48 protein-coding genes and 3 pseudogenes (1 of these 51 running past the window's edge) are annotated in these 57,671 nt (G+C 56.1%); 28 read left to right on the top strand and 23 right to left on the bottom strand.

Features of this window, described 5'->3' with window-relative positions; translation table 11 throughout:
* The 8 genes from AC1DJO_RS24740 to AC1DJO_RS24705 all read left to right on the top strand — a co-directional run.
* On the top strand, positions 1-601 hold the 3' portion of the coding sequence (locus AC1DJO_RS24740) for an SDR family NAD(P)-dependent oxidoreductase (RefSeq protein ID WP_477973353.1). It extends 149 nt beyond the left edge of the window; the window shows 601 of its 750 coding nt (coding positions 150-750); its start codon lies off the left edge, out of view; the stop codon is at positions 599-601.
* 26 nt (positions 602-627) lie between these two features.
* The gene (locus AC1DJO_RS24735; RefSeq protein ID WP_477973351.1) at positions 628-1,941 is read left to right on the top strand and encodes a spinster family MFS transporter; all 1,314 of its coding nucleotides are present in this window, start codon (positions 628-630) and stop codon (positions 1,939-1,941) included.
* Positions 1,938-4,712 (top strand): ATP-binding protein, encoded by a 2,775-nt coding sequence (locus tag AC1DJO_RS24730; RefSeq protein WP_477973349.1) that lies wholly within the window; start codon positions 1,938-1,940, stop codon positions 4,710-4,712. The genes AC1DJO_RS24735 and AC1DJO_RS24730 overlap by 4 nt, the downstream gene beginning before the upstream one ends.
* Positions 4,713-4,766: 54 nt before the next feature.
* Positions 4,767-5,216: a MarR family winged helix-turn-helix transcriptional regulator gene (locus AC1DJO_RS24725; protein WP_477973347.1), complete on the top strand. Its 450-nt coding sequence runs from the start codon at positions 4,767-4,769 to the stop codon at positions 5,214-5,216.
* A gap of 66 nt (positions 5,217-5,282) precedes the next feature.
* On the top strand, positions 5,283-5,720 hold the full coding sequence (locus tag AC1DJO_RS24720) for a winged helix DNA-binding protein (RefSeq protein WP_477973345.1): 438 nt from the start codon (positions 5,283-5,285) through the stop codon (positions 5,718-5,720).
* A 35-nt stretch (positions 5,721-5,755) separates the two neighbouring features.
* A complete protein-coding gene (locus AC1DJO_RS24715; RefSeq protein ID WP_477973343.1) occupies positions 5,756-6,871 on the top strand; it encodes an efflux RND transporter periplasmic adaptor subunit in 1,116 nt (371 codons plus the stop codon).
* Positions 6,868-9,990: an efflux RND transporter permease subunit gene (locus AC1DJO_RS24710; RefSeq protein ID WP_477973341.1), complete on the top strand. Its 3,123-nt coding sequence runs from the start codon at positions 6,868-6,870 to the stop codon at positions 9,988-9,990. The genes AC1DJO_RS24715 and AC1DJO_RS24710 overlap by 4 nt, the downstream gene beginning before the upstream one ends.
* Positions 9,991-10,126: 136 nt before the next feature.
* Positions 10,127-10,606: a hypothetical protein gene (locus tag AC1DJO_RS24705; protein ID WP_477973339.1), complete on the top strand. Its 480-nt coding sequence runs from the start codon at positions 10,127-10,129 to the stop codon at positions 10,604-10,606.
* Positions 10,607-10,964: 358 nt separating this feature from the next.
* Here AC1DJO_RS24705 and AC1DJO_RS24700 read toward each other — a convergent pair whose 3' ends face one another.
* Positions 10,965-12,107 carry a mandelate racemase/muconate lactonizing enzyme family protein gene (locus tag AC1DJO_RS24700; protein ID WP_477973337.1) on the bottom strand — a complete coding sequence of 381 codons (1,143 nt, stop codon included), beginning with the start codon at positions 12,105-12,107 and terminating at the stop codon, positions 10,965-10,967.
* 60 nt (positions 12,108-12,167) lie between these two features.
* Between AC1DJO_RS24700 and AC1DJO_RS24695 the strand changes: the two genes are divergently transcribed.
* The 5 genes from AC1DJO_RS24695 to AC1DJO_RS24675 all read left to right on the top strand — a co-directional run bounded on the left by AC1DJO_RS24695 (position 12,168) and on the right by AC1DJO_RS24675 (position 17,129).
* Complete coding sequence (locus tag AC1DJO_RS24695; RefSeq protein WP_477973335.1) at positions 12,168-12,863, top strand: GntR family transcriptional regulator; 696 nt, start codon at positions 12,168-12,170, stop codon at positions 12,861-12,863.
* Between the two features lie 108 nt (positions 12,864-12,971).
* Entirely contained in the window at positions 12,972-14,210 is a 1,239-nt protein-coding gene (locus tag AC1DJO_RS24690; protein ID WP_477973333.1) for an ABC transporter substrate-binding protein, read from the top strand.
* 59 nt (positions 14,211-14,269) lie between these two features.
* Complete coding sequence (locus tag AC1DJO_RS24685) at positions 14,270-15,187, top strand: carbohydrate ABC transporter permease (RefSeq protein ID WP_477973470.1); 918 nt, start codon at positions 14,270-14,272, stop codon at positions 15,185-15,187.
* A 2-nt stretch (positions 15,188-15,189) separates the two neighbouring features.
* Positions 15,190-16,035 (top strand): carbohydrate ABC transporter permease, encoded by an 846-nt coding sequence (locus tag AC1DJO_RS24680; RefSeq protein ID WP_477973468.1) that lies wholly within the window; start codon positions 15,190-15,192, stop codon positions 16,033-16,035.
* Between the two features lie 11 nt (positions 16,036-16,046).
* Positions 16,047-17,129: an ABC transporter ATP-binding protein gene (locus AC1DJO_RS24675; RefSeq protein ID WP_477973331.1), complete on the top strand. Its 1,083-nt coding sequence runs from the start codon at positions 16,047-16,049 to the stop codon at positions 17,127-17,129.
* Positions 17,130-17,954: 825 nt separating this feature from the next.
* Here the strand turns inward: AC1DJO_RS24675 and AC1DJO_RS24670 are convergent.
* Entirely contained in the window at positions 17,955-18,797 is an 843-nt protein-coding gene (locus AC1DJO_RS24670; RefSeq protein ID WP_477973329.1) for a methyltransferase domain-containing protein, read from the bottom strand.
* 148 nt (positions 18,798-18,945) lie between these two features.
* Positions 18,946-19,473, bottom strand: a complete 528-nt coding sequence (locus tag AC1DJO_RS24665) for a DUF302 domain-containing protein (protein WP_477973327.1) — start codon at positions 19,471-19,473, stop codon at positions 18,946-18,948.
* Between the two features lie 653 nt (positions 19,474-20,126).
* Between AC1DJO_RS24665 and AC1DJO_RS24660 the strand changes: the two genes are divergently transcribed.
* Positions 20,127-20,696 carry a serine/threonine protein kinase gene (locus AC1DJO_RS24660; protein ID WP_477973466.1) on the top strand — a complete coding sequence of 190 codons (570 nt, stop codon included), beginning with the start codon at positions 20,127-20,129 and terminating at the stop codon, positions 20,694-20,696.
* 853 nt (positions 20,697-21,549) lie between these two features.
* Here AC1DJO_RS24660 and AC1DJO_RS24655 read toward each other — a convergent pair.
* The 3 genes from AC1DJO_RS24655 to AC1DJO_RS24645 are packed head-to-tail and all read right to left on the bottom strand — an operon-like array spanning position 21,550 to position 24,611.
* The gene (locus AC1DJO_RS24655) at positions 21,550-22,560 is read right to left on the bottom strand and encodes a hypothetical protein (protein ID WP_477973325.1); all 1,011 of its coding nucleotides are present in this window, start codon (positions 22,558-22,560) and stop codon (positions 21,550-21,552) included.
* Between the two features lie 10 nt (positions 22,561-22,570).
* On the bottom strand, positions 22,571-23,575 hold the full coding sequence (locus AC1DJO_RS24650) for a hypothetical protein (RefSeq protein ID WP_477973323.1): 1,005 nt from the start codon (positions 23,573-23,575) through the stop codon (positions 22,571-22,573).
* Positions 23,576-23,600: 25 nt separating this feature from the next.
* Entirely contained in the window at positions 23,601-24,611 is a 1,011-nt protein-coding gene (locus tag AC1DJO_RS24645; protein ID WP_477973321.1) for a hypothetical protein, read from the bottom strand.
* 753 nt (positions 24,612-25,364) lie between these two features.
* Here AC1DJO_RS24645 and AC1DJO_RS24640 point away from each other — a divergent pair.
* The 6 genes and pseudogenes from AC1DJO_RS24640 to tnpC (AC1DJO_RS24615) all read left to right on the top strand — a co-directional run.
* Positions 25,365-30,011 carry an RHS repeat-associated core domain-containing protein gene (locus AC1DJO_RS24640; RefSeq protein ID WP_477973319.1) on the top strand — a complete coding sequence of 1,549 codons (4,647 nt, stop codon included), beginning with the start codon at positions 25,365-25,367 and terminating at the stop codon, positions 30,009-30,011.
* A 16-nt stretch (positions 30,012-30,027) separates the two neighbouring features.
* Complete coding sequence (locus AC1DJO_RS24635) at positions 30,028-30,543, top strand: hypothetical protein (protein WP_477973317.1); 516 nt, start codon at positions 30,028-30,030, stop codon at positions 30,541-30,543.
* A 1,288-nt stretch (positions 30,544-31,831) separates the two neighbouring features.
* Complete coding sequence (locus tag AC1DJO_RS24630) at positions 31,832-32,017, top strand: hypothetical protein (protein ID WP_477973315.1); 186 nt, start codon at positions 31,832-31,834, stop codon at positions 32,015-32,017.
* A 352-nt stretch (positions 32,018-32,369) separates the two neighbouring features.
* Positions 32,370-32,756, top strand: coding sequence for a transposase (locus AC1DJO_RS24625; protein ID WP_477973313.1), 387 nt, complete (start codon positions 32,370-32,372; stop codon positions 32,754-32,756).
* A complete protein-coding gene (gene tnpB, locus AC1DJO_RS24620; RefSeq protein ID WP_477973311.1) occupies positions 32,753-33,106 on the top strand; it encodes an IS66 family insertion sequence element accessory protein TnpB in 354 nt (117 codons plus the stop codon). The genes AC1DJO_RS24625 and tnpB overlap by 4 nt, the downstream gene beginning before the upstream one ends.
* Positions 33,107-33,174: 68 nt before the next feature.
* Positions 33,175-34,173: pseudogene (tnpC, locus tag AC1DJO_RS24615) on the top strand (IS66 family transposase); the annotation flags it as partial.
* A gap of 263 nt (positions 34,174-34,436) precedes the next feature.
* Here tnpC (AC1DJO_RS24615) and AC1DJO_RS24610 read toward each other — a convergent pair.
* Complete coding sequence (locus AC1DJO_RS24610; protein WP_477973309.1) at positions 34,437-35,471, bottom strand: IS110 family RNA-guided transposase; 1,035 nt, start codon at positions 35,469-35,471, stop codon at positions 34,437-34,439.
* A 73-nt stretch (positions 35,472-35,544) separates the two neighbouring features.
* Between AC1DJO_RS24610 and tnpC (AC1DJO_RS24605) the strand changes: the two are divergent.
* Positions 35,545-36,093, top strand: a pseudogene (gene tnpC / locus AC1DJO_RS24605) (IS66 family transposase); the annotation flags it as partial.
* 57 nt (positions 36,094-36,150) lie between these two features.
* On the opposite strand, the gene chrA reads toward tnpC (AC1DJO_RS24605), so the two are convergent.
* Both chrA and AC1DJO_RS24595 read right to left on the bottom strand, forming a co-directional pair.
* Entirely contained in the window at positions 36,151-37,374 is a 1,224-nt protein-coding gene (gene chrA / locus AC1DJO_RS24600; RefSeq protein WP_477973307.1) for a chromate efflux transporter, read from the bottom strand.
* 473 nt (positions 37,375-37,847) lie between these two features.
* Positions 37,848-39,620 (bottom strand): DUF4365 domain-containing protein, encoded by a 1,773-nt coding sequence (locus AC1DJO_RS24595; protein ID WP_477973305.1) that lies wholly within the window; start codon positions 39,618-39,620, stop codon positions 37,848-37,850.
* Positions 39,621-39,954: 334 nt separating this feature from the next.
* On the opposite strand from AC1DJO_RS24595, the gene AC1DJO_RS24590 reads away from it, so the two are divergent.
* Positions 39,955-40,311: a cytidine/deoxycytidylate deaminase family protein gene (locus tag AC1DJO_RS24590; RefSeq protein WP_477973303.1), complete on the top strand. Its 357-nt coding sequence runs from the start codon at positions 39,955-39,957 to the stop codon at positions 40,309-40,311.
* A gap of 1,283 nt (positions 40,312-41,594) precedes the next feature.
* Here AC1DJO_RS24590 and AC1DJO_RS24585 read toward each other — a convergent pair.
* The 9 genes and pseudogenes from AC1DJO_RS24585 to AC1DJO_RS24545 form a co-directional block, all read right to left on the bottom strand.
* Positions 41,595-42,080, bottom strand: a complete 486-nt coding sequence (locus tag AC1DJO_RS24585) for a hypothetical protein (RefSeq protein ID WP_477973301.1) — start codon at positions 42,078-42,080, stop codon at positions 41,595-41,597.
* A 502-nt stretch (positions 42,081-42,582) separates the two neighbouring features.
* Positions 42,583-43,014 (bottom strand): OsmC family protein, encoded by a 432-nt coding sequence (locus tag AC1DJO_RS24580; RefSeq protein ID WP_477973299.1) that lies wholly within the window; start codon positions 43,012-43,014, stop codon positions 42,583-42,585.
* A 53-nt stretch (positions 43,015-43,067) separates the two neighbouring features.
* Positions 43,068-43,280 carry a CbtB domain-containing protein gene (locus AC1DJO_RS24575; protein ID WP_477973297.1) on the bottom strand — a complete coding sequence of 71 codons (213 nt, stop codon included), beginning with the start codon at positions 43,278-43,280 and terminating at the stop codon, positions 43,068-43,070.
* A 39-nt stretch (positions 43,281-43,319) separates the two neighbouring features.
* Positions 43,320-43,736, bottom strand: a complete 417-nt coding sequence (locus AC1DJO_RS24570; protein WP_477973295.1) for a nitrile hydratase accessory protein — start codon at positions 43,734-43,736, stop codon at positions 43,320-43,322.
* Positions 43,733-44,095 carry an SH3-like domain-containing protein gene (locus AC1DJO_RS24565; RefSeq protein ID WP_477973464.1) on the bottom strand — a complete coding sequence of 121 codons (363 nt, stop codon included), beginning with the start codon at positions 44,093-44,095 and terminating at the stop codon, positions 43,733-43,735. Before AC1DJO_RS24565 ends, AC1DJO_RS24570 begins: the two co-directional genes overlap by 4 nt.
* Positions 44,096-44,097: 2 nt before the next feature.
* Positions 44,098-44,366, bottom strand: a pseudogene (locus AC1DJO_RS24560) (hypothetical protein).
* 36 nt (positions 44,367-44,402) lie between these two features.
* Positions 44,403-45,038: a nitrile hydratase subunit alpha gene (gene nthA, locus AC1DJO_RS24555; RefSeq protein WP_477973293.1), complete on the bottom strand. Its 636-nt coding sequence runs from the start codon at positions 45,036-45,038 to the stop codon at positions 44,403-44,405.
* A 20-nt stretch (positions 45,039-45,058) separates the two neighbouring features.
* On the bottom strand, positions 45,059-46,498 hold the full coding sequence (locus tag AC1DJO_RS24550) for an amidase family protein (protein ID WP_477973291.1): 1,440 nt from the start codon (positions 46,496-46,498) through the stop codon (positions 45,059-45,061).
* Between the two features lie 213 nt (positions 46,499-46,711).
* Positions 46,712-47,602: a LysR family transcriptional regulator gene (locus AC1DJO_RS24545; RefSeq protein ID WP_477973289.1), complete on the bottom strand. Its 891-nt coding sequence runs from the start codon at positions 47,600-47,602 to the stop codon at positions 46,712-46,714.
* A 284-nt stretch (positions 47,603-47,886) separates the two neighbouring features.
* On the opposite strand from AC1DJO_RS24545, the gene AC1DJO_RS24540 reads away from it, so the two are divergent.
* Positions 47,887-48,768, top strand: coding sequence for an NmrA family NAD(P)-binding protein (locus AC1DJO_RS24540; RefSeq protein WP_477973287.1), 882 nt, complete (start codon positions 47,887-47,889; stop codon positions 48,766-48,768).
* Between the two features lie 96 nt (positions 48,769-48,864).
* Positions 48,865-49,401, top strand: coding sequence for a carbonic anhydrase (locus AC1DJO_RS24535; protein WP_477973285.1), 537 nt, complete (start codon positions 48,865-48,867; stop codon positions 49,399-49,401).
* Positions 49,402-49,450: 49 nt separating this feature from the next.
* Here AC1DJO_RS24535 and AC1DJO_RS24530 read toward each other — a convergent pair whose 3' ends face one another.
* Both AC1DJO_RS24530 and AC1DJO_RS24525 read right to left on the bottom strand, forming a co-directional pair.
* Positions 49,451-50,044, bottom strand: coding sequence for a hypothetical protein (locus tag AC1DJO_RS24530; RefSeq protein ID WP_477973283.1), 594 nt, complete (start codon positions 50,042-50,044; stop codon positions 49,451-49,453).
* Positions 50,045-50,160: 116 nt separating this feature from the next.
* The gene (locus AC1DJO_RS24525; RefSeq protein WP_477973281.1) at positions 50,161-51,168 is read right to left on the bottom strand and encodes a GlxA family transcriptional regulator; all 1,008 of its coding nucleotides are present in this window, start codon (positions 51,166-51,168) and stop codon (positions 50,161-50,163) included.
* 183 nt (positions 51,169-51,351) lie between these two features.
* On the opposite strand from AC1DJO_RS24525, the gene AC1DJO_RS24520 reads away from it, so the two are divergent.
* Both AC1DJO_RS24520 and AC1DJO_RS24515 read left to right on the top strand, forming a co-directional pair.
* Entirely contained in the window at positions 51,352-51,867 is a 516-nt protein-coding gene (locus tag AC1DJO_RS24520) for an L-2-amino-thiazoline-4-carboxylic acid hydrolase (RefSeq protein WP_477973462.1), read from the top strand.
* A complete protein-coding gene (locus AC1DJO_RS24515; RefSeq protein ID WP_477973279.1) occupies positions 51,864-52,823 on the top strand; it encodes a GlxA family transcriptional regulator in 960 nt (319 codons plus the stop codon). Before AC1DJO_RS24520 ends, AC1DJO_RS24515 begins: the two co-directional genes overlap by 4 nt.
* Before the next feature lie 41 nt (positions 52,824-52,864).
* On the opposite strand, the gene AC1DJO_RS24510 is transcribed toward AC1DJO_RS24515, so the two are convergent.
* From AC1DJO_RS24510 to AC1DJO_RS24500, 3 genes are all read right to left on the bottom strand, one after another.
* Complete coding sequence (locus AC1DJO_RS24510; RefSeq protein ID WP_477973277.1) at positions 52,865-53,512, bottom strand: HD domain-containing protein; 648 nt, start codon at positions 53,510-53,512, stop codon at positions 52,865-52,867.
* A gap of 10 nt (positions 53,513-53,522) precedes the next feature.
* A complete protein-coding gene (locus AC1DJO_RS24505; protein WP_477973275.1) occupies positions 53,523-54,977 on the bottom strand; it encodes a catalase in 1,455 nt (484 codons plus the stop codon).
* Positions 54,978-55,143: 166 nt separating this feature from the next.
* A complete protein-coding gene (locus AC1DJO_RS24500; RefSeq protein ID WP_477973273.1) occupies positions 55,144-55,833 on the bottom strand; it encodes a helix-turn-helix transcriptional regulator in 690 nt (229 codons plus the stop codon).
* A gap of 421 nt (positions 55,834-56,254) precedes the next feature.
* On the opposite strand from AC1DJO_RS24500, the gene AC1DJO_RS24495 reads away from it, so the two are divergent.
* Together AC1DJO_RS24495 and AC1DJO_RS24490 are read left to right on the top strand one after the other, a co-directional pair.
* Complete coding sequence (locus tag AC1DJO_RS24495; RefSeq protein ID WP_477973271.1) at positions 56,255-56,623, top strand: response regulator; 369 nt, start codon at positions 56,255-56,257, stop codon at positions 56,621-56,623.
* On the top strand, positions 56,620-57,671 hold a 1,052-nt coding region (locus tag AC1DJO_RS24490), incomplete at its 3' end, for an Hpt domain-containing protein (protein ID WP_477973269.1). The genes AC1DJO_RS24495 and AC1DJO_RS24490, both read left to right, overlap by 4 nt.

Raw genomic sequence — 57,671 nt, 5'->3', positions numbered from 1 at the left:
CGAACTCGAAGCGGCCGGCGAAAATTGTGCTTCGTTCAGAAGCGATCAGGCGGCAAGGAATGCCGGGCCAAGGCTCGTTAGGTCAGTCGTGGCGCACTTCGGCCGCCTCGATATCTTGGTTGCGAACGCAGCAGTTCGTGCATCCTGGCAAGTGGATGATCCAGACGTTGACGAGGCTGTCCTTGAGCATCAGTTCGCGGTGAATGTGACGGGGACAATTTCCCTCATCCGGTCCGCATGCAGGGCGATGAAAGAAGGTGGGAGAATTATCGCCGTCGGCGCAGGCGTCGCCGACCGCGTGGGATCACCTGGTTTGGCTGACTTCGCAGCGACCAAAGCGGCTCTGGCCGCTTTTTGCCGTGGTGCTGCCCATGACTTGGGACCTCGCGGCATTACCGTCAATGTCGTTCAGGCTGCCGCAATCGCGACAGCGTCTACGCCACACTCCGGGCTTATCGCGGACGCGGAGATCGCGGCTAATGTTCTCCACCGGTTCGGGAATCCATCGGAAGTGGCATCGGCGATTGCGTTTCTCGCGGGAAGCGATGCATCCTTCGTGACCGGAAGTGTGATAAACGTAGACGGCGGATACTGCGCTTAAGCCCAAGCCGCGGTGGGAGTTCGGTCATGACGCATGAGAGTGATCTTGCCAGCTCCCGCGACTTGATGCGGCGAGTTAAAACCAGTCGCCGGTTTGTTCTACTTTGGCTCACCGCCGTGTTTTCGATCAACTTCTTGGACCGGCAAGTCCTATCTTTATTCGCTCAGCCCATCAAGGCAGAGTTCGAGCTCACCGACTCCATGGTCGGACTTCTTTACGGGATAGGCTTCGCGCTGATTTACGGGACGGGTGGTTTCCCGATCGCCAGGATCGCAGACCGCGGTGTGCGAGTTCCGATCATCAACTGGGCTCTTATGTTCTTTAGTGCAATGACTGCGGTCTCAGCTTTTGCCGGCGGATTCTGGCAACTCGCCCTAGCGCGGATCGGAGTTGCGGCAGGGGAAAGTGGCACCAATCCACCGTCACATTCGATCATCGCGGATCTCTATCGGCCGCATGAGCGGAGTATCGCGATGGCGACTTTTTCCCTTGGGCCTCACATCGGCGTGCTGGCCGGGTTCTTGGTGCTTGCATGGATTGGAGGCCATTGGGGGTGGCGTACAGCTTTCGTGATGATCGGTGTCTTCGGGGTTTGCGTCTCACTTCTAGGGATGTTGATGATTTCGGAGCCTCAACGCAGTGATCAAAGAGCGGATCCCGCTCCTCGATCGGTGGTTGCCGCGCTACAAATCGCGTTCAAGACCCCGGCAGCAAGGCATGTATTCATTGGAGCGACGCTCTTTTCGACGTTTTCGAACGCGATCTTGGGTTGGCTCCCGTCTATGTTGGTCCGCCATGGAATGTCGGTTACTGAAGTCGGCACCACGCTCGCGATTGTCCTTGGCTTGGTCGGTGGATGTGGGACGTTGCTGGGAGGCATACTCTCGGACAAGATCTCAGGTGGTGACCCATGCCGCCGCCTCAAAATTCTTGCAGCTGTACTTTTCCTTTCGGGCCTAGCGTGGGTCGCCGTGTTCCAGGTGGTGTCACCTGCAGTGATGGTAACTCTGCTCGTGTTGCCTGCCGGGCTTCTAGGCTTTTACCTTGGGCCCACGTTTTCAACGATCCAGTCGCTCGCAGCGCCCCAAGTGCGTGCAATGGCTGCCGCTGCATTGGTGTTCTCCGGAAATGTCATCGGACTGAGCCTTGGCCCGTTGGTGGTCGGCGCCATAAGCGACATCCTCACCCGTTATGGTGTCGACCAATCGCTCGACATCGCTCTAACCTGCATCACGCCGCTATGTGTGTGGTCTTCGATCCATTATTGGGCGGCAGCGCGAACCGTCAACGCCGACATTCCAAGGGCGGGGCATAAGCGCTCTTATACGGAGCATCGATGAGCAGGCACTACTTCACCTTCGGCCCTTTCACGCTAAATCCGTCTAAGCGGCTATTAGAGCGTGACGGCAAAGCGGTGAAAATTAGCGGACGTGCTCTCGACCTTTTGACGGCCCTGATAGCCCAGCCTGGAGATTTCCTGTCAAATGAAGATTTGATGCGCCTCGTATGGGGCCCAACGGCGGTCGATGAAGGCTCGGTCCGCGTGCACATGTCGGGGCTGAGAAAAGCGCTCGGCGAGAGCCAGTCGCATGCCAGATGCATCGTGAACGTTTCCGGAAAAGGATATAGCTTCGTAGGCGACTTCGAAAGGCATGATGTTGCCGTCGATACTCCTCCGTTGATCCCTGTGAAAAAACAAGCTCTGCCCGCACCAGTTGCCAAGGTGTTCGGTCGTGACTCGTTCTGTGAACTCATATCTGACGAGCTTCCCGCAAGCCGGTTTATTACAATTGTTGGCCCGGGTGGCGTGGGGAAGACGACCGTTGCCTTGTCCGTGGCAAATGCGGTGCAGGAGAGGTACCGCGATGGCGTGCTCTACGTCGATTTATCAGCCACAAGCAGCAGCGAGCAGGTGCCTGCAGCGATAATGTCAGCTTTAGGGGCGGGCGCCTACGCCGATAACCCGATGTCCGACATCCAGTACGAGCTGTCTCGCATGAATTTGCTCCTGGTTCTTGACAGCTGCGAGCACGTTATCGATGCGGCGGCATCGGTCAGTGAAGGAATTTTGCGTACTGCTCCCGAGGTGCATCTGCTTGCGACTAGTCGTGAGCCGCTTAATGCGGAGGGAGAATGGGTGCGCCGGCTGCAGCCCTTGCCTGGTCCAGTGAGCGACATCGAAGTTGTTGCAAATGTCGCCATTTCCTATCCCGCCATAGAAATGTTCGTCGCGCGGGCGATCGCAAATGATCCCAGCTTCGGTATTTCCGATGAGAACGCGCCGACGATCGCGGAGCTTTGCCGGAGGCTGGACGGACTGCCGTTGGCGATTGAGTTCGCAGCGTCTCGGATCGAGGAGTTTGGACTTGAGGGCGTGGCTGAGCGCTTGGGTGATCGATTTGCGCTTCTCAGCAAGGGGCGGCGAACGGCGCTGCCTCGTCATCGGACACTGCGGCAGACGCTCGATTGGAGCTACGAGCTCCTATCCGAAAATGAAGCTAAGGGCGTGCGGATCCTCTCACTGTTCCTTGCGCCTTTTTCAGTCATCGATGCCGCTTCGGTAATGAACATCGCCGACACCGTCGAGGCTGAACAACTGCTTGGGGGTTTGGCCTCCAAATCGATGCTCTCGGTGGTACGCGAGCCAGCGGGTACAGGTTACCGCCTGCTAGACATGACGCGTGAGTACGGTCGTTTGAAACTATCGGAGGTGGGAGAGGCGGAGGGCTGCTTTTTATCCCATGCCAAGCACTGCCTCGAACTTTTAAAGCTGGCTGAAAAGGAATGGGACAACGGATTGTCCCCCAGCTGGCTTTGGCGCTTCGGTCGTCGAGTATGGGATGTTCGGCAGGCAATAGATTGGGCTTTGTCTTCTGCGGATCATGTGGGGTTGGGGATCGAGCTCACGGCCCACTCCGCGGTGCTATTCACGTCCCTTGGTATGGTTGATCAGCACAGGAGCGAACTTGAGCGGGCAATCTCGGCTAACGCGAAGCGTGGTGATCGTGATCCAATCATGGATGCTCGGATGTTCTCTTCGCTCGGTAACGTACTCTATCAAGTTCAAGGCAACCTCAAGGATGAGGCTGTGCGCGAAGCGTTTCAAAATGCGGTCGCTGCATCTCGTAGGGCCGGCGACAAGTCGTTCGAGGTGCGTTCGCTGTCTGGTCTGTCGGCATCTTACATTATCAGGGGGCGTCATCCAGACGCGCTTGCGCTCGAAGACGAGCTGATCGCCGCTGGCGGGGTGGCTGATCACGCCGTCCAGAGAACGCTCGCGCACAGCACTTTCTTCGAGGGGCTAATGTCCCGGGCCAAGGTTCACATCGAAAACGCTCTTGGCACCTCGTTTGAAGCACACGATATCCGTAAGACCGGTGCGCAGTTTGATCACCGGATGGTCACCCTCAGGTCCACGCTTGCTGCGTACCTTTTCCTAAGCGGTAGGCCGGAGGCTGGGATGTCGGTAGTCAAGGAGTGTGTCGACGACATCTCCTCACTCAACCACCCTATTTCCCTCTGTCACATGATATGCGGTTCTGGATTCCCTATCTCGTTTGCGCTTGGCGGCCCCGATATGGCTCGGCCGTTCCTCGACCTGTTAGCGAGAACGGCTCAACTGCATTCGATCGGCACATGGAAGTTATGGGCTGTCTGCTATGACGCGTTGATGGTGCCCAGGGAACGGCGCGTGGGAACGCAGCGAGAGGCCGTCCTCCATGAGATGAGCGGGCAGGTATGGGGTACCCTCGTCGAGTTCATGTCAATTCTGGGGGAAGACTACGTTGAACCGGCGTTTGTTGATGCTGCCCTCGCAACGCCCTCCAAATGGTGTCGACCCGAACTGATCAGGGTACGCGCCGCGCTTGACTTGCGGGCTGGCGGAAGAGCCGACGAGGCAGAGAAGGCCTTTCGAGAGGCGGTTGAAATGTCCAAGGCCGGGGAAATGATAACCTGGGAGCTGAGGTCGGCTACCAGCCTTGCAGAACTGCTGATCCGTGTTGGAAAGAAGGATGAAGGGCTGACGCTTTTAACCTCTGTGATGGATAAGGTAACCGACGGCTTTGATGGTCGCGATTTCAAACGAGCGGCTCACGTTGCCATTGGGTGAGGCCATTCAAAATATTGGCTTGACAATACGTTGATATCATCCTAATTTTGAAGAATGACAAACGAACTCGACTTTCACGCAAGACTTATGGTTGACCGCAGCTGCTTCGGCCTGAACATTCATCGCGCTGGGCGGGCGGTCGCAAAGAAGTTCGACGACGCGTTTCGGTCGGCGGGCGTGAATCATTGGCAGTTCGCACTGCTGATGACAGTTAACGTCCCGGGTGGCCTCAGCGTGAGCGAGCTGGCGCGTTCGCTGGTAGTCGATCGCACGACGATCACAGCAAACGTCAAGCCGCTTGAGCGACTAGGATTGATATCTATCAGGGTCGATGAAGATGATGCCCGGTCGCGCCGCATAGAGATCACGTCGCAGGGATTGAGTGTCCTGGAGAAGACATATCCGGTGTGGCAGCAAATTAATTCGGAGATCGCGTCAGCGGTCAACTCGGACAAAGATGAGGTTCTCGGTGCTTTGGCAACGATCACCGCGTCAAACACTTAACAAACAACATAATAGGTTGACCTCAACGTGAAAATAGGTTGAGGTCAACATTACAGGAGAGAGGCGATGGCCCTCAAACGAGTCTACACATTTGACGAGGAGACTGGACTGAACCTGCTACGGGTGACTCCGGCCGAGGCCGTATCTCACGATGAGGTCCTCGAAAAGGAGCGCCTCACGAACTGGGAACTGGCGACGCTCTACGTAGTCGGTCTTGAAGGCAACGCTACCGCGTCCGAGATAGGCTTTGCGCTGGTAATGGATCGGTCGACAGTCGCCGAGATCATTCGTCCGCTCGAGCAGCGGAGGGCCATCAAGAAGGTTGCTGCGAAGCGCGGCCGAAAGGGCGCTGTGGCGCTGACCGACGATGGCCAAGATTTACTAGGGAAGGGACTAGACCTGTGGCGGTCCGCGAACGTGGCGCTGCCAAAGGCTGGGAAAACAGAACTCGGGCCGGTTCGGAATGAGATCGAAAGCTCGAAAAAAATCACTGCAATAGCGTAAATACGTTGATATCAACTTAAATAGGGACAAGTCACATGAACTATCTTGCTGTAAATAGGGGACTTGGCGCCATCAGAGCGCTATCCAAGCTCGCCCTTGCATCCACTATCCTCCTCGCTGTTCCGGCCCTTGCCGAAGACGGAGGCGACCCTCGGATGAAGGCGCCCGTCGTCCGGACTGCACTCGCCAAAGATATCATCGCTGGAAAGCGGTCTTTCACCGGTGTTGTGATGGCACGGGTAGAGAGCAACCTGGGCTTTCGCGTTAGTGGCAAGGTTATCGAGCGCCTCGTCGATGTTGGCGAGACTGTTCGAAAGGGCCAGCCACTGATGCGATTGGATGACATCGACCTTGGTCTTGCACTCCGCGCAAAAGATAATGCGGTCATCTCGGCTAAAGCGGCGCTTGCCAGAAGTGAAGCAGATGAAAAGCGCTTCGCGCGTTTGCTCGCAGCCGGTGCCGCTTCACATCAGCTGTACGACCAGGCAAAGCAGGCATATGACACAGATGTTGCTCAGCTCGATGCCTCCATTGCCGATGCCGACTTTGCCAAGAACGAAGCGTCGTACGCAGTTCTTGTCGCTGATTCCGATGGTGTCATCACAGAAACTCTCGCAGAACCTGGCCAAGTAGTTTCAGCCGGTCAGGCCGTTGTTAAGCTTGCTCATGGTGGCGAGCGTGAGGCGAGCGTAAACCTCCCCGAAACAGTTCGCCCCGCAATCGGATCGACCGGCTACGCGTCGGTTTATGGCCTTGACGGCTCACCGATCGACGCACGCCTTCGCCAGCTTTCCAGCGCGGCCGACCCAGCGACTAGAACATTCGAAGCTCGCTACGTTCTCAAGAGCGAAGGCGAAGTACCGTTGGGATCGACAATCAAGGTTACGATTGACCTGCCAGGTGATGAGACCTCCGCGTCGTCTGTCGACGTCCCGATCGGCTCGGTGTTTGACCGCGGCGCCGGCACAGGTGTCTGGGTCGTGACGGGCGACAAGGTCGCCTTTGAACCAGTCAAGGTTCTCAAGGTAGGTGAAGAAAACGCGATCGTCACAGGCATTGACCGCGGAACCACGGTGGTCGCCGTTGGTGTCAATCTCCTTAGTGAAGGCATGCCGGTTCGGCTTGGCGATGAAAGGATTGCATCGAAATGAGCGGCTTTAATCTCTCGGCGTTTGCCGTCAAGGAGCGTGCTATCACGCTCTTCCTCATCATAGCCATCGCTATCGCCGGTGGTTTTGCCTTCCTCAAACTTGGTAGAGCAGAAGATCCGCTGTTCACGATCAAGCAGTTCACGGTGACTGCTGTCTGGCCTGGTGCCACCGCAAAGGAAATGCAGCAGCTTGTAGCTGAACCCCTCGAAAAGCGGCTCCAGGAACTCCGCTACTACGACCGCGTCGAGACCATCGCGCGACCCGGCGCCGTCTTCATGACTGTAAGTCTCCTCGACAGCATGCCACCGTCGAGCGTTCCCGAAGAGTTCTACCAAGCCCGGAAGAAGGTTGGCGACGAGTCACTCAAGCTGCCGAACGGTGTATTGGGACCGTACATCAATGACGAATATTCGGATGTAAGCTTTGCCCTATATGCGCTGAAGGCTCAAGGAATGCCCGCTCGCGAGCTGGCTCGTCAGGCCGAGGCGCTGCGCCAGGAAATGCTTCATGTCCCGGGCGTCAAGAAGGTCAACATTCTTGGAGAACAGGCCGAAAAGATCTTCGTAGAGTTCTCCTACGCTCGCCTTGCTGGGTTAGGCATTAGCCCACAGGATGTCTTCCAGAGCCTACAGCTGCAGAACAATGTTGCTCCCGCCGGCTCGATCGACACCAACGGTCCGCAGGTCTTTCTGCGTGTTGATGGTGGCTATGACGATGTCCAGAAGATCAAAGACACGCCGATCGTCGTCGGCAACCGGAATATGAAGCTGTCTGACCTTGCGGTTGTTCGCCGTGGTTACGAAGATCCTGCGACGTACCGTATCCGTCATCAGGGTGAAGATGCTCTGATGCTCAGCGTGGTTATGCAAGATGGCTGGAATGGCCTCAATCTCGGCGCTGCCCTCGAACAGAAGGCTTCGGAACTGACTTCCACGCTCCCGCTTGGTGTAACGCTGCAGAAGGTCACTGACCAAGCCGTGAACATCTCGGAAGCAGTAGACGAGTTCATGCTCAAGTTCTTCGTGGCACTTGGCGTCGTATTGCTCGTCAGCCTTCTTAGCCTGGGCTGGAGAAGCGGTATCATTGTTGCTGCCGCGATCCCTCTCACGCTTGCCATAGTCTTCCTTGTCATGATGGGTACCGACAGAGCGTTTGACCGCATCACGTTGGGAGCTCTTATCCTGTCGCTAGGTCTGCTTGTCGACGACGCAATCATCGCCATTGAAATTATGGTGGTGAAGATGGAAGAGGGGATGGACCGGATCCATGCCGCTGCCTACGCCTGGAGCCACACCGCTGCGCCGATGCTCTCTGGTACGCTCGTCACCATCATCGGCCTGATGCCGGTCGGGTTTGCGAAATCCAGCTCTGGCGAATATGCCGGCAATATCTTCTGGATTGTGGGCTTTGCTCTGATGGCATCTTGGTTCGTCGCAGTTGCTTTCACTCCCTATCTTGGTGTGAAGCTGCTGCCGAACATCAAGCCGGTCGAAGGTGGTCATACGGCAATCTATAATACCCCGAACTACCGTCGCCTCCGTGCCGTGGTTAAATGGGCCGTTCGCCGTAAGTTCCTCGTAGCATCAGTGGTATTGGTAATGTTCGTGGCCGCAGGTGCTGGCATGACAGTCGTCAAGAAGCAGTTCTTCCCGGCCTCTGACCGCCCCGAGCTGCTGCTTGAAGTGCAGATGCCCGAAGGTACAAGCATCGAAGCAACCGAACGCGCGGTGAAGAAAGTAGAAGACTACGTTCGTGCACAGCCTGAAGCCAAAATTGTTACCTCGTATGTCGGCCAGGGCGCTCCACGCTTCTTCTTCTCATACGCACCGGAATTGCCCGACCCGTCCTTCGCCAAGATCGTTGTCCTCACGCCTGATGCCAAGGCTCGCGAGATCCTCAAAATCCGCCTGCGCGAGAAGGTTGCTGACGGCCTGGCCCCGGAAGGACGAGTTCGCGTAACCCAGCTCGTCTTTGGTCCGTACTCGCAGTTCCCGGTCGCCTATCGCGTCATGGGTCCCGACGAGAGCAAGGTTCGTGACATCGCCGACAGCGTCCTCGATATTATGCGTGCAAACCCGCATACCCGCACCGTCAACCGTGATTGGGGTGACCGCGTAGCCTCGGTGAAGTTCGTCTTCGACCAGGAACGTCTGAAGCTGATCGGTCTCTCCCCGGTTCAGGCTGCGCAGCAGCTGCAGTTCTTGCTGACCGGTGTGAATGTTACGGCAGTTCGCGAGGATATCCGCTCGGTTGCCGTGGTTGCTCGCAGTGACGGTGAGGAACGTCTGGACCCTGCACGCCTTGGCGACTTCACGCTTGTATCTCCGGACGGCAAGACGATCCCGCTTGATCAGATCGGCCGTATGGAAGTGACGACCGAGGACCCTATCCTCAAGCGTCGCGACCGCACTCCCACGATCACAGTGCGCAGTGATGTTCAGGAAGGCATTCAGCCTCCGGATGTTGCTGCTGAGGTAACCAAATCCCTGCAGCCTCTCATTCAGTCGCTGCCGGCTGGCTACAGGATCGAGGTCGGTGCCGACGTCGAAGAGTCTCTAAAGGCCAACGTAGCGCTGGCCAAAGTATTTCCGATCATGATCGTACTGACCATGCTTGTCATCATGCTGCAGGTTCGGTCATTCTCTGCCATGGCGATGGTGCTCCTTACCGCGCCCCTTGGTCTCCTTGGTGCTGTGCCGACGCTGATTATCTTCCATCAGCCGTTCGGGTTCACCGCCATCCTCGCCTTGATCGGTCTGTCGGGTATCCTGATGCGCAACACGCTGATCCTTATGGAGCAGATCAAAACGAACATGCACGAAGGGTTGGATACCTACCACGCAGTTGTTGAAGCGACTGTTCAGCGAGCCCGTCCGGTCATCTTGACTGCCCTGGCTGCCGTCCTCGCCTTTATACCGCTGACCTTCTCCGTGTTCTGGGGCGCACTTGCCTACACTCTGATTGGTGGCACTGCGGTAGGCACAGTGATCATCCTGCTGTTCCTGCCGGCGCTCTATGCCATCTGGTATCGGGTCCGTCCCCCCGTGGTAGAGGTAGCGTCCGAAGAGCTTGCGCCTGCACTAGATCAAGAAATCGGCGACGGTTCGGCAGCAGCCTGAACATAGCCTTGGCGGCACGGACCCACTTCTCTCTCTCCTTGGTGGGGCCGTGCCGTCAAAACCATACCTTCGTATAATTGCCAATCGCCTACCCACCTCCACACACTCTCGCGATTATCTGCACGGAGACCTGACCATGAACCTACTTCTCGCCTACACACTCTTTCACGTGCTCGTCAGTCTGGTGGAAATCGCCGCGGGCATCGCCCTAGTTCGCGCTTTTATTAACCGCAGCCCCTCCGACGGTCCGGCCAAGCTGTTCTTGATAACTGCCGCGATTACACTTTTCGGTGGCTTCTTGTTTCCATTTCATGGCGTCACGCCCGCTATCGTAATCGGATTGCTGAACGTCGCTATACTAGCGGTCACGATTTTTGCGTGGCGGAAGGCCAGCACCGCACGAGTTTGGAATGCGACGTTCGTGATTGGTGCACTCGCCTTGCTCTATTTCAACTGTCTTGTGCTGATCGTACAGTCTTTTCAAAAAGTCCCGGGGCTGCATGATCTGGCTCCGGTTGGCAATGAACCGGCTGTACTTGTCTCGCAGACGGTTTTGCTGATCGCAGCGGTGGTAGTTGGCTATTTTTCCTTTCGGGGCACGCGGCGGATCGCCTAACGAATCAAGACCCCGGTTTTTCTCTCCGGAAGCTGCGATATGACCCAGAGCTAAAACAGCGCCGAGCCGACCTTTCTGCTCGGCGCTTTAACACGATTGAGGACGAACTCGGACTTGAACGGTATGAAGATGCCACCCGGTTAGGGAGGGGGCTTACGCCCTATCTGACAGCGCGGCCGAGGAAAAAGCGGTGAAATAGAAGTCTGTCCCGAACGATCAGTGCGATGTGGCGATATCTGCAGAAACTATAGATACTTATATCTTTTTGCTTTCGTGACTAAAGCAATCGCTTGATCTCGCGCTTTAGTCAGAGACACTGGGCCGAGGCCCGTTAGGGATCGCTATCGGGCTTTGGCCGTTAGGTTTGAAGAGGAAGTCGCGGATTGATCGGCGCGTTGCCCAAATTATTGCGTTCGAGGCGACGCGGACGAGACCACTCGTTACGCGCAGTTTCACTGAGAACAAGACCATGGCCAAATCGGTCAGGCGCGTAGGCGAAGCCGTTCGAGATTTCAATCGGCTGCTCGACCAGGTGGTCAAAATTCTGGAACGAATACTCAAGCCATTCCACCTCCGGAAGTGCCACCGCCATGTGCACGCCCACTTCAAGAAACGTATTGCCAAGGCTCACAGGGACGCCGAGTTCTGCCGCGAGCCAGCCAATCCGCATGACGTCTGTTACTTGGCCGTGGACGTTCAACAGGTCCGTCCCGTAATTTTCCATGAGCAGGCGCTTACCTGCTGCATCGAGATACTCACCACTGTTGATTTGGGTCCAGTTGACGGCGTGACGCAACGTTCGGAGGCCTTCAAAGTCGTGGCGAAGGATAGGATCTTCGACCCAGAGCAGCGCGTGGCCAGCGTCACGGATTGCCGTCAGTTTGACTAGTGCCTCCTTGGAACTCCAGGCCTCGTTCGGGTCGATCATGATTGAGGAGCCGGCGGGGACAATCTCTTTTAAAAGGTCCAGCCGGCGCATATCACGCTTGAAGTCCGGATGTCCGACCTTGATTTTAAACGCCTCGTATCCAAGGCTGGCAGCATGCGCAAATAGTGCGCAGAATGCATCGTCACTTAGGTGGAAATCCAAGCCGCTTGCATAGGCACGGACCCGGTTGCGGCGGCTACCGAGAAGTTTGTGCAAAGGAAGGCCTGCTTCTTTGGCGGCGAGGTCCCACAGGGCAACCTGCAATGCCTCATGAAATGGAAGCGAGAATGCTCGCTGATTTCCACCCCGGGGCCGATTGACGCGATGGACTAGGCCAATCGCCTCTTCATTGACTATTGAAGGCCAGACCTCGTTGGCGAACACGGCCTCGATCTCAGACTGGTCGGGCAATGGATGAAAAAGGGTCTGCATAAAGCCCAGGCCGATTTTTCCACTCTCGCCGACGAGTTCGAGTGCCGCAACATTGACGTCATCGGCACGAACCTGGCTATCGCCGATTATCCTATCGCGGGCAAACTGAAATCGCGTTATACGAAATTCGGAAAGGGGCATGATCGTGCTCTCTGATCGCTTTAGAATGATAATTGATCTATCAGGGGTATTATCGAAGCTATGAGAAAATCGCAAGTGCGCAAAACGAATGTGAGTGCTTCGGAGGTCGCGGCCCCCCGGCTGAGTGACTTGGCTTACGATCGTATCCTTGAAAGTCTGTTCGATCGAAAGGTGCCGGTTGGCGCCTTCATCTCCCAAGGTGAACTATCTGAAATCGTTGGTGTGCCGGTCGCCCCGCTGCGGGATGCGTTGCGAATGCTTGAGGCGGAAGGGATCCTCACTATCCATCCCCGCTCAGGGATACAGTTCGTGCGTCCCGGCCTCGAACTAACAAGGGCGACATATCAGTTCCGTTCGATCGTCGAGCGATCGGCGGTGCGCGTATTTGCAGAAGAGGCCAGCGAAGACCTCATGAACAATCTAGAAGTCCGCCATGCCAGGCTGTTGCGCAAGCTTGAAAGTGATGGATTGGCACCAGACCACCTCGCAGAGATGGATGCGTTGGAACTGGACCTCCACGGGCAGATTGTCGCTGCTCTGCGAAACCCGCTGATCGACACAGCCTATCGTCGAATGCACAACTATCTGCGTCTCCTTAGACTTGAACGCAAGATGACGGCACCCATACTCATTCGGACGCTTAAGGAGCATCTTGATATCCTGGAAGCTTGCTCGTCCAGAAACCCGGACGTCGCGGAGCGGGCGTTGCAAGCCCATTTTCAAGCGGCAATCAACCGCAATCTCGGCCTCACCTGACTCGCTCGCCACGCACATGTCCAAATCGGCAGTTGCCCATGCAATGAAAGACTGCTATCTCGATCTGATCGATCAGAATGTTTATCTGATATCTGGGAGGATTGAGAGATGCAGATCACTAAGCGCGAGTTTCTCGTCGCGACAGCAGCCCTCGCGCTTGCAAGCGGCGTACGATCAGCTAGTGCCGCTACCGCGATTAACTATTGGCATCACTTCGCTAGTCAGTCCGAGATGGCCGGACTCATGAAGATCATTGAGCTGTTCGGCAAAGCTCATCCGGACATTGCGGTCACGCAGGAAAGCATTCCGAACTCCGAATATATGGCGAAGGTTTCATCGGCTGTCGTGGCCGGTGGCCGTCCGGACACTGGAATGGTGATTGCCGAGCGGTTTGCCGATTTGATCGCGATGGGTGCCTTGACCGACATTACCGAACGGGTGAACGGTTGGAAGGGCAAGGCCAACCTCCCGGAAAACCGTTGGGCGGGGATGTCTCAGGATGGCTTAATCTACGCTGTTCCGGCCTTCGCATTCGTCGACTGGATGTACTACCGAAAGGATTATTTCGAGGAGGCAGGGCTCTCCGGGCCGCCGAAGAATTTCGAAGAATTCGTTTCCGTTTGCCGCAAACTGACCGATGCCGACAAGGGCCGCTATGCGTTCGGCATGCGCGGTGGGGCAGGTGCATTCAAATACGTGATCGATGTCATGGAAGCTTTTGGCTCACCAATCGTCAAAGATGGTCAGCCTGCGATCGACAAGGCAGCTGCCGTCGAGGCAGTGACATTCTATTCGAGCCTTTTCCTGAAGGAGAAGGTCGTGCCTCCGAGCGCACCAAATGATAGCTACAGGCAGATCATGGAGGGCTTCCGGACGGGCCAAACTGCGATGGTCTGGCATCACACCGGGTCACTCAGCGAGATCTCGGCCGCTCTTAAGCCCGGCGAACAATTTGCTACCGCTCCGATGCCGGCTGGGCCAAAGTCGCATATCGCTCGCGTCGCGTACGCGGCAAATGGCATCATGAAGGACGACAACATTGACGCGGCCTGGGACTGGATAAGCTTCTGGGGTGAGACGGATGCCGCTGTCGCTCTCCTGGAGGCGACCGGCTATTTCCCGGCGTCTACGGCGGCGCTGCAAGACCAACGGATTACCTCGAACCCCATCTATCAAGCGGCGTCCGAGACACTCGATTTCGGGCGGTTGCCGAATAGCTTTGCGGGTGCCGCGGGCTGGTCCGAAAACGTCGTCAATCCGACCTTCCAATCCGTACTGACTGGTCAGCTGACCCCCGAACAAGCGGTTGACCAGATGGTTGAGGGGCTCGAAGCCGCCCTGCGTTAAGCATTGGCGCGACGGTCTCTCTCTCGTCGCTCCCGGAGGACGGCATGCGCCGCGACATCATGAAGCCTATATACGCACGTGGTCCAAAAACCTTCCTCGGGGACCTATCCGAAACACGATCTTGGGTATACCTGCTGCTGATCCCGAGCCTGACCCTGCTCGTGCTCGTGGTTGCCTACCCCACGCTTTACGGTTTCATCATCAGCGCCAGGGAGATGAGGCTTACCCGGCCTGGCCTTAACGGCTGGGTCGGAGCAAAGCATTATGTGGCAATGATGTCGGATCGGGTGTTCTGGATATCGCTTAAGAACACGGCCGTCTGGGTGAGTGCGGCAATCGCGATTGAAGTAACCCTCGGATTTATCGCCGCCGTTGCGCTAAACCGCAATGTACCAGGTACAAGGATCTTCGGCGTTCTCATCCTGCTCCCATACTTTTTGCCGAATGTTGTTGCGGGACACATGTGGGCGCTTCTTCTCGATCCTCGCCTCGGCGTCATCAATGACATATTGGTGAGGATCGGGCTTCTGAGTGCCTATAAGGCTTGGTTTGCTGATCCGGCCACGGCGCTGGCTGCGACCATTCTCGTTGAAGCCTGGCACGGCTTTCCTTTTTTCTCCCTGCTGTTTCTGGCCGGGCTCAAAGGCATCCCCGAAGATCTCTATAAAGCGGCTGCTGTCGATGGCGCAGGCCCAGTGAGGCAGTTTCGCTTAATCACCGTGCCGATGCTCAAGACCGTTATCACCGCTGCAATCATTCTACGTGTGATCAGTCTGGTAAATTCGCCAGACTTGCTTCTAGTGCTGACAGGCGGAGGACCGGGAAACGCGACGCAAGTGCTTTCACTTTACGCGTTCCAGACGGCCTATCGCGAGTTCAACTTTGGCTACGCTGGAGCTCTCTCGGTAGTCATGTTCGTGATCCTGATGGCATTTGCAACCCTCTACATCAGGTTGGCACGGATATCGAAGGGATGACGATGATCAGAACGAGCAGGAGCCGCCGACGGGTGGCCGACATTCTCACCTATGCAGTTCTTGTCACGATGACGGTCTTCTGTCTCGGCCCAATCTTCTGGATGCTTTTGACATCTGTGAAGAACGAAACAGACATCGTCACATCCCATATGCAGTACATTCCGCGCTCGATCACCTTCGGGAACTACCGTGCAATCTGGACACAGTCGAATTTTCCCGTGCTGATCACCAACAGTCTGATCGTGACGGCGATTACCGTTGCGATCTGCGTGAGCACCGGGACTTTGGCTGCCTATGCATTCTCTCGATCGTCGTTTAAGGGCAGAGAAAAGCTGATGATCGGTTATCTGCTCGTACGAATGTTCCCGGCCGTCATGGTTATCATCCCGCTTTTCGTGGTGATGAGAACAGTCGGCCTTGTCGATAGCCGCTTCGGTTTGGCGCTAGCCTACACAAGCTTTCTGCTGCCGCTCTTCGTCTGGATGTTAAAAGGTTTCTTCGACGCGGCGCCAAAGGAACTGGAAAGCGCCGCGCGTGTCGACGGCTCGACGCGGCTTGGCGCTATGGTGCGCATCATCCTGCCGCTCACGAGAAATGGTCTAATCGCCAGCTCCGTGTTCATCGCGATTGCCGCTTGGAACGAATTCATCTTCGCCCTCATGCTGACTACGGGGCAGGGGTCGCGAACCTGGCCGGTCGGCCTTCAGTTGATGGTCGGGGAATTCCAGCTTCCTTGGGGCGTTCTGGCGGCCGGGGGTATTCTGAGCATCCTGCCAGTGGTCATCCTGTTTGCAATCGTTCAGCGAGCAATGGTCCAAGGCCTCACAGCAGGTGCAGTCAAGGGATAAGGAAACGGGTAATGGCAGACTTGTCGATCAAGCACATCCAAAAGTCCTACGGCGCAGTTAAAGTGCTCCACGGAATAGATGTCGATCTCGAAGACGGCGGCTTTTTGGTGCTTCTAGGGCCGTCTGGATGCGGTAAATCAACCCTGCTCAACATCATCGCTGGCTTAGAGGATTCTTCTGCCGGCGAGATTTCCATTGGGGGGAAGTCGGTAACGCCGCTGCCGCCAAAGGACCGAAACATCGCAATGGTTTTTCAGTCTTATGCACTATACCCGACGATGTCCGTCGAACGGAATATCGGCTTCGGGTTGGAGATGCGCGGTATCCCGCAAGCTGAGCGAAAGGCGCAAGTTCACAAGGCTGCGGAGATGCTCCAGATAACGCATCTTCTGGATCGATTGCCTGCAAACCTCTCCGGAGGCCAAAGGCAACGGGTGGCGATGGGACGGGCGATTGTGCGCAGTCCCGATCTGTTTTTGTTTGATGAACCCCTGTCCAATCTCGATGCCAAATTGCGTGTCGAGATGCGAACTGAGATTAAGCGCCTTCACGAGCGCTTGGGGACAACGATCGTCTATGTCACACACGACCAAATCGAGGCCATGACTCTTGCAACGAAGGTTGCTGTCATGAAGGGAGGCTACGTTCAGCAAATCGCAGACCCTCGGACAATATATGAGCGACCAGCAAACATGTTCGTTGCAGGTTTCATTGGATCGCCAGCGATGAACTTCATCAAGGGCCGACTGGTCTCGGACGCTGGAACGCCGCGGTTCGAGAGTGCGGGTGTCGCTATCACGTTCCCTAAGATGCCGATAGAGCAATCCTCCCGGAACTGCGTACTCGGTGTCAGGCCGGAGGAGCTCAAGGCCGCCCCAGCTACCGAGGCTTCGATCACGGCAACGATCGACGTCGTAGAGCCGACCGGGCCCGATACGATCGTAACGGCTATGGTCGGCGATCAGACAGTTGTCGTTAGAGCTGCCGCGCGGTTTAGCGGGCGAAGAGGGGAGAAGATGGGCCTAATTGCTGATCCGACGAGCATCAGCCTTTTTGATGCACTGACTGAAAACCGCATCGATACAGGTAATTGACCGATACGTTTCCACCAAAAGGTTGTAATATTACAATGCGTCAGGTGCTATCGTCGATTTCTCCACTGACGCCAGAGAGAGTTCTATCTTATTTGAGACTTAGGAACCTGGATCTGTCGAATTGCCGCTGGACGACGAAGCTCCAAATTCATGCAGCGAGGCATTAGCTTCGCACTACTGCATTGGGATCGGCGCCTGCACGAAATCCATCGCTCACTCGATGCTGCCTTCCAGCCTGACTCTTTGCCGAAACCAATGAATCGTTTGCGGTGCATGCTTTCGCGTTCTTCTACGTCGATGCAGAAATCAATCGCGGGATCAGGGTGGTAGCTAAAGTGGCCGAGCCGTTCCTCTGAAATGCCCATTCTCATGCTCGACTGGGGACGCAGTGGCCGGATTGCCGAGTACGACGCCGGCGCCGACGTGTGTTGCGATTTTTTTTCGAACTCTTTTCAAGTTGAGGCTGAGGCAATTACAAGCCTGCGGTTTGACTGATGGTCGCCGGCGTGAGCCTTCAATTTTTGGCAGCAGCGGTACCAACGATCGTGAGATTTCTCGATCTGGGCTCGTGACGTTGCGGGCATGCACGGTCATGAGCGATCAGAGCATTCCCGGTATCACGACATCTACCGTACTCCATTCCAACGGAATCAAGGGATATCAGGATTTTAGTTTGGAACGGAACCTTTCGAATAGCCGAACTAAGTGCTCCCAGGCAGGGATAAATATCCCGGACGCAGAGTTTGCAAAGCATGCTGAGGCAATGTTCGCACCGCTGACGCGGGCCCCCGTGAGTAGCAGGCCCCTTGTGCTATAGTGCGTTCTTCAAGAATTGCCGCTGCGTTTGACCCCGATCGTCTCGACCAGGACAGCTCGACCTTCATCAAGATTTCTGGCGAGGTTCGCGGTCATTGTTTTAAACTCTGGACCCATAGCAAGGTGAAGCCCAAGAGGGCCGGGCCCCTTGATCGACGCCTGCGACTTACGCAGCTGCGCGAACCACGCAAGTGCAGCATCTGTTCGGTCGACCCATGACGAGATCTCAAAACCTGCCCCAACCAACTGGCTCTTCATTCCCGCCGGTGTAAGCAGGAAACTTGTCTCTTCGCTTTTTGACCAAGGCACGGGGTAGATGAGCGGCCCGCCGCCACCTTGCAGGACGTCGTAAATTGCAATGCGTCCACCGGCTTTGAGAACACGATATGCTTCAGAATAAAATCGGTCTCTGTCTGCGATATTCATCGCCACATGTTGGGTCCAAGCGATATCGAAGCTGCCACTCTCAAACGGGAGCGATAAGGCGTTCCCCTGCATGTAGTTCACGCGTTCCGTCAGTCCGGTCTTTTCAGCCAAGAAAGTCGCCGCCTCGACAAAGCTATCGCTAAGGTCGATACCGGTTACATGGCTCCCGAAAGTGCTGGCAAGATAGCGGGAAGGCCCACCAAGACCAGATCCGATATCGAGCACCCGATCCTTGGCCGATGGTCCAAGAATCTTGCCAAGCTCGATCGTGGCCTCCAGACCACGTGAATGAAACTGATCAAGTGATGCCAACTGTGCGGGAGCAATTCTGCCAGCTGTAAAGCCCGCAGCCGCTAGCGCGTCTTTCACGCGATCAATAAGTCCCTTGCCTTCGTAATGTTCAGCAACCTTAGCGCTCTCGACCATCTTCTCTCCTCCAGAGGTCTGATCGACCGTCTGCCGGTCTGTGACGGGGTAAATAGACCTCTACGACCGCCGCGCGAACTATACCCAGGTATAGGCTGACAGTTCGCCTTATGCGTGCCGCACTGAAACCGGTTGCTCCATCCACGCGTCATTCCGCAGCGGCGATCAGAGCCTTATAGATCTCGGTGTCCAGTTCAAATCCGATCGCGGTGACCTCGGCGTTTCCATATTGGCCGAATTGCTTTGACGGAAGGTCGTATTCGAATACCGATCCACCACCGGAGCCTTCATACAAAACGACACGAAGCGGCGCATATTGTCCGGCAGCCAGCACCTTGCTCGTCATCTTCGAAGCCGTCAGGGGATTGCCTATCTCGTACTGGAAGCAGTTTCGCCGATAGTCGATCATCTGGTCTGTGCTTCCATGGTCCCGCTTCATGAAGATGAAAAGCGGACCCCCGGCCTCCAATTCCTTTCGGACTGAAGCCGCTTCACCATTCTCCAGCCGCTCCCAGATGCCGTCATCGACATGGGGAATTTGCCGTTCAAGTGCTGCTGCCGTCTCCAGGAAGGGCTTTGGGGAGGTGAGTGTCACGTGCTCCACGGTCAAAGCGTGACGGGTGATTGAGACTGACATCTGATACTCCGCTTGGTTACCTAAAGCTGCCGAAATCATCCGCTATTTCGAAGCCCTCTCGCACCCCATACATTCGTATAGCTCTCAGACGTTCTTCCCCTTCCCGCTGATTGGTGAGCGCGATACCCGCAGCGGCCGGAGGGTTTGTTGGAAGCTCTTGTTTTGCGAAAGCCGGGTGATGCTGTCGAAGCAGCTATAGAGCGGCTCCGAGAAGAGCACTTGCCCGAGATTGATGTGCTCATAATTGTCCGCTGGTGAGCAATCCGGATTTTCGTATGGACGTGACATAGCTTAGCCGCTACGCACGGCCTAAAGAGATCTCAGCCGTGCCGGTGGACAGCAGTAGAGAGGCCCCTTAGAATCTTCTCAGTGCCTCGTGAGGGAAGCCTTATTTTCCAGGGCTTTTCAAAGCGACGTTCTGAATGGTTCAGGCGCCTCGCCCCGTTAGCTTGGATCCCATGTTTAACTTTGGAAAACGCGGTGTTCGAAATGATGGGAGCTTGTACACTTGGCCATCGCGGGCGGCGCGGCCTTTTCGGCCCGGCGAGGCTAACAAACGTCCGGTCGGCTTTCGCTTTAGTGCAAGAATTTGTCCGGCCCACCTCATCATCCATTAACCGCCGCGCGTTCCATTCAAAGCGCGGTAGCAAGCTGTTAATCAGGCACGCCTATCCGAAGCTAAGTAAGAAGCAATCGGGTGCGAACTTGGCAAAAGAAGAGACCTACGGCGGCCGCTGGAAAGCGAAAAACAAAACGCGCGAGGGACAAGGGGGCAGGGGCACGTCTATAGGGTCACGGATTTAACCGGCGAACATGAGGGTGAGCTTGCCCTCAAGCGCGTGACCAACTTTGAGCGACATGAACGTTTCAAAAGCGAAATTGCGAGTGTCGAGCGCTGTGACCATCCGAATATCATAAGGATCTTGGACCACTCGCTTACCGCGACGACCGACCCCGAGATGACCAAGCATTACATCGTAATGCCCCTTGCTCAGGGCGGCAATCTGGCTCAGCGTAAGCTGCGATACCAATATAACCCTGAGACCACTATCGACGTCGCCATTAGGTTAGCCGATGCGCTGCGTTCCGGTCACAAAGTCAGGGTGATTCATCGTGACGTAAATCCTGAGAACATTTTATTTCCAGGCAATGGGCATGATGTTTGGTTGGCCGATTTTGGCATCGCGTACATTGGAGACCAACCCCGCCACACCGAAACGGGTGAGGTCGTTGGTCCGGCACACTTCATAGCCCGGAGCTAGAGAAAAGCGGCAGGAGGGATGTCAAAGCGGCAGTTGATGTTTATTCGCTTGGTTAGGTGATCTATTAGTAAGCGCGAATTTCTATGCGCCTTCTGAAGCGCAGTGCTCTGATGCATGAAGTGTCCACCAAAAACAGGTGGACACCAAATCATGGACGATGCTCCTAAACTGCAGGTGCGGCTTGTTGGCCGCGACGGCCGTGTTCCTAAAGGGACGAAGCGAGAAACCATGGGCAGGCGCTGCGGTAGTAGGGGAGATTTTCGCTACGGCAGGACACCGTCTCGTCTTAGACACCTCAGCAGCACGGGGTAGCGCAGGCGTGGCTTTCGAAGCGATCTGTGAGGCTTTGCTGATCTCACCGCCTACTGAGACCATGTGGTCGCGAGTTTAGCATCCTGTCCCCCACCGAAATCATACCACCACTCAACCTTTGGTGGCATATCGACGGAGGAATCTCAACGCCGATCTAGCCTCCCCAACCATGAGACGCTTAGCCTTTTTTGGGGGACTGCCTCTGATTGCCCGTCCGCCACCGTCATGTACCGAAGATTGATAAACGCAAGCCTCTTAAACGCTTTTGGCTTAAAAGCACAATGGGCGCTCAACCCGTCGCCAGGCAGCGCCCACTTGTTGCTTAAGCGGGGCAAACGCTGAATGACGCCTCGATAAGCGACATCGTCGGAAGGAAGCCAATGAACTCCTCTCCACCGAGACGGGCCATAAAACCCTTTACCCCTATCACCTGGTTTCGCGTACCGGCAAGCAAGACGTCCGACCCATCCCGGCTTTCATTTAGGTCAATAGATCTCATCTCGATTCCGTCTGACGAGACCCTTCGCTAACGAAGCTTGAGTCAAAGGCTTTCTATACTCCATGACAAAACGTGAAATGTCGTCGCCCAGTTTTGATGCGATGGCTGGTTGAAGAACACGACCGGCCCGATCTTGTTTTTATTGGTCAGGTGATCGGTCGCTGACACGGAATAGATAGGTATGAAGAACTCGCCGTCGCGAGAAAACGAGAACGTGAACTTGCTCCCATCGAAAGTCAGCCTCGACCATATCGGCTCATTCGGCAGCGGCAGTCCGGGATCAAGCACCGCGGAATCGCCGCTATAAGAATTGAACCCGCTCCCTCCGCTTGTCTTTTGGTAGTCGAACCTTCGCACCCCATCACCGCCCCCAATTCCGAACTGAACCGCGCGACTGGTTGACGTGTCACGCACCGCAATTCCGGGCACGACGTATCGCGCAACAGTACCAGTGTAGACAGACAGCATGATGGCTTGCCAGTTTCCGGCAGGCACGTTTTGCTCAGCCATCATAGCCGTGAAATCGCCGGCGGTCGCCGTGGACGTGAGTTTAACACCTCGCGATGTCGCTCCTATCGCTGCCCCCGTTGGGGACGTAGAGCTTGTGGCGAGTGAAAACTGCCCGGCCGTCGGCTTGACAACCGTGGACCCATTCAGCCAGTCGACCCCGCCTCCGCTAGGCGTACCCGCCGTCGAGACGGTGATGCTCCCCGGGCCGTTCGAGATTACAATACCTGTCCCAGGGGTGAGCGTCGTCGGCTGCGGCGGACCACTAGGCGCTCCCACCAGGATTTGGCCGTTGGCGAGAGGCCCCACCGCACTGAAGCTTCCTGAGCCACCGTTCAGTTGTATCGCATTTTGGGCGCCGGCTGGAACCGTCTGATCAGCACATGCCGCAACGGAGGAGAAGTCGGACATAACAGGGGCGGCATCGAGAATGGTGCCATTGCTGATCACATTGGGAACAACGCAGGCAGCGGAAGCTGCACCCGCCATTGCGAGGAGCGAAGAAACGGCGATGCCCGTCAAGGACTTGAATTTTTTCGCGCTCACGTGCTTGCCCTCAGATTGCTGTCAGGTTCCAGGAGAGGATGTGGAAGTTCGAACCCCAAGTGGGGTTTGTAGGTGCTCCGTAGGAGGCAGATGGTCCAATCGTACTCAAGTTCGTTAGCCAATCGGTCGCGGAGACGGTAAATGCCGTCGAATAATTCTCGCCATCCTGCGAAAATGCCCAAACCAGATTCGTGCCATCGTAGGTCAGGCGTGACCAGACCGGCTCGGTGGGGTAGGGGAAACCGAGATCGGTCTGCGCCGACTCCCCGGCATAATTATCCAAACCGACACCCCCGGCCGACTTGAAATATTCGAAGCGCGTACTTGTGTCGCTCTGAGCGCCGACCCCGAAGAAAATTGCACGAGCGGCAGCTGTGTCTCTCAGGCCGATCGAAATCGTAGCCCAAGAGCTCATGGGCCCAGAATAGACCCCGAGCATGGTCGCCTGCCAGTGCCCTGTGGGTAGTGGCATGTCGGCCATCAAATTGCGGCTATCGGCCGTCGCGGTAGTCGAAAGCAACATTCCCCGACTTGTTGCCGCCAAGGCGGCGCCAGCCGGCACTTGAGTCGAGGTTCGCAGCGTAAAATTCGCGGCAACTGGCTTCACGACCGCGGATTGGTTAAGCCAGTCGACACTGGAGCCCGTACCGCTGCCCGTTGCTGAGATAGTTATCCCGCCCGGGCTGTTCGCGATTGCAATCCCGGCGCCCGCCTGGATCTGCGCGGCCCGGGGCGGGTTTCCCGTCGAACCAATTACCAACTGGCCATTTACCATTGGCGCAATGGCCCCAAAGGACCCGCTGCCCGCATTAAATTGTATGCCATAGGGTGCCCCGGCTGGCGCTGCATAGCCGAGGCAAGTCGCAAGCGCATCAAAGTTTGCCATCACTTTTGACGCGTCGGCCAAGGTAGAGGATGTCAACGGGTTTGGAACAAGGCATTGAGCAAGGGCTAAGGTCGAGAAGGAAATGCCAGCCGCTAGGGAGGCGGCAAACGAAAACGCGGTTCTGGGCATGAAACACCTCGTAATGAGCGCACGATCAGAGCGCGATTAAGCTCCAGGAGAGGATGTGATAGGCCGACGGCCAATCCGCGTGCGATGACTGGGAAAACAACGTCCCTGGTCCGACCCGATCAGCCGTTGTGAGGTTATCATTTGCGTTGACTGTATATCCTTTTACGAAATTCTCACCGTCACGCGAGTAGGACCAGATAAAGCTCGTGCCGTCGTAAACCAAACGCGACCAAACGGGCTGGGACGGCGGGGGGAGACCGACATCATTTGCGCCTGTCTGACTGAGGATCGTGTCGAGGCCGTTACCGCCGGCGGTTCTGCTGTAGGTGAATTGAAAGGGGCTGCGGGTTCCAGCTGATATTCCAAACTCGACGGCCCGGTTGCTGCTGGTATCCCGCACGACGATCGCCGGGTAGCCGGACGTTGACATTGAGCCCGAATAGACGGCCAACACCGTTGCCTGCCAGCCGCCAGCCGGTGTCGCTGTCTCCGCTATTAAACCGGTGCCTGATGCGCTTGCCGACGACCGGAGGGCCATTCCCCGCGTCGTTGCTTGAAGCGTTGCTCCCGTCGGTGCTGTGGTGCTGGTGACGAGAGTGAAACTCGAGGCTTGCGGCCGTGTCACCGCATTCTCGTTCAACCAATCCACGCCCGGGCCCGGGCTGCTGCCCAATGCGCTGATCGTCAGGCTTCCTGAACCTGGTAGGATCGCGATCCCGGGTCCGGCAGCCAATGAACCAGCCTGAGGAGGTGCGCCCGTCGAGCCGATAGCAAGTTGGCCCGCCGTAATAGGAACACCCTCAACGTTTCCGGACGCGCCTTTGAACTGTACCGCGCCGGCTGGGCCGGCAGGCGCCAGTGCGTCGGCACAAGTGATCAGTGCGGAGAAGTTCTCCATGACTTCAGTTGCATCCGCGGTCTGGCCGTTCGACAGGTCATTCGGGATCGCGCAGGCTGCCGCCGCCGAGCCCGCCATTGCCGAAGCAAGAAAGAGCGACAGTATCGCACGTTCAACAAAAGTGCGCTTGAGTTGCATAGATCGAAATCCTTGAGCAGAACCGGGCGATCAGAAAATGCAGGCATAAGGTGCGTTTTTCATCGCACGGCAAAAATCACTGGTCAATATAGAAAAATTTTAAACTCATATCATACTGAGAACAAATAAATTAAATTTTATCAAATCCCAGTAAATCGGTGGGATTTACTTGGTTATAAAAAACAATGTATCGTATTCCGCGATTTTATTGATTGTTTTTCACGCGTCGGCATGCAAAATAAAGGACGTATTGGTGTCGGGGCGAGTTCCTATTCGAAACCTCGGCTCGGCGGGACGTTGTGTATTCCTTATCTGCGTTATTGCCAACGGAAATTTCGGCAATCTGTGCAGTCGAGCTACCGGGAATGCTTCTCATGATTGTGCGTATGAGCTTCTATCCTATTGCTGTTGCAGCACTTATGACGTGTGCTTCCCCAGCGTTGGCAGATACAAAAACCTCCAGCTTCGGTTACGATCGCAATGGGCGCCTCACGACGGGTCTATACGAGAACGCGGCCCGCTGCGTGGTATGGGCCTATGACCCAAACGGCAACCGCACGTCTCAAGACAGCGCGACGAAAGTCGCGGATCCGCCGCTATGGGGTGAGGCGAAATGGGGCGAGGCGGATTGGTCCAAAGGCTTCGCCAATCAGCTGTGGGGTGCTGCGAAGTGGGGCTGTGTCATGTGGGCGCCTGGCTCGTAAGCGGCCCGATCGTCTCGCAAGAAAATTCTTTAAATGAAAGAGCGACCGCATGTTGACGTTTAGATCAGCGATTGTCGGAATTTTCCTGTGCGCATCCACGGCGGCGAGTGCCCAATCGATACCGGGTTCTATTCGGATTGCTCCAGGACTGAGCGAGCCCCTGGTCGCGGCCCGCTCGACAACCGACGTCGAGGATCGCGACCTTCGGCTTGCTTTGGATCGGTTTCGGGTTCGCCCCGACAGTTCTGATGTTTCGGCACTGACCGGTTATCTCACGGCGCATCCTGACAGTGGATGGTCGGCAGCCCTCTGGGCCAACCTTGGCTACAGCTATCTTCACGATGGATATTTTTCCAAGTCATTGGACGCCTGGAGCAGCGCCTGGAAAGAGGGCAGGGACGCCTCTTCCCCGGAAGCGCGTGCGCTTGCCGATCGAGCGATTGGTGAGCTTGCAAACCTCAACGCGAATTTCGGGCGTATGGACGAGCTCGGGCGCCTTTTTGACGGGCTCGGCGATAGAAAGGTTTCAGGTCCAGCGACCGAAACGATACAGACCGCACGCGAAACCTTGATGATGGTCAAGGCCGGCACAGGGCACCTGTTCAACTGCGGCCCCTTGGCGCTACGAGCTTTGATGGTCTCGGAGGGCGTCAAGCCCGAGGCTCTCAATCTGCTTCAATACTACAATCCCGGCCCGGACGGCACGTCGCTTGAAGAGCTGGCCCAGTTGGCGGACAAGCTGAAGTTCAGCTATCGGCTGGTCAGCCGGTCGCCCGGGCAAGCCGTGCCGATACCATCGGTCGTCCATTGGAAGGTTGGCCACTTTGCTGCGATCACCGGGGAACGCGATGGCCGGTATCATGTGCGCGACGCGGTATTCCCAAATTCCGACCTTTGGGTGACCAAGGCCGCCTTGGACTCTGAGGCGAGCGGTAGCTATCTCGTGCCGTGGAGCCAATCGCCTCCGACCTCATGGTCGGATCTTTCCTCAGAAAAAGCGGCCCTTGTCCGCGGCAAGGGTCAAACCAACCAGACGCGGGCAGGGGACGCCGGCGACGAACTTGCCAACAAGGATCCTCAAAAGCCTACTCCGAACTTCCCGAGTGTCACTCCCGCCAATCCGGATCCCTCATGCCCGCTTTGTGTGGTCGGGATCAAAGAGTCGAGCGTCAGCATAAATCTCACGGATACGCCAGTCGGTTATGTTCCGCCACTCGGTCCGTCGATGAAGGTGCGTATCAGCTATAACCAGCGTGAAGACAGCCAGCCAGCAAATTTCGATTATTTTAATATCGGGCAGAAGTGGTCATTGAGCTGGTCAAGCTACGTGATTGACGACCCGACAATGCCTGGAGCCAACGTCTCCAGGGTGATGGGAGAGGGAGGGGCGTTTTACTACATCGGCTATGATCCCGCGCGGCGGACGTTCGCGGCTCAAGATACAGATGGTTCCGTTCTTTCACTAGCATCGCAGTCGCCGGTTCAATATCGAAGACAGCTGCGAGACGGGAGCCTCGAGTTATATGAGCAGTCAAATGGTTCGACTGCGTTCCCGCGAAAGGTCTTCCTGACGAAGGTCGTTGATCCCCATGGGAATGCAGCCTCCCTTCACTATGACGGCCAGAGCCGTCTGCTTTCGATAACGGATGCCGTTGGCCGAGAAACAACGTTCAGCTACGCCGTGTCTGGTCGCCCATTGCTGGTGAGCGCGATAACCGATCCTTTTGGACGAAGCGCCAAGCTGACATATGACGATCTCGGTCGCCTGGCTTCGATCACTGACATTATCGGGCTAACCTCGGCATTCACCTACGACGCCAATTCGTTGATCGATAGTCTGACAACGCCCTATGGCGTCAGCCGCTTTAAGTATACGGCACCTGGAACGGCCGCCCCGCCCCGGTTCGCGCAGGTTACAGATCCCCTCGGGAACAAGGAGCGGGAAGAATGGCTCGAGCCGGCACCGATTCCGAACAGTGAACCTACCGCAACTGTCCCCGTCGGCATGCCGATGCCGTTGATGAACAACTATCTTGTCTTCCGCAACAGCTTCCACTGGGACAAGAGCGCCTACATCGCCGCCGGCTGCGCTGATAATGGCGGGTGCGATTATACAAAGGCCCGGCTGCGCCATTTTGTTCATATGCCGAATTCGACGATCAAAGGTACCGCGGTCGAGAGCGAGAAGTATCCCCTTGAGAACCGCGTCTGGTATACCTATCCGGGCCAGACAGAAGCGAACTACGGCGGAACCTACGATAAGCCGACAGCGGTCGGTCGCGTCCTCGATGACGGTAGCTCACAGATCAGTCGCTACGCCTACGATACAAGCGGCAATCTCGTTCAAGAGACTGACCCCGCCGGTCGATCCACCTTCTATGCATACACTGACGGGATCAATCTTGCTTCGATCAGCCAGGCAAGCGAATTCGGAACCCGATCGACGCTTGCCCAGTACGTTTACAACAAGCAGCGCCGACCGACCCTCTATGTCAATGCAGCGGGGAGGCCTACGTCCCTTGAATATAATCAGACAGGACAATTGACATCGAGCACCAATGCGCTCGGGCAAAAGACTGCCTACCAGTATGATGCCAACGCGAACCTCGCGTCGATCACGAATGCGAACAATGCGACGGCTGCGAGTTATACCTACGACCCCTTCGCGAGAGTTCGCACCTCTACCGACTCTGAAGGCTGGACGGTTACCTATGATTATGATGCCGCGGATCGGCTGACGAAGGTCACCTATCTCGACGGCACCAAAGCGACTTACACCTACGATCGGCTGGATCTTTCGTCCTACAAAGATCGCGAAGGGCGTCTTTGGAAGTATCAATATGATGCAAACCGGCGCTTGACGGGCGTTATCGATCCTTTGGGTCAATCGGTTGGCTTGTCCTACGATCCATCCGGAAATTTGGTAGGCCTGACGGACCCCAAGGGAAACAACACCCTTTGGTCCTATGATATACAGGATCGATTGACGTCCAAGACCTACGCCGACAACACCGCCGTTGCCTACACATATGAAAATGCAACCAGCCGACTTAAAAGCGCGTTGGATGCGCTCGGCCAGACGAAACAGTATGGCTATACCATCGACGACAATCTGACAGGTATCACCTATCTTAATGCCGTGAACCCGACGCCGAATGTGGCCTTTGGCTATGATCCCTACTTCAATCGCATTTCCTTCATGACCGACGGCACCGGCCGGACGGATTACACCTATTATCCATCCTACGATGACGGCGCCCAGCAGCTTCAACAGGAATGCTTTACGGCGACTGGCGCGACCGGGTGCTCACATAGCATCTCGTACAACTACGATGAGCTCGGCCGGCTGGGGACCAGGCAGATTTCCGGTAGTGGACCGGAGACATTCGCCTATGACGATATTGGGAGGGTGACCGGCCACACAAGCGATCTCGGCGCTTTTCAGCTTAGCTATCTCGGCCAGACGCCCCAGTTGACGGTCCGGCAGTTGCTGCCGATGACCTCTAATCTGAAGACCACGTGGAGTTATCTTGACAATGTTCACGATCGTCGGCTGGCCGGTATAGCCAACACCGGTCTCGTCGCGGGGGAGTTTACGAATTTTACCTTCCAGACATCGCCAGAGAATTTCATCACGGGAATTACACAGAGCAGCGATGCGACGGTGGCCGAACCTGATCCGGCAGCGCAGAAAGTCACGTTCAACAGCGTCAACGAGATTGGTGATGTTTCGGGGCAATCGTATAGCTATGACGCCAATGGCAATATGTTGTCCGATGGTGAACGGACATACGAATGGGACGCAGAGAACCGGCTCCTCGCTGTGTCACGAGTATCTTCCGCACGTGGGATGCAATTTACTTACGATGGGTTCGGTCGAAGAGTTAAGACGAACGACATCACGCAGCCAGATCAGAATATTGTTGCGAAAATTACTTGGTGCGGGAACGACTTGTGCCAATCCATCGATGAAAATTCTTCGGCGGTGTCGACTTATCTGCCGGAAGGCGAATTCCATTCGGGAAATCCTGCTGCTTCGATTTACTATGGAGTAGATCAACTTGGTTCGGTCCGCAGAACCTTTGACGGCATCACAGCAAGCGTGCAAGATTTTGATCCGTGGGGTGTGCCACTAGTTTCTCAGGCAGAAATCAGCGACCTGACCTATGCCGGTATGTTTCAGACCGGAGACATTGACGTCGATCTCTCCTGGTTCCGTCCGTACAGCGCTCAGAATGGGCGTTGGTTAAGCAGAGACCCTCTATCTCGCGGCCTCAATTCCCTATCCACACAGAATTCATATGAGTATGTCCTCAGCAATCCGCTCGCGAAGACAGACCCCTATGGCTTGGCACCATTGGATCCAAATGGTACAGTTCCTGGCGGGCCTTGGACGCCCGCGGGCCCGGGTCAGCGGCCCGGTTCATTCTTCGGTCCGGCTCAACCCGGGGGGCGAGACATTTGCACCTGGGTCCCTCCGGAAGCCGAGGGCGGCCCCCCAGGATCTCAAGGCTACTGGAAAGCAAAAGGACCGAACACCCCTTGGGAACGATATAATCAACGGGGTGGTGGTATCTCACCAGAGGAGGCACATCCGGGAAACCCTGGTGGAGGAGCGCCGTTCCCATTCGTGCGGTACGCTACGCCAGCCGGTGCGTTTCTAGGAACCTTCTTATACAGTTCGCCCGCATACTGAGTACAGGAGGAAAAAGATGGCCGTACAAATTGAGACGCTGACTGACGAGGCTCTCACCTCCGCATTGCAGGAAATCGGCTTGCGTCTCCATGATTGGCACAGCGTCCGGCTTTCCGATGGGAGTAAATTTGTCTGGTCCAAGGTCGCAGCGCCCCCCAAGGGGATAGAGCTTCTCACCTTTGCCCAAAAGGCGTGCAGTTGGTTGCAACTTAGCAACTCTTACATCGTGATCTTTGACGACTCCAACGTGTTTGAGCCTCGTCAACGACGTGTAGTTGAAGCAATTATCGGCTCAAGCGTGGCCGGATTTGAATTCTCAGGTGGTGCTAGACTAAGTTCCGATAACGATCTCACCCTTTCGGACACACTATCAATTTTGATTTTTTTTAGTGCTATCTTCGGCAGCCACCTATATGTCTGCTCGGAGCAGGCTCCCGGACGCCTGGTTGGCGTGCTGGACTCACAACTATATGTGATGTCTCATCCGCTAGATCCGCAAATGTCTGAAGTACCCTCCTATTTTACAACTTGAATGGGCACCATCGCGACGACCACTGCGCGTGCGGTCGATGATTGCTATATCCAACGGACAGGTGTGGACCGAGTTAAGATGTCGGTCGACCCTCTCATGGTTCCTATAGAGATCCGATACTGGGTCGGTTTAGGATAAAGATCGGAAAAAGCACGGTGGTAGTGAATGGAAGCGGTGGCCAAACCAAAAGCCGTGGGAAAAAATTGAAACCGTGAATCGGTTCGTCCCGATTGGTTCAACGAGGGGAAAATCCCGATGATTAGCCAAACGTCTTCCGGCGGGTGGCGTAATGCACAGGCTACCTTGGAAAGATATTACCCAGGAACTGAGCCGCTCGGCTGGAGGTTGCGGAGCGCTCCAAGAAACAATGGACGAGATCCTATGCTCTTTCCGGTGGAGAGCTGCCATCTGATCTCCGAAAACAGAGAGGGCAAATCCTCCATCGGTTCAAGGAAATTTCGTCGTACATTTTTAGTTCTAACCCGGTGGTAGTTGTGACTGTACCCCTCCTGCAGGGCGTTTCACGTCCCTCAGCACGAAAAGCTGAATATTTGGAGGAGCTCGGCCTTGATGTTGTTCACCGAGGTACGGCTGACCCTACTAAGGAATTTGCAAACAGCTATGATATCTATGCCATGGTCAGCGATCTCACAAACCCAGCACTAAATCATCTAGTTCTGGAAGTCATGAAAGCTCGCGTCGAGCAGGCTGTGTTAATCGCGTCTGACGGCAACTTGATAGCCCCCCAACGATGCTYACGGTTGCGTCCGGCTYATATGTCTCCTGGATGATGGCAAGCTTCTCYGCCGTCGACCAGCGACGGCGGCGCTCAGGGSCSGACAGGACTTCTATCTTAGGACTGTGACTTGATGTGAAACCACCGCCGCGGTTGCCTCCCAAGTTTTGCTTCTGTGGATGTAGACGGAGAATCAACCTGAGATGGAGTAATAATCGGAAGTTACGGAGGAAGGCAACCGTCGCTATTGTTGATCACCGCCACGAGGAGCGTCGGTGCGAACGTACCTTCACAAAATCAATTGCAAACTCCACTTGGGTGATGCTGAATCGCGGTCCATTGACGCCCAGCAATGCGAAGAGTTCGGGTCCGTTTCTCAAACCCGTGATTGATTGCAGCGCAAAAGAATCTGATCCGGAAGAAAAAGGCCGACCGGCCGGCTGAGCCGGAGTAGACCATGTAAATGCCTACGGCGTGGGCCAAAAATTTACTTCCGCCGATAGAGTTTTCAGGTTGTTACATGAAAGACATGACTGCTAAGGCCATCTGCATATGGAAGAAACCACAATATATCAGATGATCGGCCCCGAGCTTCGAGAGCTCGAGCAATCGGAGGCGATTATACCGAGCGGCATGGTCATATGTTTCGACACACGCTCCATCGAGTTGGTGGCGTCCCGCAACGCCTTGGCGTTTGATGTGGCGCTCGTCGCCCCGACAATGCGCCAGGCTTTGTAGTCTACCGTTTCCTTTTTGGCGTACGCAGCTGGGTCGCCATCCCAGAGCTGACTACGGAGATGGTTAAGTCGGTTGACCTACGAACTCGCGAAGGTCTCGTTGCTGCGCGTAACATGCAAGAGCGCGTAGAACGCGAATTGGCGAAAACCGTCCAAAGTTGGCGAACCGATTGCGAGGACGGCACCAAGACTGTCCGGGAGTTCATTGCATTATTCGGTCCAAATTCATTCGCAGACGCCGAACAGAAGAAGCGTTGGAGCCCATCCAGGGTAACCGGTGTTCCGTCCCCACGTTGTCCTCGCCGCCCTGATCTGTGATCGGCTTTCCATGGACAAGCAACGGGAGTTTCTCCATGGAGACTACATTGGAGTTTCTCACAACCAGGAAGTCTGGACGTGAGAGCCACCGACATTGGCCGGACGAGGTCAAGGCGCAGATCGTATCGGAAAGTCTTCGGCCCGGTGCGAAGGTGAATGAGGTCGCCGAACGGTTTGGATTGCGGGCGAACCGTCTGTCGACTTGGCGGACGATGGCGCGGCAGGGCAAGCTTATTCTGCCTGCACCTGAGGATGGGGTGGAGTTCGCAGCGGTGATCGTCGAACCACCTGTTTCCGAACCGCAGGTCAAGACGGCTAGCCGTCCCGAGATCATCGTTGGGTCGGTCACGATTTGTCTGGAAGAAGGCGCGTCTGCCGCCCGGATCGCCGCTGTGGCGCGTGCCTGCGCGATTCCGGCATGATCTTTCCATCGAACCGGGTCCGGATCATGGTGGCGACAAAGCCTGTTGACTTCCGCAAGGGCCACGATGGCCTGGCGGCCCTAGTCAAGAACGAGCTGCACAAGGACCCTTTTACAGGGACGGTCTTCGTATTCCGGTCACGGAAAGCAGACCGGCTGAAGCTGATCTACTGGGATGGTAGCGGACTGGTGATGGCCTACAAACGGCTGGAGGAGCACACCTTCACCTGGCCGGGTATCAAGGACGGCTTGATGACGCTGGGCCACGCTCAGTTCGAGGCGTTGTTTGCGGGCCTCGACTGGCGTCGGGTTCGTACGGTGGAGGCGAGACCGCCGGACGCCATTGAATAGATGCGGCACGATGACTCGGTCGGCGGATTCTTCCGGCGAAGCTTGACGGCGTTTGATAAACTTAGGGCATGTTGGACGCCGCCGATCTTCCCGACGATATTGCTGCGCTGAAGGCGATGCTGATCGCGGCGCAAGCGCGTGAAGTTCGCAAGGATGACCGGATCGAGCATCTGGAGAAGCTGGTCGCCGCTTTCAAGCAAGCAGCCTTCGGCCGTAAATCGGAAAAGACCGATCCCGAGCAATTCGATCTCGCACTGGAGGACCTGGAAACGGCCATCGCTTCCATCCATGCCGAAGATGAAGCCGATAACCCCTCTGGGAAGCCGCAGTCTAAACCCCGTGCCACCAATCGCGGTTCTCTTCCCGCTCATCTTACTCGCGTCGAGGAAATCATCGATCCGGAAAGTCTGATCTGCGCCTGTGGCGGCGGCCTGCATTGCATCGGCGAGGACGTGTCCGAGCGGCTGGATGTCATCCCAGCGCAATTCCGCGTCATCGTTACTCGTCGTCCCAAATATGCCTGCCGTGCCTGCACCGATGGTGTTGCCCAGGCTCCAGCACCTGCAAGATTGATCCACGCCGGGTTGCCGACGGAGGCGACCATCGCGCATGTGCTGGTCTCCAAATATGCCGATCACCTGCCGCTGTACCGACAGGCCCAGATCATGAGCCGCCAGGGCGTCGATCTCGACCGCTCCACGCTCGCCGACTGGGTCGGCCGAGCGGCATTCGAGCTTCGCCCGGTCTTCGATGCTCTGATCACCGACCTGAAGCGGTCGACCAAGCTGTTCATGGACGAGACCCGTGCGCCAGTCCTCGATCCTGGCTCTCGCAAGACTAAAACCGGGTACTTCTGGGCGTTGGCCCGTGATGATCGGCCATGGGGTGGAGGTGCTCCGCCTGGTGTAGCCTTTACCTATGCTCCTGGTCGCAGTGGACAGCATGCCGAACGGATATTGCAAGGGTTCACAGGCGTCCTTCAGGTCGACGGCTACGCGGGATATAACCGGCTGATCGCAGCGGATCGTGTCGGTCCCGACATCCGGCTAGCCTCTTGCTGGGCGCATCTATGGACGCCCCCGACTTTGCAAGGGTAAATGAGCAATTCTGGCGAACCTGCGGCTGCAGTCATCTATTCGGCCTCTTAGCGTGCCGCACCCTGCGGCCCCGGCCTTGATGGTAGATCCGCAAACCAGCTCCCAATCACGCACCACGAACTCGAAGTTCGATGCGCCCAACGGGCTCTGCTGGTTCCCGGTTAGCCCGGCTTTGCCATCATTTGCTTTCTATCCTCGCAACCACATCGACCAGTGCGGGTCGAATTCAGCGTTTATGCCGATCTCATTGTCGCGCCATCTCCGGGATGCCCGTAGGTTCCGCCAAACATCAGCAGCGCCCAAATGATACGGGCCGTTTTGTTTGCAACCGCGACCGCAGCAACATTTGCAGGACGACGGTCCCTGAGCTTCGAAAGCCATGTCCAGGAGCGGCCGCGCCAACGCATGATTGAACGACTACCGTGGATCAAGAGCCTTCGAAGATAGCCATCGCCTCGTTTGCTGATCCCTCCGAGGTTCTCCTTGCCTCCGGTCGAGTGCTGCTTTGGGACGAGCCCAAGCCAGGCGGCAAAATGTCGGCCCGATTTGAAGTCAGACGGCTCTCTCATTGAGGAGACCAGAGCTGTCGCCGTAACGACACCGACGCCAGGAATTGTCATCAATCGCCTGCAGGCATCGCTTCCTTTTACGATTCGGATTAGATCCCGATCTATGCGGAAAAGCTTCGTCTTCACTTCCCTCAGTTGCTCGACGAGATAACGCAACGCGTGGCGAGCTACGGCCGGTAGCTCATCGAATTCTTCGTCCTCGATCAGTTTGGTCAGAAGGCCGATATTGTGGGCGCGGTTCGGGGCAACGATGCCGAATTCGGCAAGATGGCCTCGGATCGAGTTTATGAGTTGGGTTCGTTGACGGATCAGCATTTCCCTGACGCGATGAAGGACAAGAACTTCTTGTTGCATCTCTTCCTTGATCGGTACGAAGCGCATCGTCGGTCGCGTGACTGCCTCACAGATCGCTTCGGCATCAGCGGCATCACTCTTGTTGGTCTTGACGTAAGGGCGAACATATTGTGCCGGGAGAAGACGAACGTCATGACCAATGTCACGGATCAATCTGGCCCAAAAATGGGAGCCAGGGCATGCTTCGAGCGCGACAAGGGACAGCGGTAGTTTCCTGAAGAACGCCTCTACCTCCTCACGTTTGAGCCTGCGCCGGATGACGGCTTTACCGGCAGCATCTGCACCATGAACCTGGAAAACAGACTTCGCGATATCGAGACCAACAACACTGACTTGAGCTTCCATGATGAATCTCCTGGTTGATACGCCTCCATCATCCATCGCGGCTGGCTCCGGCGGAAGGGGGCGTCCATACCATCACGCGCGGCGCAAGCTAGTCGAGATCACTCGCACCGGTTCCACACCAATTGCCGAGGACGGCGTGAAGCGGATCGGCGAACTCTATCGCATTGAAGCAGAGCTGCGCGGTCTCGACGCCGACGCTCGACTGGCCGGAAGGCAAACGCGGTCAGCACCTTTGATCGCGGACATGCGGACTTGGCTCACGCATCACCGTGCCCGCGTCTCTGGCAAGTCGCCGCTTGGCGAAGCGCTGGCCTATATCGCCAAATACTGGGACGGGCTCTGCGTATTCCTGGCCGATGGCCGCGTTGAGATCGACAACAATTCCGTCGAACGAACCATCAGGCCGATAGCGCTCAACCGGAAGAACGCTCTGTTTGCGGGGCACGACGAGGGAGCAGAGAACTGGGCAACCATCGCCTCGCTCATCGAAACCTGCAAGCTCAACGTCGTCGATCCGTTCGCCTATTTGTCCGCCACACTTGCCGCCATTGTCAACGGTCACAAGCAAAACCAAATCGATGCGCTGATGCCGTGGAATTATTTGCGGCGGTCGAACCGCTAAAGTCTCCAATCGGCCCAAACGGACACGAAAGCAACAGAGGCCTTCATTGTGAAGTAGTCACGCTAGACCGCCTAGCTTTAGGGTCGTAGCAGCGGCAGCCATGAAGACCACGACGATCCAAGGCGATGTCCGCCAGATCACCAGCATCAGAAACCCCGTGATCGCCAGCAGGAAGTCAGTCTGGGTGAGCACAGCGCTTGTCCAGACTGGGTGATAGAGGGCGGCACCCAGCACACCCACGACAGCGGCATTCGCGCCCCGCATAGCAGCTTGAGCTAAAGGAAAGCGGTTGAGGCTGCCCCAGAACGGGAGAGCGCCTACCAACAGGAGGAAACCCGGCAGGAAGATCGCGACGAGACAGATCGCTGCGCCGAGAATGCCATTCGGGGTCGGGGACGTGATTGCCCCCAAATAGGCGGCGAAGGTGAATAACGGTCCGGGAACGGCTTGAGCAAGGCCGTAACCAGCCAGAAACGAACTATCGGAAACCCAGCCCGGTCTCACGATTTCCGCTTCAAGGAGAGGCAGGACAACGTGACCACCACCAAACACTAGCGAGCCAGAACGATAGAAAGCGTCGAAGAGATTCAGGCCTTTGGAATTGAATGCCCCGGCGAGAATGGGCAGAGCGAACAGAAGACTGAGGAAGGCAAACAAGCAGACGATGCCGACCGACTTGGACACGCCGAACGCGATCAACTCTCTGGTCTGTTGGGCAGCGGCTCGACATAGGACGAGGCCGAGAAGGCCACCAATGACGATGGCCGCGAGCTGCCCGAAGATACCGCCGAAGATGACCGCAACGACTGAAAGGAGGGCAATGCCTATTCTCGGCTGGTCTGGGGTCAAGGACTTTGCCATTCCCCATACCGCCTGCGCTACAACGGCCACAGCCACGAGCTTCAGACCATGTAGCAGACCTTGTCCAAGCGGATTGTCGAGGGCCGTTGCGGCTGTAGCGAAGATGATCAGGATGATGGCCGACGGCAGCGTGAATGCTGCCCATGCCGCGAAAGCGCCCAACGGGCCACCGCGCAGAAGACCAAGTGCAAACCCGACCTGGCTGGAAGCCGGGCCGGGCAAGAACTGGCAGAGCGCGACAAGGTCGCCATAATCCTTCTCTTCGAGCCACTTCCGCCTAACAACTATTTCATCGCGGAAGTAGCCGAGGTGAGCGATTGGGCCGCCGAAGGAGGTCAGGCCTAGCTTGAGGAAAGCAGTAAACACTTCGCCAGCAGTCCCCTTCGGGGCAGCATCCCCTCCATTAAAGGTTGCTTCCATTGAGGACTTCACGACACACATCTTTCGCCCTTTCTCTGTTCCAGAGCTGCAACTCCATCGAGAGCTACGTTGTATAGCCTCCAATCAAATTTCGATGTGGAAACAAGATAGTGCTTTGCTTTAGTTTTGTGACGACCGCGTGAAGGGTCGACGACTAGCAGATTGGGTCCCGGAGAGATGTAAGATATCAGGGCATTGCAGAGCGAGCTGATCGCTCTCATCGCATGTGGACGATATGATTCATGCCATTGTTTCGGTGCTTCACCATCCTGATGTCCACCTTTGGCGAAATTGTAGCCGCCGATGTTGCGGTGGTTGCCTCCGGGAAGTCCTACCGCGCTTGGTCACTGTGTGAGGGAAACATCGCTTACCATCCAGGTTGCTTGCAACGGATAGATAGCGGCCCGGGGTAGGGGCTAAGCACCGAACCAATCAACGAGCAAGTTGTCCAGGTGCCAAGCAAAGCACTAGAACTACAAATCCTTCTCGAAAACCATGCTCTCTTCCTCTCCCAGCAGTCGCGCGACGTAGGGCCGCGGTCGCCGCGCCGTTACCCTATCGCTGGCCTGCGCATGAAGGCCGTCGATTTGTTCCAGTTCGTTCTCGTTCTCGAACATTGGCAGAATGCGCTCCCGACACATCGCATAGGCGTCTGACCCGCAAGCCTCCTGAGCACAAACGAGGACGTCTGAGACAAAATAATGCGGAGCTACAATCACCGAAAAATGGATCGCCCAGGACCACAAATATGCGTTCCCGCGAGCCGCAAATGCCGCCGCAAGGATTGCCGGGAGCTTTCCTTCAGCGGTACGTATTTCGTCCGCAAGCCGGGAGAGCGCATCGGCATCACCGGGTCGTTGTATGACCTCGTCCTCTATGAACCAGTCGGCCAGTATTTTCTTCAGTCGCGCCTGCGGTGCGAAGCCGACGTCTTCCGCAGGCGCGACTGAATTCAAAAAGGAAGACGCCTCAAGGAATTCACCGCTAAAATATAGAGCGTCGCCAAGGCAAAATACCGCATTGGGTTCGGCGGAGAGTTCAACGGAACGGCGATAGGCGATCGCAGAACATCTGTATCGCCCGCGCTCGAACAACACTCCTCCTAACTCCTTAAAAAAGTAATCGGACGAAAGATACTTCGGCCGGAGCTTCCGAGCGGCATTGAACGCCTCGAGAGCTTTGGCGGTTTGCTGATTGTTCGCCCTGACGTTCCCCATGGAATACATAATTGCAGCCCTGGTATCATCCGTGGGAGCTAGCGCGAGCGCGGGGAGATAGAACTCCTGGATCGCTGCAGCGATCTCCGACCGATCTGCCGCGTGTCCCGTGAGAAGCTCGGTTGTAAATGCCAGAAAGATGGGATCCTGATGATGGTGCATCCCAGCAAGAACAGCAAGCTTGGCTGCTTTGAGCGGCTCGCCTTTCAATGCGATGCAGGCATAGATCGATAGCTCTCGAGGCACCACGTCGACCGCATCGCCAAGGGTGAGGCAATAATTTGCGGCGCTGGCTGCCCGGTCGTTGAAACCAATACGAGATAGAACGGCGCAGAAAGCATAAGCCAGAATCTGACGGGTGCGAGTGGCATCGTATTGGATTTCGATATCAACGAAACCGCGCCCGATGGCGATCCTTATGTGATCGGCGAAAAAAGATACTTCAATAGGCACTCGGCTGTCGTCGTCGACTTGTTGGATAAAGGACAGCTGTCCCAGTACAGCATTCAGCGCTTGTGCGGCCGCTAGCTCTGAACTGTAGGAAAGGACATATTTCGCCGACAGCGCAAAACGCTCGCCCGATCGTCTCTCGTTAAGGCGCCGTATCACCTTCAGCACCGCGTGAAGCTTCTCGGGCGTTTCCTTGGTCCACTCATTTAAAAATTTGATCGTTGCCGATGCCGCATCAGGGTTGGCCTGACTGAAAGCTTCAAAATCCCATAGCCAAAACAGCCCATCCGACGCGGAGCAATATCTGACAATGATCGCTGGGAGTTCCAGGCTCTGCAGATACCTGATGCGGTCGACCTCGATAGGCATCTTCCGTTCCCGCTTTATGTCATCGGTCGCCTTGAGTTGCACATAGAACATCAGGCCCGTGGCGGTGCGATCCTCGCCGAAGATTTCGACCTCCATGTCGACGCCATAGTCGCGGCCCTTCTCCCGGCATACCCAGCGCCGAGGAACAGAGGCTTTGAAACGATCGATAGACTCGTCTTCAAGTTCATGGGAACGCGATCGGATAGGCATGAGAATCTCCACGGTCGAGGTGGAAACTACGACGATCTAGAGAGGCATGCCAAGCGCAGTGCCTTCGATCTAACTAGAAGTTCAAACAGCCCATTCGACGAGACCTAGCGAGACGGTTGGGACGACACCCCGGTGACGACCAATTCAGCAGTTATACCAGCTGAGGGTAGAGGTGCCGCCCCGAGCTGCTCGTGTGAATGGCTGCCACCGTTCTATCGAACGGCGCCAAGTATTTGTACATCGTTAACGCCCGAACTCTTAAAGGGTGAGTCGGTGACAGATTTGAAGTCATCGTGACTGGCTGAAATGTGTTTTGAAAATTGGAGCAGAAACATTGACGTTACAAATCTTTCGCATGCCGCAGACCCTCGGTCATGGGTTGCGGCTCTTTATCGAGAACGAGCTTTACGACGATAGCTTCAATAACGTTGCCGAAATGCGACGCTGGTTTATCAGGAGCCCGAAGCATCTTAAGGGGAACGAACTCGAGCATAATACACCAATATTGCAAACCGTGATCGCGGAGACCTTCGGCAAGGAAGACACGCACCACGTCCTATCACAAGAAGACGGCAAAGGCCCTTACCTGGTGATTGGACCAAGCGCCGTACTGAGGAACAAGCTGTTCGAAATAGGTTCTAACGCCACCGATTACGCGATTTCAGAAGCCACGAAGTACGACCTTCTCTAGGTCGAGCTATCGGAAGTCTTCTCGTTTTTCCAGCTGATGTTCTGCTCGTTAAACAGATCGAGCAGAACGCCTTGTCCGTGCTTAGCCTCGTGACGCCAAGCGGGTACTGCTCGAACAATCAACCTGCCGAATTCGCGTACGAGATCAGGATCACCGCATTCGACTACCCGGGGTCCATTATAGATTATGTGCCCACTCAGCGTAACGTAATCTTTTCGTTTTTCGCAGTTGAGCATAGCCTCCAAGAGCGTGGCTGCACTGAATTTCATCACGATGTTAGTTCCTGACCCGTGGTCATTGGTTGAATCCTTATGGTCCTCCAGCTCTTTGTCGGCCGCAAGTTATGTCTGACGGTCGATTGAATTTTAGTAAGAAAAGAGGCGAACCGAATGGGGGCCCATCTTGTGGCACCTGTGACAAAGTCTACTGCCTGTGATAAATATTCTTAAGGTTGCATTCCATGGATCTGAGCGCAAACTCGATCTCGTTTCTTCTAGAAGATCGAAGCAGACCACTGTGTGATCTCTGGTAACGGTACTCACGGCAATCCTCATCGCAAACACTAAAGACTATCGCGGCGGCTCGACCTCTAGACAGCTTCAGCGTTAATCTGACCTACACGGCGGATGAGCGTGATATCACGAATGAGCAATGGTTTCAGGGGTTAAGACAACCCCTCATTGAGAGCAGGCGTAGATTCCATCGACATCGAAGAACTCGGACATATTCGAAACAACGGACGGGGACTGAGCGCGGCCGAACTGTTGGGCTTGGTATGGCGCTAGCGTTGGTCGAAGAGGCTTTGTCGCACCTCTCCACAAGTGGGGACGATAGGTCTTGGGATGAAGATGACGCTCTCACTCACGATCGGACGGCGATCGAACGGTTTGTCTATGGCGCAGCCTCTGCCCAGGCCGTTGGCCTCGATCTCGACCTGGAACCCGCAGAGGTACCCGCATTTGCAAACAGGTTCCGAGAGAGGTTTATGTCAATTCGAGACGGAGTTTTGATTTCGGCAGGGCCGATTAACGTCAACTTCCTCTAGTTGCGACGCTAGGTTGCGACTGATAGCGACCTAGTGACCGGTGCGGAGCGGACATCTGTGCTTGTCGGTCGCGTTAGATCTGCACCGTTCGTTCGAAACGGCGCAGCTGCGTTTACCGATCTCAATGACAGGCAGCTTGTCCGATGTGTACAAGTGCCTTCAACGAGTGAGTAATGCGAAGCCACTTTGTCAAAGCCAGTTTCCGGAACCAGCGACCACTCGTGCGACGTTCGCGCGGTCATCCGGAATGCTGATTGAACTTGGTTTGAAGTTCAGCGACAAACTCGGACCAGCATTCCATGCAGTCTTCCGCAAGCCGAAGCGCATCTACTAAGCCATCGGAAGTGATAATCACGTACTTCGCCTGAAGTACCTCTCCCGCCTCGGAGCCGGAGAACCAGGTTGACGCTTGGTAAGTCTTGCCAGCGAGGTGAGGTTGACTTCCGCTCCTGGTTTGTCGATCGAGTTGGCAATGTTTTGTTCCATTGCATAAATCGGCACAGAGCTGGAGGCAGAGATTGGCGTTTATGAAACTGTCGACATCGCGTGCTGTCACGCCGGCTTTGTTTAAACGGATGATCCAGTCTCGAACGTGATAGCAATGCATGAAGAACGAAAGCAAATCGTCCTCGTATTGGTCCCTATCGTGAAACTGGGCGAAGGTGCCGGCATAGGTTGCTCGAATCCTGGCGAGGTACCTCTCGGCGCGTTTCAGTTGCTCCATACGAATCTGTCCAAAAATGCCGCAAGTCGGTCAAGGATTACTGTAGCAGAGGGGTCGGTGTCGATCCAATTGTAACTGGCCGTTGCACCCACCAGGATACTCATTGATTGGAATAGTGGGTTGTCAGTCAGAATGACCGACGCTGACTGGTCAGAGGCGGACGGCCGTTCAGGCTTAAATCCGTTAACTGCCATCAATACCTTCTGAAGGCTCTCTAAACCAAGTTTGGCCTAGTGCTGATGAAAAACGGGCGTCTCCAGCAGAGTCGGGGCCAGAGATTCAACGTTTCGAGTCTTACCCATGCACGCTATCGGCTTTCCCGCTGATCTAGCCTTTTGCTCGATCGGGGTGTCTCAAACGCCCTCTGGCTCTACCTAAAAGGTCCTGGCTACCAGACCAAGGGGCGACTGAGTAGATTCAAGAGGGCGTCGCTAGGCAGGCGCGGCGCCCAAGTAGAGGCTTGTGAAAAAGATGGCGGCACACCGATGCCGCCATCTACTTATCAGCTCACAAGCTTAGCTTCCATGGTGATGTTTGCGTTGAGGAGCTTGGAGACCGGGCAATTCTCCTTGGCAGCCGTGGCGAGCTTCTGGAAGATCTCGTCCGTGGCGCCGGGAATGTCGGCTTCGACCGTCAAATGAGCTGACGTGATTGCAAAGCCTTCACCAACACTCTCGATGGCAACGGCCGAGTTCGTCTTGATCTTTGTTGCAACGAGTTGCGCTTCACCGAGAATTAGTGAAAAGGCCATAGAAAAGCAGCTGGCGTGTGCTGCGCCCACCAGTTCTTCCGGATTGCTTCCCTTAAGGTCGCCAAAGCGTGATGCAAAGCCGTAGGGATACGCGCTCAACGCACCACTCTCGGTAGAGATGGATCCCTTGCCCTCCTTCATCCCACCTTCCCATTCAGCCGAACCTTTGCGTACGATCTTCATTTCTGTTCCTTTCATCAGATGGATCTGCACCGCCAATCGAAGCGGTAATTATTTTAGTGGCAAGGGAAGCCCAGCAGATGCCGGCCGTCGTGTACGAACTCATGCACATAGGACGTCTTCAAAAGCGAAGCCGCGCCTTCTTCGGTTCCCACGAAGTAAATCGTCAGGAGGCATAACAGGCCGCCAAACACGGCCCACGGTATTAGTTCACCAATCGGCACAGCGGTTGGTGTGGCGACTTCACTAGCGATTGCAATGGCCTTCATTGTCCGTGTCCTTAATCTCGATGTTTGAGAAGTGGGCTGTCAGCTGACAGGTGAACTGACGGCTATAGGTACACCGCGTGGTACGGCCCTGTGATGATGTGCTGGGGGGCATCCGGCATTACCAAGATCGACAGGTTGGCCATGGGGAGTGTGGAGGTAGGCGTCTCGCCACATAATCGCGCGTGCATCTGTATCGCCGTCATCGATTATGCCCCGGGAAATCAGGATACGCTCGAGCGCAAATACCCATTGCCGGTAATAGGCTTGGGTTGAGCTCTCCCCGTCCATTTCTGGGGACCGCTGGATTTCTGCGCTGAATTCTTTGACCCAGTCGTCCCAGCCAAACTCTCCAACAGCGTTCAAGCGAACCACCATAGCAAAAGCCTGCGCTTGCCATGGTCCTTCGAAAGGTTTGCCGCTGTTTGGCGCGGGTAGTCTTTGGCTCTCAGTGCTCATTTCGCACCGCCATCTGCGTCTTCAAGGTAGTCCTCCCAGAGACCCAGTCGCAAAGTGTTGCGTGGGTCGGCGTTTGGTCCCCAAAGTTCCTGCGCCGTAAAGCTAACGCTGTAGACATGCTGGGGCGTGGGGATGGATCCATGTGCCATCGTGTCGGGGAACGTGAAGACGCCCAGATCGGCTTCTACCGTAGCAAGGCGACCGCGAGCGTATCGCACTAACCGTGTATGGCCGAGCGGTTGGATTGTCTTTGTTCGAACCTGTTGCCCAACCTGAAATTTTGGCTCTATCGGCTCGTCGACCCGAGTGGGCGTGCCTTTACTCAACGCATATGGCACAATGTCCTTGGTAAGAACCATTGTCATGTTTTGGCTCCCTTGAGTTCAAGCAGCTTGCTGGAAAGCTCCTCGCGAGTGATCAGGCCTTTCTCGCAGAGCAGAGTCTCGGTCGCATGAAGCCAATGCTCATGTACTCGACCGGATGCATGCGCTCCATGGCATGCCGAAATTCATCAGTGTTGAAATGGCCGACGCCGTTGACCGAGACGAGCATGGCAAACGTCCGGCCTTCCCACTTGTTGAAAAAAACAGGCTCCTCCGGAGTATGGGCGATCGGCCCAAGTCCATGCATGCCGCCCATGTCGTGCACACCATTCATGGCTGCCTCCTAGCAGTGGTTCCATTCAGCGTCTTTAGGAAAGCCGGCACCGATCATAGAGTCACGGGTCACAAGCTCGGCGAGATGGTTTTCGCCCCAGCCGTCAGTGCCTGTCGGCCTCTCGGGAAGCACCATGTAACGCGTCTCGGCCGTGCTATCCCATACACGTATCTCTTTGTGTTCTGGAACTTCCACGCCCATCTCCCTGAGGACGCCACGGGGATCGATGACCGCGCGAGAGCGGTAGGGGGCTGCTTTGTACCAAGATGGCGGCAGGCCAAGCAGAGGCCATGGATAGCAAGAGCAAAGCGTGCAGACGATAAGGTTGTGAACCGTGGGGGTATTCTCGACGACCGCCATGTCTTCGCCCTGGAGGCCTGAAAACCCCAGTTCTGCTATCGCAGCCGTGCTCTCGCTGGACAATAAACGAGCCTTATAGTCTGGATCGGACCAAGCTCGGGCTACGACAGCTGCACCGTTGCGCGGACCGATACGGTTTTCATAGGCATCGACGATCGCATCGAGTGCTTCCGCATCGACGAGATTTTTTTCGATGAGCAGCGACTCGAGGGCTTTAACCCTAAGCTCTATTTCAGACGGCGGTTTTGTGTGTTCGTCGTCGTGATCGTGGTGGTGCGATGACATGAAACTCCCTCCAGAGTTAGTTAGTGCGAGCTGCTGCCGAGAGCCTGCGAGACTGCCCACGCTATCTGCAGCAGACGCGCATCGCTTTCGTGAGGACCGTCGAGCTCGAGGCCAATGGGCATGCCGTCGGACGAGGCGCCCATCGGAATAGTGATCCCAGGCAGCGCTGCGCAACTCGACGGAAAGGTGTTTTTCGCAATGTTAAGGTAGGAGACCTTGCGGCCACCGATGATGACCTCATCGCCAGTATTTGAGGGCGGTGCGACAAGTGGTGTTGTCGGGAACACCAGAGCCTCAATTCCATTGGCATCGAACGCTTCTCGGTACCTTCGCCGAAGCGTGGGTCGTAGAAACTCAATGGAATGCTGATAGGCTGCTGACGGGAAGTAGCTCTTTCCGTCTGGCAGGACGAAGTCGGTCCATAGGTCCTTAAGATTTGAGCCGATGGCATTATAGATGTCGTCAAAGCCCGCGGGGGCGTTTGCGCTGGCAAGGAACTGAGACAGGTGAGGCTTGGTCTCGTGAAAGAAAATCGGCCAGTTTGCGCCTTCGGCTATGCTTGTGAAGTCGCTTCCGAGATCAACTTCCACAAAGACGACGCCGGCAGCCTTTAGCTTGTCCACGCTTTGCCAGAAGGCCGCTTCGATCTCTTCGTCGAGAAGATCAAGGAATTGCCGGGGCGCGTATCCAAGCCGAACACCGCTAAGGTCTGATGGCGTTTCGAGGTCAGGAATTGGCGCCCCCGTAACGACGGCATCCAGGAGAATGCAGTCCTCGACGGATCTTGACATCGGTCCGGCAGTGTCCAAGGTGCCGGCGATTGGCGCAATGCCTCGGCCTGGCCACCTGCCGGTAGTCGGCCGAAAGCCAACAATGCCACAAAACGACGCTGGCACGCGAATGGATCCAACAGTGTCGCCTCCTAGAGCGGCGGGAACCAAACGTCCGCTGACTGCAGCTCCTGCCCCGCTGGACGAGCCACCCGTCACACGCTCGACGTTGTGGGGGTTTCGAGCATTTCCGTGATGCTCGTTTACACCTGTGAGACCGTACGAGAGCTCAACAAGGTTGTTCTTTCCGAAGATGATCGCGCCTGCAGCCCTGCAAGCAGCCACGACAGCGGCATCATGCTGTGGTCTGAAGGACCTCAGAGCTTTCGTGCCGACTGAGGTTGGCATGTCGAATGTCGACATGCTGTCCTTCACTGCAATCGGTACGCCGTGAAGGGGACCGAGTTCAGCACCCGACGACCTTTGTTTGTCGGCCTTTTCTGCGGCTTCAAGTACGCGGACAGCCTCGACAGTTATAAAGGCATTCAGGTCTCGTCGATCGTGCGCACGGGTCAGAAGTGCGGCTGCGTACGCTTGTGCGCTAAGGGAGCCATCCCTTAATGCCGCTGCGGCCTCCACAAGGGTAAGCCGTGTTATGTCATCCGCTTGGTCCTTGAGCGCTAGCGACATCTTCGATCCAATCAAAAGACTGCCAAGGTCGGCAGTGTTTGAGGATCTATAGTGTCACGTTGGACGACGATGGGTACCTATACGAAGATATGGCCGAGCCAAGACCCGGTCTTAGCGCTGCAATTCAACCATACACAGATATAGGTTCACGAGACCCCGCGTGACGCGCCTAGTTGCGCCACGGTGCGAAGATGCCGCTGAATGGCAGGGAGGTCATACAGGATGCGCCTCAAAGTCCTCGACGAGAAAGTTTACAAAAGTTCGAGCCGACAAACGAGTGGCGCGGCCCGCAGGAAAATACGCGTGGACGGGGATGTTTGCCGTCTTCCAAGTTGGAAACAATCGGATCAAGTTGCCGTCGCGAAGCTCGGCTCTGCATGCCCACGACGTCGTAGAGGTTATTCCCAAGCCGTGCACAGCGGCAGCAAGCGCTCCCTCGGTGTCGTTAACAGATATCTGCGGAGCTACTTCAACGCTGATGGCCTGCTCGTCCTGTTCGAATTTCCAAGACGTGGCTTGAGAAGCTGCGGGGCCACCCAGGATTCTATGACCGGCGAGATCGGATGGATGAGCTGGTGTTCCGTAACGAGTGAGATAGGGAGGAGACGCGACGATGCACCGTTGCATCGTTCCAATCACGCGAGATGTACCGGTCGAATCTGGCAGTTCCCCTACGCGTATGCCGACATCTACGGCCTCTCTTACCATGTCTTGCCAGGTATCATCGAGAAGGACCTCGACGTGGAGTTCGGGATGTCTATCAGCGAAAGTCGAGAGCCGCGGCAAGATTACTCGGCAACCCATTGTGCTCGGCATTCCGACGCGAAGGCGCCCACGGAGCTCCCCTGTGTCGCGGACGCTATTCTCGGCGTCATCCAGTGCCGCCAATATCGGTTCTATACGCGCGAGAAATTCGACGCCCGCCTCCGTCGGGGCGACGGCTCTGGTCGTGCGGGCAAGAAGACGAACACCCAGAGAAGCTTCCAACTCGGCGATCATGCGCGAGACTTGCGACTGAACAAGGCCACTCTCACGGGCCGCGGCAGAGAAACTGCCCAGCCGAGCAACCCGGGTGTAAAGACGCAGGGTTTGTATGTCCTTCATCGCAGTCTCCTCGCTGTGAAAGCTGCTCGTTTGTTAAGGCGAGGCTCAGCGTCTTTGATCATTGGTCAGCATCGTTCTCAACTCATAGGGCAACGAGAAGCCGCATGAAACCGCTCATTTATGCTGAGACAAGATAAATGTTAGCGCAAATCACTAGCTACCGCGCGACGTTTGCGAGGAGCATCTTCTCCCCATCGGAAAGCGGTCGGCAGGAGGCCCATCGGCTTTCCCGATCGAACCCAACACCAAAAGCCCAACCCCTCGATACTGAAGGATCTCCAGTCATGTCTAAGAAAGTTCTCATCACCGGCGCAGCAGGCGATACTGGCCGCGCTGCCGTACGTGAATCGTTGGCACTCGGTCTTGATGTGCGTGCCATGGTACGTAAGTTGGACGAGCGATCCGACGCGCTTGCGGCCCAAGGCGCCGAAGTCGTTGTGGGCGACCTGAATGACGTCAACACTCTGGTGCCGGCCCTTGATGGCGCCGAAGCAGCGTATTTTGTCTGGCCGGTCGCTCCGGGTCTGATCAGCGCTACGGTCAATTTTGCGTTGGCGACCAAAGAGGTCGGCACCAAGGCGGTTCTCAACTTGTCGCAGCGTTCTGCGGATCGCAATTCCACCAGCGATTCCTGCCGTGACACCTACATCTCCGAGCAAGTCTTTAATTGGTCCGGTGTGCCTGTCATTCATTTGCGCCCGACCTTTTTCCTGGAGTGGCTGCTCTACCCGTGGCAGCTCCCGTTCATCCAGCAGGGCGTCCTCCGCATGCCGGTAGGGAAGGGTCGTCACTCGCCAGTGGCTGCGGACGACCAGGCACGCGCGATTGCTGCTCTACTCAAGAGCCCGGAAGGGCATATTGGCAAAACGATCCCGCTGTCCGGACCCGTTGAAATGGACCACGAGCAGATGGCCGCCGAGCTCACTGAGGCACTCGGCCGTAAAATCGTTTTCCAGGACCTGCCGATCGAGGACTACATCGCCTCCCTCAAGCAAATGGGAGTGCCTGCCTATGTCCTTCAGCACTTCACTGGCGCGATGCTTGATTATCAGCATGGCCACATGTCCGGCGCCGATAACAACATCGAGAAGCTGACCGGGCGCCGTGCCATGACAGTAGGCGAATATGCAAAGCTCCATTCCGATGTGCTGAATGGCAAGCAGTGAGAGATGCGACGCCGGCGGCAAATAAGCTTCCTGCGTAATCCTAACCTCAAAAGAGGCGTCCGAAAGACGCCTCGACACCACCCCAAGGAGATGGAAATGGACTACTTTGAATCATTGGCTTCGCGCAACGCCGAGTTTGCTGAATCTTCCTTTCTGCCCGAGCTGAAGATGCTGCCACACAAACGCGCGGTCATTCTAGGGTGTGTCGACCCCCGCGTAGATCCCGTCGAGATTTTCAAGCTGGAGCAAGGTGAGGCTGCTGTCATCAGGAACGTTGGCGGCCGCGTCAATGCCGAGGTGGTAGAGACAATCGATATCCTTGGAGCAGTCGCCAAGGTGGCTGGCAAAGAGGTTGGCGAAGGTTGGAACCTCGTCGTTCTTCATCACACAGATTGCGGTATCAAGGGCTGCTACAAGCATGCACCCGACCTCCTTGCCAAGTACATGCAGGTTTCGAGAGAGGGCCTCGACGAGCTTGCTGTGATGGATCCTTACAAGGCTGTCGAGATCGACGTGAAAGCGCTGCGTGAAAGCGCTGAGGTGCCCTCGGGCTTCACCGTCACTGGACTTGTTTACGACGTTGCAACTGGTAAGGTTGAAACTGTTGTGCCTCCCACGCGCCTGCGCGACTAACAAAAGCTATCCAGGCATGGCTTCCCACAGCTGTCATGCCTGGCCCGGCCTAACGTCCCCTTGGGACGGCTGAAAGACCTGGCACCGTCGTTGCGGCGAGGGGCGGTGGGAATGCACTGACCCTCCCACGGTACCAATGGGAGGAAATAGCGTCGGCGGATGCCGCGAGACCCTTTCCAGACCCGATATCTTCAGCTTCATCGAGTTGTTTGAAACCAACGAAGACAAAACAGGTCGTCGTCCGGATACGAGCACCACACTCGAATAGGTCATCTCGGGCCAGCGATACACTAACGATTTCCGGCGCCACATCGAGGCCGCGCATCATATCGTACGTGATCTGAGACGGTATTTTCTCGTCCCCAAAATAAGCTCCGATGAAAGCGTTATCGTGAAAGTCCAAGAGGGCAAACGGCAAGATGCAGGGGTCAAGACAGGATAAGGTGCCGTCCAGCGGGTTAAGAGATGCGGCTGCTGTCTCGCCCTCATCAGGCGTCACATAGCCGTTAAACTGGTACCATATTGTGCGGGAAAGATATTCGACACTCCACACAGCACGCTCGCATGAGGTCGCGCCGCAGCAAATCTCTGTAAGCTCTTGAACGGTTTCGTAAAAGCTTGTTCTAAAACTGGCGGGTCTCATTTCAAAGATCCTTTCCGGCTGTGGGCTACACGTCTATCTTGTCGCTCGCATTGAAGGCGAGCGAGTTGGTCCATGGAGGTCCACTCCAAGGTGGGATAGATTCCGCTTTCTTGCAGTTAGGCCGTCGCTAAAGTCTGCTCTTCATGACTAAGCTTTGCCGGCCGCATGCTTACCAGATCAAAGTGTTCGTCCGAGGTTCTGGCACTTCTTCTAATCGTTTGCGGTGTGGTGCCGTACACCTTCAGAAAGGACCGGCGCATTCTCTCTCCATCGCCAAGGCCAGTCTGTTGGGCGATCGTTTCCATCTGTAAACGACCTCCTTCGAGTAGGAGGCGTGCAGCTTCAACTCTGAGAGCTTCAATGGCCCGAGCGGGGGTCTGCCCAATTTCGCTCTGAAATGCGCGATTGAACTGCCTGACACTCAGGTTGGCCGCGTCCGCGAGCTTCTCGACCGACAGATCACTTGCCAGGTTGGCCCGAGCGTAAACCAGCGCCCGCTGTATGCGATCGGTCTTAGGCTGCAAGTCCAACATTGCTGAATATTGCATCTGCCCGCCAAGGCGGCGGTGGTAGACCACTAGGAGCTTGGCAATCAGTCGCGTTGCCTCCTCGCCTATGTCGCTCTCCACGAGAGCTAATGCGAGATCGATACCGGAACTCATTCCTGCCGAACTCCAGATCGGCCCGTCGATCACAAAGATCCGATCTCCTTCCAACTTCACATTTGGGTATCGGCTCTCAAATTCTCGGACATTGAACCAATGTGTTGTGGCCCTCCGACCGTCGAGCAAGCCAGCGTCCGCGAGCACGAATGCACCTGCGCAGATCGATGCTATCCTTCGTGAGGCGGCATGGGCATCCTTAAGAAAAGTCAGCAGACCTGGACTACTCGGCTCGATTTCAGTTCCACCGCCTACAATAAGCGTGTCGAATTCAGGGTCGTCAAAAGCTTCGGTATCGATCGACACCCCGAACGACGAGCGGACGAGGCCGCCTTTTTCCGAGAGAACTTGAAGATTGTATAAGGGCTCCTCGACGACACGGTTGGCAAATTCGAATACGGGAAGTGCAGCCAGACTCATCATCTGGAAGTTGGGGCTGACTATAAAACCAACACGCTTCATTCGCGATTCCTTCCAGACCTCATCCTTATCTTGGAAGAGCCACTAGCATACTTCAGCGTTGCGGCGAATATACCCATCCGTGGGTATAGTCTCAGCCAATAAAACAGTCCTGCCGCCGCTACTGACCGACCTCCATACATGGTGTATGGTCTGCGGTTGATGAAGGGTTGGAAAGGGCCGTTGATGGGATTAGAAGAGAAGCGCGTCTCGTGGGACGATATTGGGACCTTGCAGCGGCGTACAATTGAAGCTGGGGTCATCGCCCCCATTTACGAGGAAATGGCCAAGGAGATAGGTGTCGAGAAGGCTCAATCCATTCTCAGGGCCGCTATTGAAAAGGCAGCGATTGCTGCTGGCGCTGATTTCGCGGCGAGGACGCCTGGAGGAACGAGCCTCCGCACCTTCGAAGAGCTTCAAGTGCTTTGGACAAAGGACGATGCGCTGCAGGTTGAAGTGCTCAAGAGCACAGACAGTCAGTACGATTACAACGTCCTGCGCTGTCGATACGCCGAAACGTACCGCGAGATGGGACTCGGTGATATCGGGCACCTCCTTTCCTGCAACCGCGACGGAGTTTTCTGCCAGGGTTACGATGCTCGCATCAAGTTGAAGCGGACACAGACACTAATGGGTGGTGCGTCATACTGCGATTTTCGCTATACGTTTCAAGCGGATGAAGGCTCAAACTCAAGCGAATGACAAATGTTGCGATGATCGTTTTCGACAACGTTCAAGCCCTTGACGTTGCCGGGCCGCTGGATGTGTTCGATGAGGCTAACGCCTTTATAGAGAAGACCGAACGGTACGAGATCACAATCGTCGGGCCGAGCGGGATTTTCCGGGCATCCAATGGTATGCTGATGGCGGCGAGCGTTTCGTACGGCGACCATACCAATGATTATGATCTTGTACTGGTGGCCGGAGGCCCGTCTTTGCCGGATAAAGTGGCGAGCGAAGAGCTACTGGAGTGCGTGAGCAGACTAGCGTCAAATTCACGCAGGTACGGCTCTGTTTGCACCGGAGCTTTCATTCTCGGGCAGGCGGGTTTGCTCGATGGGAGAAAGGCAACAACACACTGGCAAAATGCTTCAGCTCTGGCCGACCGCTTTCCCAATTGTCAGGTTGATCCAGACCGAATTTACATCAAGGACGGTCCATTGATTACGTCAGCCGGCGTGACAGCTGGTATCGATCTCGCGCTCGCCATCGTCAATGAAGATCACGGGAGCGTCACGGCACTCTCAGTTGCCAAGAGGCTGGTCGTAGTAGCGCAACGCCAGGGCGGCCAGTCGCAGTTCAGTCCGTATATCGCAGCTCCATCGGACGACAACTCTCCATTGGGCAAAACGTACGGCTACGTGATGTCAAACTTGCAAAAGCGACTCACCGTGTCAGAGCTTGCAGCTGAAGTGGGCATGAGCGAAAGAACGTTCGCTCGATTTTTTGCTCAAGAGGCGAATACAACTCCAGCAGAGTTCGTCGAACTTGCACGTGTTGATGCAGCACGCAACCTTCTAGAAGGAAGCTCATTGGCGCTGAAGGAGGTCGCTTTTGAGTGCGGGTTTGGCTCGCCCCATCGCATGCGGCAGGTTTTCGCCAAACGGCTAGGTGTAACACCGGGCCAATATAGATCGGCTTTCGGGCAAAATGGCTGAGGCTGAAAAAGGACGGCGGCCCATAGGCCGCCGTCGCTACTTCAGCTTTCCCACTTTGATCCTAGAATCAAGTCGGCGAAGTCAACCCGCTCGTAAGTGGGATCCATCTTCGAAAGAACGTCCGCTTTGACATTGCCGAACGTGGTCTCCGGCTTCCGGATCGTCCCCATGCAGAATGATGACAGGATTCCGTGTTTGAATTTCAGCCCTCGCGGGTGGCAGGAGCAAACCTCTTCGCGTTGCTCTTTGGAGAAGTCGTCGTACGCAATCCCAAGTACGTCCATCTCGACGCCGGCGGTAACCAAGGCGACCGTGGGACGCTTATGTTGAGGAATTCCTGGGGTCGTGTGAAGCGCAATCGAGTCCCAAACGTCATCAACGTCGCGTTCGGAGACGTTATACGCCGACAGGAATGACTTGGCAGCATTCGCGCCATCCACCTCAAAGCGGTCAGTATCGCTTGCGTGAGCGTCCATCAATCCCATGTCGTGGAACATGGCGCCGATGTATAGGAGCTCAGGATCGAAATTGAGTTCTTTCCGCTCTCCGGTCAAGGCTCCGAACAGGAAGACGCGACGCGAATGGTGGTAAAGTAGTTCGGTTTCTGCATCCCGCACCAGTTCCGTCGCGGCTCGTGCCATTTGGCTGTCAGGGATGGTAATCCCTGCGATAGTCTCAACTTTGCTCATTTGCTTTCTCCTAGTCAGCGGTGTGATCGACCGCAATTCCAAGTGCCTTTGCGACGCCAGCGCCATAGGCGGGGTCAGCCTTGGAGCAGTGAGAGACGTGGCGCTGTCTGATGTGCAGCGAGACTCCCTCCATTGCTCGGCCGGTATTGGCAAAAAGGGTTTCTCTCTGCTCGGCGGTCATCAAGCGAAAGAGGTTGCCAGGCTGCTCGAAGTGGTCTTCATCCACCCGATGATCCCAATGATCCGCTGACCCTTCGATCGCAAGCGGAGGCTCTCGGAAGTCGGGCTGCTCTTGCCATTCGTTGTGCGAGTTCGGCACATAGCTCGTTGTCGCGCCGCGATTCCCATCGACGCGCATTGCGCCGTCGCGGTGGTAGGAGTGGTGAGGGCAGCGCGGAGCATTCACGGGGATTTGGTGATGGTTTACCCCCAATCGGTATCGCGCAGCGTCGCCATATGAGAACAGGCGGGCCTGGAGCATCTTATCGGGGGAGAAGCTGATCCCGGGAACGACGCTCGCAGGTGTAAATGACGCCTGTTCAACCTCCGCGAATACGTTCTCTGGATTTCGGTTTAGCTCCATGAAGCCGACCTCGATCAGAGGGTAGTCAGCGTGCGGCCAGACCTTAGTGAGGTCGAAGGGATTGACCGGATGCGAAGCCGCGTCCTTTTCCGGCATCACCTGAACATAAAGTGTCCAGCGCGGAAACTCGCCCCGCTCAACGCTATCGAAAAGATCGCGCTGATGACTTTCTCGATCACCGCCGATCAGGATCTTGGCTTCGTCATCGGTTAGATTTTGAATGCCCTGGTGCGTCTTGAAAGTGAACTTGACCCAAAAACGCTCGTTTTCAGCATTGATGAAGCTATATGTGTGACTTCCAAATCCGTGCATATGACGGTAGCTCTTGGGAATGCCACGCTCGCTCATAACGATCGTGATCTGGTGCAGTGCTTCGGGGAGCATTGTCCAGAAATCCCAGTTATTTTCGGCGCTGCGCATTCCCGTGCGAGGGTCACGCTTAATAGCGTGGTTCAGGTCAGGAAACCGAAGCGGGTCACGGAAGAAGAAGACCGGTGTGTTGTTCCCGACGAGATCCCAGTTGCCTTGCTCGGTGTAAAACTTGAGTGCAAAACCGCGAATATCGCGCTCTGCATCGGCAGCCCCACGCTCTCCGGCGACGGTTGAAAACCGAGCAAACATGTCGGTCTTCTTTCCGATCTCGGAGAAGATTGCGGCTTTGGTATAGCGAGTAATGTCGTGGGTGACCGTGAACGTACCGTAGGCACCCGAACCCTTCGCATGCATACGGCGTTCAGGGATTACTTCGCGGTCGAAGTGAGCGAGCTTCTCAATCAGCCAGACGTCTTGCAAAAGGGCCGGTCCGCGGGGGCCAGCAGTCTGTATATTGAAGTTGTCAACGACGGGGGCACCCGCCGCAGTGGTCAATTTGCGGTCAGTCATCTGCGTCTCCTAGCGAGGGATCGGAACAGGTATTGATAATCAGCGGGCGTTGAACCCGTTCTAGTCAGGGGGGATCATCGTGAAATTGAGCGGAACCTTCAAATCATACGAAGGTGCGATTGACGCCAAACTCGGTTTGAATCCTGCCAAAGGCGAATGGCTTGGGTCATAGCAAGCCCATGCGGATTGCCGCGACAACGGCCTGCGTTCGGTTCGTTGCACCAAGTTTGCGAATAGCGGATTGAAGATAGTCATTTACGGTATGTGCGGAGAGCTCTAGGATCGTTGCGATTTCTTCGCTGCTCTTGCCGGCGGCAACCCAACCGAGACAGTCAGTTTCTCTCGCGGAAAGCATTCCGGATTTCCTGGGGTCAGGGACAAGATCGTTTAAGGATCGAAGAGACTGTAGCAGCACGGAGCCGATCAGCCCGTCGTCGATCTTGGGAGACGGTCCAGAGAAAATGAAGAAGTATGGCTTCTTCTCAGCGTCGTAGGCACAAAACGCCAGTGAATTAGAGAAGCCGACACTGATGCCAACCGAACCATCCAATTCGCTGCCATTTGGAGCTGCTGCGTGGATCAACCGGTCTGCGATCACGGGAAGGGCGGAGTAGCGCACTCGACGAATGACTTCGCTCTCGGTGAAAAGATCAGTCGCATCGTAGCGGGCGACCAAGTCTTCTGGCCAGTTTGTGATGAGCAATACGTCTGGCATACGCCGCTTCAGGACGTCTGGAAAGCGTCCGACTAAGAAGTACGCGAACCCATGAGAATCTGCGGTTGCACAAATTGCCTCAAAAAATCGATCGATGCGTTTGCTTGTGAGCGGGGTGCGGCGGCTGTCCCAAGAGCGCATGGTGATCCTTAGAAGAGATCATTTTCTTCAGGCCGTAGTTGCTTGCGGTTCGATATGCCCGCTCCTGTTGTTTTAATCGTAGTGACAACGCCCTCGGCATCTATACCTATGTATGGTCTCGTCTCATCCAGCCGCCCCCCTAGATTTCGGGGAGAAGGTTTTCCCGGTGGTATTTTGTGATCCGACGCCAGATGTCGTTAACCATAGCCGTCTAGTTTTTGAAGCGCGGACTGGCGGACTTCTTTGACTAAACGCACTCCGCCCGAAATGTCCTTGCGAGGGTGCGGTTTGACCGACCGCGACGGTGCGCATGATGCCACCTTTGCTGCCAGCGGTAGCCCTCATAACTCTCAATAGAAATCTACTGAATAACGCGCGTCCTGCTGGGCGCCGAGCGCCGATCCGTGCCCAGAGGATAGTGATGAATACCCGAATTCTAATAGTCGACGATTCAGCCAGCGTACGGATGACCGTGAACATCACATTGGCGCAGGCGGGCTATACCATCACCGAGGCGGTCAACGGTGCCGAAGGACTGGCGACCGCGCAGACCGCGCAGTTCGACCTGATCGTCACCGATCTCAACATGCCTGTGATGGACGGGCTGACGATGATCGAGGAACTGCGCAAGCTGCCGAGCCAGGCGGGCGTGCCGATTATCTTCCTGACCACCGAGTCCGACGCCGACCTCAAGGCCCGCGCCAAGGCCGCCGGCGCCACCGGCTGGCTGACCAAGCCGTTCGATCCTGAAAACCTCGTGAAGATCATCAAGAAAGTTCTCGGCAGATGAGCACGCTCGATCCGGTCGCAGTCTTCCGCACGGAAGCCGCCGAATGCCTCGAGGCAATCGAGGCCGGGCTTCTCGATCTCACCCACCAGCTCGACGACAAGGGCCTCGTCGATGCCGTCTTCCGCGGCCTGCACACCCTCAAGGGTTCCGGCGCGATGTTCGGTTTCGAGGCGCTCGCAGCTTTCACGCATCACTGCGAGACGGCATTCGACCGCGTCCGCAAGGCCGAGGTTCCGGCGACCGCCGAACTTGTGGCGGCGGTACTAGCGGCGCAAGATCATATGCGTGCGCTCGTCAGAAATCCACAAGCGCAACTTGACGAAACAAGCTTCGCTCTGCTCGGAAGCCTACAGTCTGCTGTGGGGGGAAATCACGTCGAAGGTTTGAACGATACGGATCGGCCGAGGCGAGAGCCACTGAATCACTGGCGGGTAAGGTTTCGGCTGCCGCCCAACGCGGGTGTGAATGGCACCAACCCGGTGGCCCTTTTGGAAGAACTACGGGAGCTAGGGGAGCTTACGGTTCGGGCCGATCGCACGAACCTACCCTTGCTCCAGGATCTCAACCCAAACGAATACTATCTCTCGTGGGAAGTCACGCTGAAGACAAGTCACGACCGTTCGGCGATCGATGACGTCTTCATCTTCGTGTTGGACGACATGGAGCTCGAAGTTGTCGATATCGATGACACCGCCCCGGCTCCCGCGCCCGTCGCAGCCGAGCCGGTCGAGGCCGCCGAGCTCGCACCGGTCGTGGCGCCCGTTGCCGCACCACAGGCTGCCGCCGCTCAGGCCTACAAGCCGATCGAGGCCGTTCCCGTCAAGCGCGATGCACCGGCCGCTGCCGCGGCCGACAGCCGTCAGGCCAAGGCACAGGAGAACGTCCGTGTTCCTGCCGAGCGCCTCGACGAGCTGATGGACCGCGTTGGCGAGCTTGTCATCGCCCAATCGCGTCTCAGCCAGCTTGCCAGCTCCAGTGCCGATATTGCCTTGCGCTCCGTCTCGGAAGAAATCGAGCGTCTGTCGGGCGAGTTGCGCGACACCGACAC

The sequence above is a fragment of the Rhizobium sp. 05N430 genome (assembly GCF_056396985.1).
This window is presented reverse-complemented; position numbering and strand designations above follow the sequence as displayed.

What these genes read in the sequence shown, in the direction of transcription:
- AC1DJO_RS24495 (WP_477973271.1), top strand. Translation starts at nt 56,255, where the DNA reads ATGAATACCCGAATTCTAATAGTCGACGATTCAGCCAGCGTACGGATG.
- AC1DJO_RS24630 (WP_477973315.1), top strand. Translation starts at nt 31,832, where the DNA reads ATGGAAGAAACCACAATATATCAGATGATCGGCCCCGAGCTTCGAGAG.
- AC1DJO_RS24680 (WP_477973468.1), top strand. Translation starts at nt 15,190, where the DNA reads ATGATCAGAACGAGCAGGAGCCGCCGACGGGTGGCCGACATTCTCACC.
- AC1DJO_RS24650 (WP_477973323.1), bottom strand. Translation starts at nt 23,575, where the DNA reads ATGCCCAGAACCGCGTTTTCGTTTGCCGCCTCCCTAGCGGCTGGCATT.
- AC1DJO_RS24520 (WP_477973462.1), top strand. Translation starts at nt 51,352, where the DNA reads ATGGGATTAGAAGAGAAGCGCGTCTCGTGGGACGATATTGGGACCTTG.
- AC1DJO_RS24670 (WP_477973329.1), bottom strand. Translation starts at nt 18,797, where the DNA reads ATGGTCGAGAGCGCTAAGGTTGCTGAACATTACGAAGGCAAGGGACTT.
- AC1DJO_RS24720 (WP_477973345.1), top strand. Translation starts at nt 5,283, where the DNA reads ATGGCCCTCAAACGAGTCTACACATTTGACGAGGAGACTGGACTGAAC.
- AC1DJO_RS24710 (WP_477973341.1), top strand. Translation starts at nt 6,868, where the DNA reads ATGAGCGGCTTTAATCTCTCGGCGTTTGCCGTCAAGGAGCGTGCTATC.
- AC1DJO_RS24690 (WP_477973333.1), top strand. Translation starts at nt 12,972, where the DNA reads ATGCAGATCACTAAGCGCGAGTTTCTCGTCGCGACAGCAGCCCTCGCG.
- AC1DJO_RS24725 (WP_477973347.1), top strand. Translation starts at nt 4,767, where the DNA reads ATGACAAACGAACTCGACTTTCACGCAAGACTTATGGTTGACCGCAGC.
- AC1DJO_RS24505 (WP_477973275.1), bottom strand. Translation starts at nt 54,977, where the DNA reads ATGACTGACCGCAAATTGACCACTGCGGCGGGTGCCCCCGTCGTTGAC.
- AC1DJO_RS24715 (WP_477973343.1), top strand. Translation starts at nt 5,756, where the DNA reads ATGAACTATCTTGCTGTAAATAGGGGACTTGGCGCCATCAGAGCGCTA.
- AC1DJO_RS24645 (WP_477973321.1), bottom strand. Translation starts at nt 24,611, where the DNA reads ATGCAACTCAAGCGCACTTTTGTTGAACGTGCGATACTGTCGCTCTTT.
- AC1DJO_RS24545 (WP_477973289.1), bottom strand. Translation starts at nt 47,602, where the DNA reads ATGAAGGACATACAAACCCTGCGTCTTTACACCCGGGTTGCTCGGCTG.
- AC1DJO_RS24580 (WP_477973299.1), bottom strand. Translation starts at nt 43,014, where the DNA reads ATGAAGATCGTACGCAAAGGTTCGGCTGAATGGGAAGGTGGGATGAAG.
- tnpB (WP_477973311.1), top strand. Translation starts at nt 32,753, where the DNA reads ATGATCTTTCCATCGAACCGGGTCCGGATCATGGTGGCGACAAAGCCT.
- AC1DJO_RS24565 (WP_477973464.1), bottom strand. Translation starts at nt 44,095, where the DNA reads ATGGTTCTTACCAAGGACATTGTGCCATATGCGTTGAGTAAAGGCACG.
- AC1DJO_RS24625 (WP_477973313.1), top strand. Translation starts at nt 32,370, where the DNA reads ATGGAGACTACATTGGAGTTTCTCACAACCAGGAAGTCTGGACGTGAG.
- AC1DJO_RS24500 (WP_477973273.1), bottom strand. Translation starts at nt 55,833, where the DNA reads ATGCGCTCTTGGGACAGCCGCCGCACCCCGCTCACAAGCAAACGCATC.
- AC1DJO_RS24640 (WP_477973319.1), top strand. Translation starts at nt 25,365, where the DNA reads ATGTTGACGTTTAGATCAGCGATTGTCGGAATTTTCCTGTGCGCATCC.
- AC1DJO_RS24595 (WP_477973305.1), bottom strand. Translation starts at nt 39,620, where the DNA reads ATGCCTATCCGATCGCGTTCCCATGAACTTGAAGACGAGTCTATCGAT.
- AC1DJO_RS24515 (WP_477973279.1), top strand. Translation starts at nt 51,864, where the DNA reads ATGACAAATGTTGCGATGATCGTTTTCGACAACGTTCAAGCCCTTGAC.
- AC1DJO_RS24635 (WP_477973317.1), top strand. Translation starts at nt 30,028, where the DNA reads ATGGCCGTACAAATTGAGACGCTGACTGACGAGGCTCTCACCTCCGCA.
- AC1DJO_RS24510 (WP_477973277.1), bottom strand. Translation starts at nt 53,512, where the DNA reads ATGAGCAAAGTTGAGACTATCGCAGGGATTACCATCCCTGACAGCCAA.
- AC1DJO_RS24700 (WP_477973337.1), bottom strand. Translation starts at nt 12,107, where the DNA reads ATGCCCCTTTCCGAATTTCGTATAACGCGATTTCAGTTTGCCCGCGAT.
- AC1DJO_RS24570 (WP_477973295.1), bottom strand. Translation starts at nt 43,736, where the DNA reads ATGAGCACTGAGAGCCAAAGACTACCCGCGCCAAACAGCGGCAAACCT.
- nthA (WP_477973293.1), bottom strand. Translation starts at nt 45,038, where the DNA reads ATGTCATCGCACCACCACGATCACGACGACGAACACACAAAACCGCCG.
- AC1DJO_RS24610 (WP_477973309.1), bottom strand. Translation starts at nt 35,471, where the DNA reads ATGGAAGCTCAAGTCAGTGTTGTTGGTCTCGATATCGCGAAGTCTGTT.
- chrA (WP_477973307.1), bottom strand. Translation starts at nt 37,374, where the DNA reads ATGGAAGCAACCTTTAATGGAGGGGATGCTGCCCCGAAGGGGACTGCT.
- AC1DJO_RS24730 (WP_477973349.1), top strand. Translation starts at nt 1,938, where the DNA reads ATGAGCAGGCACTACTTCACCTTCGGCCCTTTCACGCTAAATCCGTCT.
- AC1DJO_RS24585 (WP_477973301.1), bottom strand. Translation starts at nt 42,080, where the DNA reads ATGGAGCAACTGAAACGCGCCGAGAGGTACCTCGCCAGGATTCGAGCA.
- AC1DJO_RS24665 (WP_477973327.1), bottom strand. Translation starts at nt 19,473, where the DNA reads ATGATTTCGGCAGCTTTAGGTAACCAAGCGGAGTATCAGATGTCAGTC.
- AC1DJO_RS24540 (WP_477973287.1), top strand. Translation starts at nt 47,887, where the DNA reads ATGTCTAAGAAAGTTCTCATCACCGGCGCAGCAGGCGATACTGGCCGC.
- AC1DJO_RS24705 (WP_477973339.1), top strand. Translation starts at nt 10,127, where the DNA reads ATGAACCTACTTCTCGCCTACACACTCTTTCACGTGCTCGTCAGTCTG.
- AC1DJO_RS24535 (WP_477973285.1), top strand. Translation starts at nt 48,865, where the DNA reads ATGGACTACTTTGAATCATTGGCTTCGCGCAACGCCGAGTTTGCTGAA.
- AC1DJO_RS24735 (WP_477973351.1), top strand. Translation starts at nt 628, where the DNA reads ATGACGCATGAGAGTGATCTTGCCAGCTCCCGCGACTTGATGCGGCGA.
- AC1DJO_RS24675 (WP_477973331.1), top strand. Translation starts at nt 16,047, where the DNA reads ATGGCAGACTTGTCGATCAAGCACATCCAAAAGTCCTACGGCGCAGTT.
- AC1DJO_RS24695 (WP_477973335.1), top strand. Translation starts at nt 12,168, where the DNA reads ATGAGAAAATCGCAAGTGCGCAAAACGAATGTGAGTGCTTCGGAGGTC.
- AC1DJO_RS24525 (WP_477973281.1), bottom strand. Translation starts at nt 51,168, where the DNA reads ATGAAGCGTGTTGGTTTTATAGTCAGCCCCAACTTCCAGATGATGAGT.
- AC1DJO_RS24550 (WP_477973291.1), bottom strand. Translation starts at nt 46,498, where the DNA reads ATGTCGCTAGCGCTCAAGGACCAAGCGGATGACATAACACGGCTTACC.
- AC1DJO_RS24530 (WP_477973283.1), bottom strand. Translation starts at nt 50,044, where the DNA reads ATGAGACCCGCCAGTTTTAGAACAAGCTTTTACGAAACCGTTCAAGAG.
- AC1DJO_RS24575 (WP_477973297.1), bottom strand. Translation starts at nt 43,280, where the DNA reads ATGAAGGCCATTGCAATCGCTAGTGAAGTCGCCACACCAACCGCTGTG.
- AC1DJO_RS24685 (WP_477973470.1), top strand. Translation starts at nt 14,270, where the DNA reads ATGAAGCCTATATACGCACGTGGTCCAAAAACCTTCCTCGGGGACCTA.